Origin of the sequence: Flavobacterium sp. UBA7682 (assembly GCF_002482945.1) — a bacterium.
Classification (GTDB): Bacteria; Bacteroidota; Bacteroidia; order Flavobacteriales; family Flavobacteriaceae; genus Flavobacterium.
On the sequence record NZ_DLGY01000009.1, the window covers coordinates 1 to 57671 of the forward strand.

Sequence of the window (57671 nt, forward strand, 5' to 3'; positions counted from 1 at the left end):
GTTTCTTGTTTAAATGGATTTTCTGTAGTTGCAAAAAACATAAAAGGGGAAACATACATTTTATCGCCAATAATTTCTACTGAATTGGTTGAGGTAAAGCTATAATTTTCTACAATCGGTTTAGATAGGTCGTCTGCATTCAACACTTCATATTCTTCTATTTCTAACCCTTGATGTCTTTTTTCTAACTTTTCAATATAACTTTCCTTGGTGACACCATGGTAATTTACTCTGTAAATAAAGGCATTGTAATCAAAATATTGGTCTCTGATTTTTCCGTTTATATTACCATCGGCACCAATTGTAGCCATTATATTTACAATATCTTTAGAATTGAATGTTGGCATTAAATCTATCTGTGCCGAACTGCCGTTCTTTCTGATGATTCTTCCAAACCAATTCAAATCACGAATTGGCAGAATATTTGGTAACGAGAATTTATTCGTGGCATCCAATAAAACAACTTGATTGTTCAATTCAACACCGGAAATTACATAATCAAAAGCTGCTCTTGAAGGGAAAAGCGAAACGCCGTTAGATCGGGTACTAATCAAAATTGGATTGGCTTCAATTCCGGCATACCTTAACATTGAAGTAAGCATTAAGTTGATTTCGGCCACATTTCCTTTCTTCTCTTGGTAAGCTTTTCTAACGCCATCGTTACAACGATACCCATGCATATCATTCCAATTCATTCTAGACTTCACAAAACTAAATACCGCTATGATTCGCTCTTCTTGAGAAGTAACTCCATTTAAAACAGCTTCTAAATCCTTTTCAAAATAACCGGATTTATTGAGTTCAGACCCGAAAGCTTCATTTTCATATATACTTTTTACAATTGTTTCCCAATCGGTAGTAAAGCTTTTAAATGGTTCATTTGGATACTGAACTGACGCCAATTCATGTTTAACTCCGGCTGTGTAATTTTTAATGTTATTTACAAAATCTTCCTCTTTTAAAGCCGGTAAATCTTTAAGAATATATTTTGTGGTTTTTTCTGTAAACTCTAAGGTAGAACTTACTCTTCCGGTAGTTAATCCTTTTGATAAAATTGTATTTGCATCTTCAACATAAGTATAATCAATCTTTCTTGCTTTACTTTCATTAATGACTGTTGGAGTAAAATAACCTTTAAGGTGTGAGTTGTATACTTGATACTCGGGAATTTTTGTGGTATATTCAGAATAATTTACAGGTATTCTTTTTTGAAATTCCCAGTCCGGGAAATTAGAAATATAGGGTGAGCGTATCTCGATTTTATATTCAACTATTGAACCTTCTTTAACATTGGGCATAGTAATTTTTTTCAGTATCCAATCATTATTTACTTTCTCCTCAAATTCACCATCGCTATTGAGCTTTGTCTTTTCAATTTTATTATTTACAACATTGTAAGTAAAAGCTTTTGTTATCATTACTTTCTCTTTAGATTTTCCGCCGACAAAATAACCAATGGAATGATTAGCATAACCATATCCTTCCTTTTTATATATTTTGATTTTAGTAGATAACTCCGTAACAATTTCAAAACCGAGATCATGTGAATAATCAAAATAAGTTTTTCCTATGTTAAATAAAATTGCCGCTGGCGCTGAAGTATCACTAGGACATTTTTTTTCATTTAACTCTTCTATGGTAACTTTTCCCAGTTCGTATTTTTGAGAAAAAGTAAATCCGCTAACCAATAATAATAGGGTGACAATTAGTTTTTTCATAATGTTAAACTTTTTTCAGAACGATTTTCTCCGTTTGTTTGTTAATCATTTCTTTGTAGAAACTCTTCAAAGCATCATAATATTCCGAGCCTATAATAGCTTGATTAATATCTAAAACAAATACTATTTGGATTTGATTTCCAGTATTTGAAAGATTGTACTTGAAACTTCCCATTTCTTCAGGCATACTGACCGCTTTAGGCTGTGGTAAAGTTTCTACAACATATCCTTCAGGAATGGTGAGATTGATGTTGTATTTATCCTGATTTGGATAGACAAAATCTACCGGATATTGGCGAGTTTCTTGTTTAAATGGATTTTCTGTAGTTGCAAAAAACATAAAAGGGGAAACATACATTTTATCGCCAATAATTTCTACTGAATTGGTTGAGGTAAAGCTATAATTTTCCACAATCGGTTTAGACAGATCGTTTGTATTCAGCACTTCATATTCTTCTATTTCTAACCCTTGATGCCTTTTCTCTAATTTTTCAATATAACTTTCCTTGGCCACACCATGATTATTTATCCTGTAAACAAAGGCATTGTAATCAAGGTATTAATCTCTGATTTTTCCCTTTATGTTACCATCTGCACCAATTGTAGCCATCATATTTATCACGTCTTTAGAATTGAATGTTGGCATTAAGTTAATTTGCGCCGAACTGCCGTTCTTTCTGATGATTCTTCCAAACCAATTCAAATCACGAATTGGCAAAATGTTTGGTAACGAGAATTTATTCGTGGCATCCAATAAAACAACTTGGTTATTGATTTCTACACCGGAAATAACATAATCGAAAGCAGTTCTTGAAGGAAATAGAGAAACTCCGTTAGAACGCGTACTAATCAAGATTGGATTGGCTTCAATTCCGGCATACCTTAACATCGAAGTAAGCATTAAGTTGATTTCGGCCACATTTCCTTTTTTCTCTTGATAGGCTTTTTTAACGCCATCGTTACAACTATATCCGTACATATCGTTCCAATTCATTCTTGATTTAACAAAATTGAAAACGACAGCGATTCGCTCTTCTTGAGAGTTGATTCCGCTTAAAATAACATCTAAATCTTTTTCAAAATAACCGGTTTTATTTAATTCTGGTCCGAAATATTCGTTTTCGTATATACTCTTCACCACTGTTTCCCAATCGGTACTGAAGTTTTTAAAAGGCTGATTCGGATACTGAATGGAAGCCAATTCATATTTTATTCCTGCTGTATAATTTTTAATATTATTCACAAACTCTTCATCATTGAGAGCCGGAATATTTTCAAGAACAAATGTTGTTTTGTTTTCGGAATAAGAAATTTGTTCAGAAGAAAATGTGGTCTTTGACACAAGTCCATCACTTCTTTCTTTAGAGGTAAAACTATGTGTTTTAGTCGTTCTATCAGAGGTGATTTTTGGCGCTAAATAACCTCTATTCATAGTGTTATAGATAAAATATTCCGGAATAATTGTTTTTAATTCTGAGTACACCACCGGAATACTACTTTGAAAATACCATTCATCGATTGAATTAAGTCTTTCTGATTCCAACTGGGCTTCATACTCAATAACAGAACCTTCTTTTACATTGGGTAAAGTAATCTTTTTTCTTGCCCAAAATTCATTCACTTTTTCTTCGAATTCTCCGTCACTTTTCAATTTTGATTTTTCGATTTTACCATTAACTAAATTATAGGTGGCTGCATTTGAAAAATTCAATTTATCTTTTCCATTGCTACCAACATAATAACCAATACTTTGATTGGCCCATTCGTATCCTTCTTTTTTGTAAATCTTAATTTTAATTTTATATGTCTTGATAACCGTAAAGCCGTTGGTTTCAGAATACATAAATTTTACATCACAATTTTTAATTAAATAAGCGGCAACTGCAGATGAATCTATTGGCGACACTTTTTCATTTAATTCATCAATGGTTACTTTTCCTAATTCTTTCTTTTGAGCAAAAATAATTCCGCTAAGTAATAATAAGGTAATAGCAATAATTTTTTTCATGGTGTTAAGCTTTGGTGATGACAATTTTTGAATTATCGTTTTTGGCTAAGGTTTCTCTGAATTTTCTATAACTTTCATATTTTGATTTGTCATAAAAGCCCTTTTTTAGAACCATTTTTCTTTTGCATATAATTTTGTTAGCGGTTTCGGCTATGAACTCAATTTTATAATACCCAAATTCGGTATCAAGTGTAATTCCATCCGGTTTGGCTTCAATTATAAATCCGTCGGGAATAGTGATTTCAATTTCGGCCTCATTGGTGTAACCTCTATCCATTTGAAACGGAAACTCTCTTGTTCGGTATCTTTTGGGCACATACGAATTTTGGTCAAAAGCATTCAAAGCAAACAATAATTTTCCACCTGAGTTTTGGGCATAACCTTCTGCTACCAACTCTAAATCTTCTATAAATTCAATAGTCGCAGGATTGTTACTAAAACTGATTTTCTTGATTGTCAAGTTATTAATATTGCTGAATTCTTCCTTGTAATTTTTGATTTGGTCTTCTTTACTCATGCGTTCTTTACTGTATGAACTGTCATAACGCAATGCCTTAGAAATGATTTTTACTTTACCTGTAAGATTTCCTTCTTGAGTGATTGTATAAGAAGCTTTTATTGTTTTTAAATTATCGGTTTCCGTAAAAGTTTTGGTTCTGACTATTTCGCCACCATCCGGTTTTATTACAAAAGCATTTCTGTCATCAGTGAAATCACCTTGAAAGCCAAATGGAAGAATTTGACTGGTGCATTCTAGCCAAACATAATCTGTATGGTTTGGAATGGCCAAAATAACGTGATTACTTTGAAAAGAAACTATATCCGTATTAATTTCCCTTTTATTTGAATCGCCATATAATCTGGCATAATACGAAGTCACACCAACTTGTTCAAGTAATGTTTTTGTGTAATTGGTGAGTGCTTTACAATCGCCATAACCTAATTTATCAACATCTTTTGCCAGCATGGGTTTCCAACCGCCTATACCTTCTTGAATGCTGACATAACGTGTTTTTTCTTGAACATATTTATAAATTATTGCTGCTTTTTTTAGCGGATCTTTTTCATTTCCTACTAAATTTTTGACTTTGTTTTTCGTTTCATCAGATAACTCATTAGTTCCATATAATATTTCATCATGAAACCATTTGCCCATTTCATTCCAAGAATCTGCCTTTCCATTAACGCCTTCTAAACTAAAAACGCTCAAGCCAAACATGACTTTTGGAAATATTTGTTCGAACTTTGGAGACAATTCTTCCGGTTTTTGGGCCATTAAGTTCTTAGCCGAATAACTTATAGACCCTGAAGTTTCTAATTTATCAATTGGAAAATTATCCGAGAAATTGAGTTCTTTTACGTTAAGTTTCAACTCGGGTTTGAAAGATATGGTAATCAAAGTGTTTTGAGTACTAACCAAATAGCCTTCTATCGGAAACCATGACGGAATAAAAACAGTGTTGGCTGATTCTGTCTCTGATTCATAAACCATAGTAAAAGGATAAGTTATTGGCGTGTAATCAAGATACAAAACCCTATTGTCTGAGAAAATAGAACCATCATCAGTGGCGCTTTGGTCTTTAAAATCTTTTCGCCTGTATGTTTTTAATTCTTTCCCAAAGGCATCGTAAGCAGTTGCTTCAATTTTGTTGACTCTATTGTTCTTATCGTAATTTTCACTTAAATCCAAGCTTCGCAAACCCAACTCGTTCAAAATTGTAACTACTTTTAACTTTTTAAAAGTCATTGATTTTTGAGACGCAATATTAATATTCAACTGATTTGAACGCACAACAGCATTCGCATTTTGCTTTAAACTATCGGGAATAGTAAGAATGGAGTATTCTAATTTTTGTGCGGATACAAAAAAGGAAAAAAGCAGTAAAAAGTAGGGGAAAATTTTGAATTTCATCGACACAGAATTTGGTCAAATATAGAAAAATTATGTTTTTATTTATAATCTTATTCCTTATTTTTTGTATCGATAATTAAAGTAACCGGTCCGTCATTGAGTAAACTTACTTTCATATCGGCGCCAAATTGTCCGGTTTGGACTTTCTTATCCAACTCGGCTTCCATTTGAACAATAAAACTTTCGTATAACGGAATAGCAACATCAGGTTTAGAAGCCTTAATGTAAGACGGCCGATTGCCTTTTTTGGTCAAGGCATGTAATGTAAATTGGCTCACAATAATCATTTCGCCATTGATATCTTTTAAAGAAAGGTTCATGACGTGGTTTTCATCTCCAAATATTCTGAGATTGGCAATTTTCGCGGTCAGCCAATTAATATCTTCGAAATTGTCTTCGTCTTCAAAACCAACCAACACTAACAATCCTTGTTGGATGTCGGCTACAATTTGACCTTCTATGGTTACGGAAGCTTGGGAAACTCGTTGAATTACGGCTTTCATCTAAATAAAAATTTACTAAATACTGCGACTGTAAACTGAATACTACTTCCGGGTTTCATCACTGGCAATTCGGTCATCATTGTAAATATCAGAACGATAATGTTCATCATCACCTTCGAGTATTTTGAGATAACTATTGTAGCGTGACCAGGCAATTTTATTGTCTTCTAAAGCTTGTTTCACAGCGCAATGCGGTTCTTCTTTGTGCAAACAATTGTTGAATTTACACTGTTCTTTTAGCTTAAAAAACTCCGGAAAATAATCACTAATTTCTGATGGTTCCATATCAACGATTCCGAAACCTTTAATTCCGGGCGTATCTATGATTTTGGCATCAAAAGACAGATCATACATTTCGGCAAAAGTGGTGGTGTGTTGCCCTTGTTTGCTTTGTTCGGAAATGTGTTTGGTTTTCAAATTCAAATTGGGTTCCAAAGCATTGACCAAAGTTGATTTCCCAACACCCGAATGTCCCGAGAACATACTGACTTTTCCGGTCATCATCGATTTCAATTCGTCGATTCCTTTTTTCTCAATAGCAGAAGCACGCAAACACTTGTATCCAATTTCAGAATAGATGTATTGCAAATACAATTGCTCATCACGCATAGCTTCATCATAGGTATCAATCTTATTAAAGACTAAAACCGCTTCAATGCCATAAGCTTCGGCCGTAACCAAAAATCTATCTATAAAACTAGTCGTTGTTGGTGGATTATTAATGGTAATCAGCAAAAAAACAATATCAATATTGGAAGCGATAATATGCGTTTGCTTCGACAAATTCACCGATTTTCGGACGATATAATTCTTTCGCTCGTGAATGTTGTGAATGGTTCCCGTAATGTCATCTGACGTATCATCTAACTCAAAATCGACGATGTCGCCAACCGCAATCGGATTGGTACTTTTGATGCCTTTCATGCGAAACTTTCCTTTGATTCGACATTCATAGAACGTAGCATCTTCGGCTTTGACAGTGTACCAACTTCCGGTAGATTTATATACGAGTCCGGTCATTTTTTGAATTTAGGATTCAGCAAAGGTAAAAAAAGGAAACCGTTATTGTATTCAAAAAAAATCAAATAAAAAAAGGCTGCGATAATTTCACAGCCTTTACATTTTTAATCTTCTAGAATCATGCGTCCTAGTTTATCTTGTTTCCTTCTGGAAGAATAGATAATAAACTCTTTCTGATTCTTTCTGTAGTAAACTCCCGGACGGATAACTAACTCGGCTTTTACCACTTCTTCAGGATCCTTTCTGGTAATTTGACCTTTATCGTCAAAAATGAAAAGCGCCGGAACTGCGTTGTTATAATTGCCTAATGATTTAATCTCTTCAATATCGGTAACGCCTTTGTTCTTCACATTATCATTGAACAGGATGTTTAAAACACCATTTTTGTAAATCGGAATAGCACCCAAATATTCTGGTCCTTTACCCATTTGCGCTAATGGAATGGCAATTGCACCACCAACCGCAAAATTTCCGTTTCCACCACCGAAACCAAATGCGAATGACATAGTGGTCACAGAAGCTGATTGTTCTTTTGGTAACACATTACTCCAATCTAACGAACCATCCGGTTTTAAACATGTAATGATGATTTCATTTTTGGTATAAGTTACCGGAGTGAAGGCTAATGGTCCGATTCCTGAACTTTGCCCAACGTAAACAAACTGCAATTCAGACAATACGATGATTCCACCATCGTTTTTCTCAATAAGCGTTGTGATGTTATATAATGGTTTTACATCTCTTCCTTTTTTGGCTTTTCTTTCACCTAATAATTTAACTTTGGTGGCATAATCAAACTCGTTGAATTTTAAGTTGTCATTTGCATTGGTAGCCAAATTAATAGTCGCGTTATAAACTCCTTTTAATTCTTTATTGGCTTTACCATTATCGCGAACGCTTGAGTAAAAACCAACCAATTGTAATGTGTTTTTGTTGGTTGACAACATCTTACAGTTGATGATTTCTTTCCCTTTGATGTTGATGTCTATAACTTCTTTAGTGTAGTTATTGGCTCTTTTGAACGCATGAATTTGGAATTTCTCAATTTGCTCTTTCTTTTTTGAATCTCTGTAACTTTCGTTGATTACCAAAAAGACATCATCTTGAAAATTCAATTCAAAATCAGAAATGGTAAACTCATAATCTTTTTTGCTGTCGTCAAATTTCACTTTTTCTTCACTGGTGAAAAGGGTTGCCAATTTGTCGTCGAACAATTTAACTTCATATTTAATCGCATCTTCTTTAGGAAACCGTGAAGTATGCATGATTAACAATGCGCCTTCATCCGGAGATTGTTTGAAATAAAACCCGCCACGCTCTGATTTTTTTGCTACTTCAGAATTGAATAAGGTAACGGTTGATTTGCTAATGATTCCTTTTTCAGAAATCTCGGCACCAATTAAGTTGAATATTTTTTCTTTTTTATTGAAAACACTTCCAATCGCGTAAAGTTTTCCGTTTAATAAAAAGATATCTTCAAAATCGACTTCTTTATCGCTGATTTGAGGGATAACGATTGGGTTCGACGAAATTAATTTCATCGTTTTAGATTCAAATATTTTCAAGAAATAATCTTCTTTTTCTTTGAATCCAAGTGCGTAAATTTTGGTGTCAGTTTCACCGATAATTTTTACGATTTTTTGTTTGTCTTCCGGCAATTCTTCACCGTAAGTCATGTTGATTTTATCGATTTTGTTTTGTGCATTCAAGCTTATGCAACTGCAAACAAAAAAGATAAAACCTAAAAAGGTTTGTTTCATTTTGGTTGGTTTAAAAATTAGAGATTGTTTTTATTGTTGCGCAATGATACAAAAAAAACCTACCAATAAATCAGTAGGTTTCATTTTTTAACTTAAATAGACATTAGCTATTAATCACTTTTTCTTGGTGTGTAATACTTTCTTGGTGAATGGCTTTGAAAATCTTCAAGATAAACTCTTCGCTCAGGCCTTTTTCTTCTCCGTCTAGAATCATTTTCCCCAGAATTTCATTCCAACGTTTGTTCTGCAAAACCGCTACATTTTTCTCTTTTTTCAAGGCTCCGATTTTATCGGCAACTTTCATTCTTTTGCCTAAAATCTCTAATAATTTTCCATCATATTCATCAATATCCACACGAAACCTTGCCAAACGACTGTTGTATTCATCAGCATCATCGGTTTCTTTACGAATCCTCAAATCCTCAAAAATTTGTTTTAAAACGGTTGGCGTAACTTGTTGTGCCGCATCACTCCAAGCGTTGTCTGGATCGATATGGGTTTCAATGATCAATCCGTCATAATTCAAATCCAATGCTTGTTGCGAGACTTCCTGAATCATATCGCGTCTTCCGGTAATGTGTGAAGGATCACAAATTAAGGGTAAATCAGGAAAACGATTTTGCAATTCAATCGCCAATTGCCATTCCGGAATGTTTCTGTATTTTGTTTTTTCGTAAGTCGAAAAGCCTCTGTGTATTACGCCTAACTTTTTGATTCCGGCATTGTACAAACGTTCCACACCGCCAATCCACAAAGCCAAATCGGGATTCACCGGATTTTTAACCAAAACGATTTTATCCGTTCCTTCCAACGCATCGGCAATTTCCTGAACCGCAAATGGGTTTACAGTAGTTCTGGCACCAATCCACAGCACATCGATATCATGTTCTAAAGCCAATTTCACATGCGCAGCATTAGCGACTTCAGTGGCCATTAACAATCCTGTTTCGGCTTTGGCTTTTTGCAACCATTTCAAACCAATGGCACCAACGCCTTCAAATCCGCCCGGACGTGTTCGTGGTTTCCAAATTCCGGCGCGATAAATTGAAACGTCTGAGTTTTTCAATTCGTGAGCAATTTTCAAGACTTGTTCTTCAGTTTCGGCACTACATGGTCCGGCAATTACCAAAGGATGACTTAATTTAAAATCATCCAACCATTTTCTATTTTCTGTTGTTATATTCATAGCTTTTTGTTTAGAGCCAAAAGCCATTAGGCATTAGGCAATAGTTTATTTTATTTATTTTTATTTCTATTGGCTCATGGCTATTGCCTTTTGCCTAAAATTAATTCTTTTCTTTTAAAATCTTGCAATTGTCTCTTGTATTTTTTCTTCGGTAACACAAAGCGAAAATCGGATATAACCTTCTCCATTGCTGCCAAAAATAATTCCAGGCGTGATGAAAATGTGCTTTTCGATTAAAACTTGATCAATGAAATCTTCTGCTGAAATTCCGTGAGGTAATTTGGCCCAAACGAATAAGCCAACACTGTTTTTATCGAAAGTACAATGCAGTTTTTCCGCCAATTGGAAAATTAGATTTCTACGTTTGGTGTAAATTTCGTTTTGCTTCTCGAACCAATCTTTCCCGAGTTTCAATGCTTCAATCGCGCCTTTTTGAATCCCGTAAAACATCCCGCTATCCATATTGCTTTTGACTTTCAACACCGCATCAATTAATGTCGCATTCCCTAAAACCATTCCGACACGCCAACCGGCCATATTGTAGGTTTTAGATAAGGAATTCAATTCTAAAGCCACTTCTTTTGCGCCATCAACTTGTAAAATAGAGATTGGATTTTCGTTTAAAACAAAGCTATACGGATTGTCATTGACTATTAAAATGTGGTGCTTTTTGCCAAAAGCAATCAGTTTTTCAAACAATTCCACTGTTCCGTTCGCTCCGGTGGGCATGTGCGGATAAGAAACCCACATCAGCTTGACTTTCGACAAATCTTGCTTTTCTAATTGTTCAAAATCGGGTTGCCAATCGTTCTCTTCCTTCAAGTCATAACAGATGGCTTTCGCCTGCACCAATTCGGTTACCGACGCATAGGTCGGATAACCCGGATTGGGTATCAAAACTTCATCGCCTTCGTTTAAAAACGCTAGTGAAATGTGCATAATACCTTCTTTGGAACCCATTAGCGGAAGAATCTCAGTATTGAAATTTAACGCAACGCCAAACTGATTCGCGTAAAAATCAGCCATCCCTTGTCGCAATTCGGGCAAACCTTGATAGCTTTGGTATTCATGGGCTTTGTCGTCAAACATGGCTTGACTCATGGCGTCAATTACGGTTTTATCGGGTACCAAATCAGGACTACCGATGCCCATATTGATGACCGGTTTTCCTTCGGCCATGAGTTGACGGACTTCCCGCAATTTTCTGGAGAAATAGTATTCTTGAACGCTGTTTAATCGGTTGGCGGTTGTGATCATAATCTTCCGTTTTTGTATTCACCCAACACTTTGAAATGCGTGGTCATTAAGGCTAAAATATTTTTGGCTTTTTCGTAATGTTTGTACTTCTCAAAAATGACGTCGACAAAAAAAGAATATTGAAAAGGTGTTTCGATAATCGGCATCGATTGGATTTTGGTTAGATTCAGTTTACAGTTGTTCATGACGTTTAATACTGTCGCCAAACTTCCCGCGGTATCATCGAGTTCAAATTTGACAGAAGCTTTGTTAATCTGTTCTTTTGGCCATTCTTTATTGGTGGTTTTTACAATCACAAAGCGGGTTTTGTTGCTTTGAATCGTATGAATTCCGGCGGCGAGTATTTCCAAGTCATATAATTTGGCCGCAATCGGAGCAGCAACGGCGCCAATCCCGGTGAGTTTTTGCTCCTGAATTCTGCGTGCGGTTTCAGCAGTATCGCCACTTTCGACCAATTTAATGTGCGGATATTGGCTAAAAAAAACAGCGCATTGCAACAACGCAATCGGGTGCGAATGGACTTCTTTAATGTCTGCTATTTTTTGGCCTTTCAAAACCATTAGATTCATGTGAATGTCGAGATAATGTTCGCCAATAATGTGCAAATTGTTTCGGTCAATCAAAGCATAATTGGGAATAATCGAACCAGCGATTGAATTCTCCAACGCCATTACACCTTTTTCGGATTGCTTATTGACCAAACTTTTTACCAAATCATCAAATGACATACATTCGTCTAAATCGTGGTCTTGCTGAAAAAACTCCTGAGCGACTTGGTGGTGAAACGAGCCTTTAATTCCTTGGATAGCGATTTTTGTTTCCATATCATCAAAAAAAAATCCCAACTCTCGTTGGGATTTATATTATTGTTGTTTTTAAAATTTAGTTTTTCACATAACACAATACCAATCCCTTTTTCTGTCCGAAGAAGAAATAAAAGAAATAGTTATAAAAGGTGTTAAATTGTCTCATAGCGTTGTTCTGTTTGGCTAATGTAAAAAATTAAAGTTTAGTTTCTACAAAAATGTAGTGAAAAATTTACGACAACGTTTTAGCTAATCAAAACACATGAATTGTAATCCTGATTTTAAGAAGCTATTTTTTCAAATGCGATGTAATTAACTAATTCTCCCTTATTGTTGAACTTTGGATAAGCTTCGATTTCACACCAATAAGTTGATCCGTCTTTTTTATAATTCACCACAATTTCTTTAAAAGGCAGTTGACTTTTGATTGCTGTTCTTATGGTATCTCGACTTTCTTGCGTTGTTAATTTTCCTTGAAATATTTTTGGCGACTTCCCTATAACTTCATACGGATGATAGCCGTTCATGTCATAAATCCCTTGTGTAGCAAAAACAATTTCCTGATTGACATTGGTGATAATAATTTCGCGTTTTGCTTGATAAACTACTTCACTAAAATTTTCTTTTTCCTTCCAATGATTTTGAAAAGAATTATAGTTATTTATTTCCAAATCATGGCTTGCAAATATATCCCAAGCAATAAGCGGAACAGGAACTATCCTTAGTTTGTTGTAGTATTTAGCCAAAGCTATTTCATATTGTTCTGTCATTATTATTCATTTTTTAAGTTCGAGAAAATGAATAATAAACAATTCTTCATTGGCTAAACGAAGAAATATTCGGCTTAAGCACATCTCGTGATGCTCAAACTAAATCAATGATGTGTATCTGACTTATTCCTAATTTACAGGAAAACACAGTTGCACGACAGTCCAAGATTCTGACTTGGTTCCACATTAGAATAACTCAATTATTCCTGAATTGATTTTATTATGAAAACAAATATACACAATTGTGCAAAACCTAAAACACCATTCTTCACGTTATATAAATGTGCGTTTCTTTTTCCTTTAATTAATTATTACATTTGCTTCAAATAGTCATGTTATGTCGATAGAAGTTCAAAATATTTCCAAAGAGTTACGGTGCACAAAAAGCACTAGATAATATTTCTTTTTCTGTAAAAAAAGGAGAAATAGTAGGTTTTCTTGGTCCGAATGGCGCTGGAAAATCTACGTTGATGAAAATTTTGACCACTTATATTAATGCTGATGAAGGAACGGCTTCTGTAAATGGCAATGATGTGAATACCAACCAAAAAGCGGTACAACTTTCTGTGGGTTATTTGGCAGAACACAATCCGTTGTATTTGGATTTGTATGTTCGTGAATATTTAGAATTTAATGCTGATGTTTACAAAATAGCCAAATCTAGAATTGAAGAAGTAATTGAGTTGACAGGATTAACGCCTGAAAGTCATAAAAAAATCGGACAATTGTCTAAAGGTTATCGTCAGCGTGTGGGTTTAGCAACGGCTTTATTACACAATCCTGATGTTTTAATTTTGGACGAACCAACTACAGGTTTAGATCCAAATCAGTTGGTTGAAATTAGAAACGTGATAAAAAACGTTGGTAAGAATAAAACCGTTTTTCTTTCCACGCACATTATGCAAGAAGTGGAAGCCATTTGTGACCGCGTAATCATCATTGATCACGGCAAAATCGTAACCGATAAAAAGCTGGACAAATTGGTTGCTGAAGAAAAGGAACAAATCATTGAAATCGAATTTGACAAAACAATTGACCCCAATTTATTGACCAATTTAGCCAACATCAAAACGTATAAAAATACTAATGACAATCTTTGGTTACTGACTTTCAACACCGAAGAAGACATGCGTCCGAAAATATTCGACTTTGCGCATGACAACGGGTTGAAAACGTTGCAGATTAGTTTGAAAAGCAAGAATTTAGAGCAAATCTTTAGGGAGAAAACTAAGAAAAAATAGTATTCAGTTGTTTATGTTCAGTAATTTAAGGATAAATCACATTGCCTTGATACAACTCTTCAACATCAACAACCGGCGGCACATTTTTTAAGATAATATTTCCGGTGCTGTTCATGGTGCCAATAATACTTTGAATAGGTCTTACTGTCATATCGTTAGAACCACGGTGAAAGACTTTTATATTTTGAGCAATTAGATTCTCAGCTTCTATTCTTCCGTCTCCGAAATAAAAATTAAACTCCGCCAAATTGGTTTGTCCCGAAAGATAAAATCGAGACACATTATTGTTCGCGATGTACAAATAATCATTGTTCACATTCAGAATAAAATCTCCGGTTCCGGCACCGCTTTCACCATCACCATCTTTATCCATCGCTATAAAAGCTATACTTGGGAAAGTCAACACACCATTCGAACTGATATTTCTATCCGTTTTTGAATATACTTCTTCCAAAGTTGGCGTGGTCACCAAAATCTTTGTCATACCATAAGAGCGAACCCAATTGCAACTGGCGTCGTCTTTAAAAATCAGTTGGTCACCATTTTGCTTGACTTCCACATTATCGATGAAATTTTCGCCGGCCACAATTTGTACTTTGTATTCCGTTCCTTGCGTAATGACAACTTCAATACCGCGGTAGACTTTTATCTTTTTGAATGGCTGAACCGCTATTTCTTTGGTAATTGTCGCGCCCGAACTCTCAATACAATCACTCGGTTTTTCACAAGCGTTGAACAGCCAAAACAAAATTATCAATACCGAAAACTTTTTCATACTGTCTGTTTTTTAAATTCTATATCCAATGCCAATTTCTAAAGCTTCTGCCAAAAACAAATGCGTTTTAAGCGAAAAAACACCAAAAAACTTATCCGAAAAACGATATTTCATCCCAACCCTATCATAAATCGCAATATCCTTTTTAAAAGGTTGATAAGCGTAATAGCCTAATTGTGCTTCGATTGAAATTTTATTGATGATTAATTCATGTCCAATGAAAATCCCAACTCTCTTGTAATCCGTATCAGAACTGATATTGTCTTCCGGATAGGCAACGGAGTAATAATTAATGTACTCTTCAATTGATTTGGTCAAAAACAATTCGGCGCCCAATTGTAAAGCCGACTTTCTATTGATACGCTTATCTGCATAAAAACCAATGTGGTAAAAAGGATACTGACCACTATTGATAATCGGACTTTCATTGATTCCGGTTCGAAACACAAAGTTGTATCGAATGGGTTCTTTATACTTTTTTGGGACAGTAGTCGTATCAACTTGGCGTTGAAAATCCTTCGAAAAATTATAATTCACCCCAAGATTCAGCAAGTAAGTATTAATACCGCTGTTGGGCGATACAATTCTTCCATTAGAATAATGAACAAATAAAAGTCCCGCCTGCAAACTAATATTATCAAACAAAGACGGCGTAGTATAGGTCAATCCGAAATTGGTGTTGGCCATCAATCGATTTCCGAAAGCTTTATTCTTACTGTTGTCAACTTTGTCATACGGATTGGTAGTGTAGGCAATTCCTTGTGACAATCTAAATTGCAATCGTCTTTTCCAGAAGTGAAAATTGTAAAAAACGCCTGTGGCATAATTCTGTCCTAACGGCTGACTTTTAAAATCCTGGTACAAAAAATAGCCTCCATAATCCGGATAATTATACGCTCGATGCCATTCTTTAGAACCATCAGTTTTTTTGATAACACTCAACATAAAACCTTGCGGATGACCGTTAACCAAATGATGCATGTCTTCCGTATGAGGTAAAATATTGCCCCTTAAAATAGAAGCTTCAACCGCAAAAGGATTGGTATTTTGACCAAATCCAGAAAAGGCTAACAGTAAAAAAAGCAGGTAAGTTTTCTTCATCCTAAAATTTAAAACGCACAAATATAACGGAATATAATTAATAGAATACCTAATTGTCATTTGCTGCGCCAGTTCGCTGTGCTCGTGCCGACTTTAGGAGAAATCAGGAGCGAAAAGTTCGGGCATTTTTGTTGGCCATATTCCCGCTGTCCATGCTACACGGTAGCTATTGCCATCGGGGCTAAATAGGATTGGTCTTTTGTAAAATCAGTTTAAAAAACCTGTTTCGCAATCGCCTTAATATTTTCTGCTTTTCCCATCGAATAGTAATGCAACACCGGAATTCCGGCAGCAACGAGTTCCTTACTTTGAGCAGTACACCATTCGATTCCTATTTGTTTTACTTCATCATTGTCTTTCGCTTTTACAACTGCCATAATCAAATCATCAGGCAATTCTAAACTAAATCGGTGCGGAATTAAATTCAATTGCTTCTTAGTCGCAATCGGTTTCAATCCCGGAATAATCGGAACCGTGATTCCGGCAGCGCGACATTTATCCACAAAATCGAAGAATTTTTTATTGTCAAAAAACATTTGCGTAATGATATATTCCGCGCCGTTTTTGATTTTTTGTTTTAAGAAATGAATATCACTGTCCAAACTCGGTGCTTCCATATGCTTCTCAGGATAACCCGCAACACCGATACAAAAATTAGTTTTGGCAGAATTTTTCAAATCTTCATCCAAGTAAATGCCATTATTCAAATTGCTGATTTGCGTCACCAATTCGGTCGCATATTCATTACCTTCTTTCTCCGGATGGAAATACGTTTCGGTTTTCAAAGCATCACCACGAAGTGCCACAACGTTGTCAATTCCAAGAAAATCCAAGTCAATCAACAAGTTTTCGGTATCTTCTTTGGTAAAACCACCACACAATATATGCGGAATCGCATCCACATTGTATTTGTTCTGAATTCCGGCACAAATCCCAACCGTTCCCGGACGCTTTTTGACCACTTTCTTTTGCAACAAACCGCTTGGCAATTCTTTGTACTCATATTCCTCACGATGGTAAGTCACATCAATAAACGGCGGATTGAACTCCATCAACGGGTCAATACTGTCAAAAATAGACTGAATATTTTGCCCTTTCAAAGGCGGTAAAATCTCGAAAGAAAACAGGGGTTTTCCATTCGCGTTTTGGATATGTTGGGTTACTTTCATTTATGTTGTCTGTTATCTGTTGTCTGTTGTCTGTTATCTGTTTTCCATTTTAACTGAAAACTGACAACCGACAACTGTTGTTAATCTGCTATATTTGGCGAAAGCCATTTTGTTGCTACTTCAGTCGAAATTCCACGGCGTTTGGCATAGTCAATTACTTGATCTTCTTTTATTTTTCCAAGTCCGAAATACTTGCTTTCCGGATGCGCAAAATAATAACCGGAAACCGAAGATGCCGGCCACATCGCCATGCTTTCCGTCAGCTTCACACCTATTGCTTGCTCGACCTTTAAAAGTTTCCAAATCGTGGGTTTCTCCAAATGATCCGGACATGCAGGATAACCCGGCGCGGGACGAATGCCTTTGTATTCTTCATCAATCAAATCCTGATTGGTCAAAGATTCATCGGAAGCGTAGCCCCAAATTTCTTTACGGACTTTTAAATGTAAATATTCTGCGAATGCTTCGGCCAATCTATCGCCTAAGGCTTTTACTAAAATCGAGTTGTAATCGTCTAATTGTTTTTCAAATTCGGCTGCTTTTTCGTCTACGCCAAATCCGGTAGTAACACAAAAACAACCGATATAATCTTGCTTTCCACTGTCTTTTGGCGCTACAAAATCAGCTAACGCGATATTTGGTGCACCGACTGTTTTTTGAGATTGTTGTCTTAACGTCAAGAATTTTACTAACTCTTTTCCGCTTTCCTCTAAAACCTGAATATCGTCATCATTGACTTGGTTTGCCGGATAAATGCCCAAAATTCCTTTCGCAGTTAACCATTTTTCCGAAACGATTTGGTTTAACATTTTTTGTGCATCTTCAAATAATGAAGTCGCTTGTTCGCCAACTACTTCATCGGTTAAAATCGCAGGATATTTTCCGAACAATTCCCACGAACTGAAAAATGGCGTCCAGTCAATAAAATCAACCAGTTCTGATAATTCAACTTCAACGGTTTTGGTTCCGATAAAATTCGGTTTCACCGGCGTAAAATTGTTCCAATCCAATTGTAATTTATTCTTTCTGGCATCTTCAATCGAATGGTAATTTTTGTCTCTACTTCTATTCAAATAACCTTCACGCAATTTGTCATATTCGGCACGAACCGTTTTGGCGTATTCCACTTTGGTTTTCGCCTGAAGCAAATTACTCGCTACCGTTACCGCACGCGACGCATCGTTCACATGAACAACTGTTTCTTTGTATTCCGGTGCTATTTTTACAGCAGTATGCGCTCGAGAAGTCGTCGCACCGCCAATCATAACCGGAATTTTGATGTTGAGTTTGTCCATTTCTTTGGCGAGATATACCATTTCGTCTAATGATGGCGTAATCAATCCGCTCAAACCAATGATATCTACTTTTTCACGAACAGCAGCTTCAATGATTTTTTCCGGTGGCACCATAACCCCTAAATCGATAATTTCAAAGTTGTTGCAACCCAAAACTACCGCTACTATATTTTTACCAATATCGTGCACATCTCCTTTTACGGTTGCCATCAAGACTTTTCCGGCGGAAGAAGATTTTCCGTCTTTCGAAGCTTCTATATAAGGTAGCAAATACGCTACGGCTTTTTTCATTACGCGCGCTGATTTGACCACTTGTGGCAAAAACATTTTTCCGCTTCCGAATAAATCGCCTACGACATTCATTCCCGCCATCAAATTGATTTCGATGACTTCAATTGGTTTTGTGGCCAATTGGCGAGCTTCTTCTACATCTATTTCTATAAATTCGTCTATTCCTTTGACTAACGAATGGGTTAATCGGTCTTGAACCGAGCCGCTTCGCCATTCTTGAACGGCTTTCTCGTTGGTTTTAAAATCGCCTTTGTAACTCTCGGCTAAATCAAGTAATCTTTCCGTCGCATCTTCTCTTCTGTTCAATAAAACATCTTCCACATGTTCTAACAAAATTGGGTCGATTTCATCGTAAATCTCGAGCATCTCCGGATTTACAATACCCATCGTCATGCCGTTTTTAATCGCATGGTATAAAAATGCGGAATGCATCGCTTCACGTACTTTGTCATTCCCGCGAAACGAAAACGAAACATTACTCACACCACCTGAAACGCCGGCATACGGTAAGTTTTCACGAATCCATTTGGTTGCTCTGAAGAAATCTAAAGCGTTTAATTTGTGCTCTTCCATTCCGGTGGCGACCGGGAAAATATTGGGATCGAAGATGATGTCTTCTGCCGGAAAATGGACTTCATCGACTAAAATACTATACGAGCGTTTACAGATTTCGATACGTCTTTCATAAGTGTCGGCTTGCCCATCTTCGTCAAAAGCCATTACGATTACAGCGGCGCCATATCTTTTAATCAATTTGGCATGGTGAATGAAAGCCTCTTTCCCTTCTTTTAGTGAAATCGAATTCACGACTCCTTTTCCTTGCACGACTTTCAAACCGGCTTCGATGATTTCCCATTTAGAGCTGTCAATCATTACCGGAACTCGGGCAATATCGGGTTCCGCGGCGATTAGATTTAGGAATTTGGTCATGGCATAAACACCATCCAACATGCCTTCGTCCATATTGACGTCGATGATTTGCGCGCCTCCTTCAACTTGATCCCTTGCTACTGAAAGTGCTTCGTTGTAATTTTCTTCTTTGATTAAGCGAAGGAATTTACGCGAACCGGTTACGTTGGTTCGTTCGCCTACGTTGATAAAATTACTTTCCGGCGTAACGATTAACGGTTCTAATCCGGATAATTTTAGATATTTTGTTGCTGACATTTTATTTGTTTGAACACTGATTATCACAAATCCACACAGATTAAATTGGTGATAATCTGACAAATCTGTGTTAACTTTTATTAAACTAATTGATTTTCATCAATTCTTCTTGGTTTGAATTGTGAGGCAACATCAGCAATGGCTTTGATGTGTTCTGGTGTGGTACCACAACAACCGCCAATGATGTTGACTAAATTATCTTGTAAATATTCTTTAATTAAGGCTTGCATTTCGGCGGCTGTTTGGTCGTATTGCCCGAAAGCATTCGGTAAACCGGCATTTGGATGTGCCGAAATATTTAAACTTGTATTGTGTGCAAGTCTTTTCAAGTATGGTTTTAATTGGTCGGCTCCGAGTGCGCAATTGAATCCGATTGACAATAAAGGAATATGGGAAATAGAAATCAAAAAGGCTTCTACCGTTTGTCCCGATAAAGTTCTTCCTGAAGCATCCGTAATCGTCCCTGAAACCATCACCGGAATATCGAGATTGCGTTCTTCTTTTACTTCTTCTATGGCGAATAAAGCAGCTTTGGCGTTTAGTGTGTCGAAGATGGTTTCTACCAATAAAACATCACAACCGCCATCAATCAAGGCTTCCACTTGTTGTTTGTAAGCGATGCGTAAATCGTCAAAAGTTACGGCTCGAAATCCGGGATCATTAACATCCGGTGACATAGAAGCGGTTCTGTTGGTTGGCCCGATAGAACCGGCTACAAAACGCGGTCTGTCTTTGAATTCGTCAGCGACTTCGCGGGCGATTTTGGCGGATTCGTAGTTGAGTTCGTAAACCAAATCTTCTAAGTGATAATCGGCCATACCGATGGTGGTTCCTGAGAATGTATTGGTTTCAACAATATCGGCACCGGCTTGAAAATACAGGCGGTGGACTTGCTTTACAGCTTCGGGTTGCGTGATGGAAAGCAAATCGTTGTTGCCTTTTAGCGGATGTGGGAAATCTTTGAAACGCTCGCCACGGAAATCTTCTTCTGAGAAGTTGTTGCGTTGCAGCATGGTTCCCATCGCACCGTCTAGGACAAGGATTCTTTCTTTGATGGCTTGTTGTATTTTTGACATACTTGTTATTTTAACCGCATAGTCCGCAGAGAAAAATCCGCAGCGTTCGCAAAGGTTTTTGTTTGCAATAATTTTACAAAAATGGATAACTAATTAGCCCCGATTGACGCAACTGCCATGCAGTGCAAAAAGCGGGAAAATGGACTGCAACAATGCGCAAGCCATTCGCTCGTAAAAAAATATAGTATGTTATCGTGAAAGTGAGAAGAATTCTCGGGGTTATCTGCTCCCAATAAATTGAGATAGAATGTAGCACCTTCTTTTGGCAAAGGGTTGCTAAGCTTTCGACGGGTCTATTCCCTCCAGCTTTCGTGATAACGAACAATAAGTTTATGAACGGTGCAAAGTAATGACATAGAATTGGTTTTTGCAACAGTTTTAAAAAAATAAAAACCTACAACGTTTTCGTGCTGTAGGTTTTCTTGGTTAAAGGTTGATTAGTTAATTTTTAAGCCGGTTATAACCAAACCGCTTCTTTAATTTTAATTTTCTCGGCTACTTTGAGAATGTCGGTAAGAACGCCACGAGCGGTAACCTGTTTTCCGGCTCCCGCTCCTTGAATGACGATTGGGATTTCACCATAGGATTTGGTGTAAATTTCAATCAGATTATCGGCGCCTTTGAGTTGGCCTAAAGGAGAACTTTTAGGAACTGAGATTAGTTTCACTTCTAATTGTTTGGTTATGACATCCAATTCGCCCACATAACGCAAAGCATGCTCATCGGCTTGTGTGATTTTGGCAATTTGGAACGGTTTGTCAAACAATGATTTGTTTACAGAATACTCAGATTTAGGACTTTTTTCATTTAAATTAGGGAGCAAAAGAGATTCTATTTTGATATCAGTAAATTCAAACTCTTGCCCTATTTCGCGCGCTAGAATTAATAATTTTCGGGCGACATCGCTTCCGGATAAGTCTTCACGCGAATCCGGTTCGGTGTAGCCTTTTTTCTCTGCCTCAAGTAAGATTTTGGAAAACGGCAATTCTTCTGAAGAAAATCGGTTAAAAATATAACTCAATGAACCGGAGAATACGCCACGGATTTTGGTAATTTTTTCGCCTGAAAAGTATAAGTCATTTATCGTTTGCACAACGGGCAATCCGGCGCCGACATTGGTTTCGTATAAAAATGTTTTGTCATACTTTTTTAAATTTCTTCTCAGTTCTTTGTAGAAATCGAAATGTAACGTATTGGCTTTTTTATTGGCGGCAACGATGTTAAAACCGTTTTGAATTAACGGAATATAATTTTTGATGATGTCTTGACTGGCTGTTGCATCAACGGCAATTAAGTTTTCCAATTGTTGTTCCTGAACGTATTCGATGATGTCTTCAATTCTGAATGGAATGGCGGATTGGGCAAAATTGGCTTCCCATTGGTTTTTTAGTCCGTCTTTTTCAAAAAAAGCTAAAGTAGAATTGGTAATTATTGGAAATCTCAAATCGATGTTTCTTTTTTCGAGGAAAAACTTTTGACTTTCTATGACTTGGTTGACTAAAGTGCTACCGACATTGCCGATACCAAAAAGGACTATATTGATTCTAAGCACTGACATAATTTTTGTTGTTTTTGTTTGTTAAAAATAGGCCCTAAAATTTGGGCTAATTGTTCGTATTCGATTAAAAACGCATCGTGTCCGTGAATGGAATTGATTTCATGGTAAAACACATTTTCTTTGATTGGTTTTAAAGTTTCAACCGTTTCGCGGTTCTCATCAGGAATAAAAAAGTAGTCTGTCTCTACGGCGACTACGTGAATGTTCCCTTGAATTTCTTTGGCTATCAGCAAAAAATCATTTCGGTCACGAGTAATATCATTTGTTTTAAGCAAATGGTTCATCAATTTGTAAGCCGATAGCCGAAAGCGGTTTTTGAGTTTGATGCCGTGATTGGCCAGCCAATTTTCGATTTGAAAAACCGAGGAACCATTGAATTTATTTCTTTGAAAGCGTTGGTTAATTGATTGCGGTGTTCGGTACAACAACATGGCGTGCAATCTGGCGTCCGCAATGGGATCATCTGAGTTATTGAGAATTTGGTCTTGGATTAAAACATTGGCAATTACCCAATCCGTTGCTTTCCAATCGGTGGCAATCGGAATTAGATTTTGGACAGCATTTGGTTTCAAAACTGACATTTCCCAAGCTATTGCTCCGCCTAAACTTCCACCTATAACTGCGAAAACATCTTTTATTTTAAGAAACGACAAACCTTCCCAAAAAATTCTGGCGACATCGCGAATGGTGAAATCTTTGTAATTTGAAATCAAGTTTCCAAAGTTGTCATCATAACCATTTCCGGGAATGTTGAAGGCAATTACGGTGAAATAATGGGTATCGATGATTTTATCTGTTCCGATTAAATCGTTCCACCAGCCGTTTTCTCCGGTAACATTGGAGTTTCCTGTCAAAGCGTGATTCACAATCACTACCGGTGCTAAGCCAATGGGTTGACCAAAAGTTTGATAAAATAGCGGAAGATAAGGTCGTTGCTTTCCGTTTTCTAAATCAAAATTAAACAAGTCTATTTTTTCTAATTTTTTCATGTTGCTTTTTTTAACTGCTTTTTAAAAGACTGCCTTCAACCTAAACTTTGAAGACAGTCTTAACAAACAAACAAAACCACCCGAGGCGCTACCGAATTGTATGGAGCACAGCGGAATAAAACCAATGGTTTTTCTTTTTACAGCACAGTTGCTGTTGGTTCATATTCTTTAACCAACACCACTGAAACCGGAGTTGAATTGATCAAATTATCCTGAACCGGGCAACGATTCTCAACCGTAATTAACCAATCTTTTAATTGGCCCAAAGTGGCATCAGTTGTTGGTTTTACTGTTACTTCAATAGATTTAAATCCCGCTCTTTCATCGCTAATTTTCCCTTGGTATTTGTCTAAACTTAAGGTTCCCGAGATTTCAACTTGAAGTGATTTTAAATCGATGCCTTGTTCTTTGGCGACCAATTTTCCGACAGCATTGATACAACCGGCATAACCGGCCAAAATATATTCTATCGGACTTGGCCCTTCCAGTTCAGGAAATTGATCATTTTTACTAATTCGGATGTCGAAGTTTTGGGCTTTGACTACGAATTGGTTACTGTTTTTGGCATAGCCTAGTACGTTTACGGTTTTTGTGCTCATGTTGTTATACGGTTTGTGGGGTTTTAATTTTTACGAATGCTTCTTTCAAATCGGCTTTCAAATCGTCGATGTTTTCTAAACCAACGGACAAACGGATTAAGTCTTTGGTGACTCCGGTTGATTCTTGCTCAGCGTCAGATAATTGCTGATGTGTTGTGCTTGCCGGATGAATAATTAATGATTTTGTATCGCCTATGTTGGCCAACAAAGAGAATAATTTGGTTTCATCGGCTACTTTTTTCGCTGCTTCGAATCCGCCTTTTAGACCAAAAGTTACGATACCGCTTTTGCCTTCCGGTAAATATTCATCGGCTAAGGCTTTGTATTTTGAAGTTTCTAATCCCGGATAATTTACCCACGCTACTGCTGACTGTGTTTGCAACCATTGGGCTAAAGCCAAAGCATTTTCGCTGTGTTTTTTGATTCTGATTTCCAAAGTTTCCAATCCTTGAATCGTTTGGAATGCGTTGAACGGACTTAAAGCCGCACCAAAATCACGCAACCCTTCGATTCTTACTTTGGCAATAAATGAGGCGGCGCCTAAAGCTTCGTAGTATTTTAAACCGTGGTAACCTGCAGATGGTTCAGTAAATTCAGGGAATTTCCCATTGCTCCAATCGAAGTTTCCGGCATCGATGATTACACCACCTAAAGAAGTTCCGTTTCCGGTGATGTATTTGGTTAACGAGTGAATGACAATATCGGCGCCGTATTGAATTGGGTTTAACAAATATGGTGTAGCGACGGTATTGTCAACAATGAAAGGTACTTTGAAGGCTTTGGCTTCTTTAGATATTGCTTTCAAATCGAGTACGTCTAATTTTGGGTTCCCTAAACTTTCTGCAAAAAACGCTCTGGTGTTCTCTTGAGCGGCTTTGGTAAAGTTTTCAGGGTTTGACGGATCAACGAAAGTGGTGGTGATGCCTAATCTTGGCAAAGTAACATTCAACAAGTTGTACGTTCCACCGTAAAGACTATTCGAAGCTACGATGTGGTCACCTGCTTTGAGCAAAACCAACAAACTGGTGGCGATAGCGGACGTTCCAGAAGCAGTAACTACAGCCCCGATTCCGCCTTCGAGTGCGGCCAAGCGTTGTTCCAAAATGTCGTTGGTTGGATTATTCAAACGGGTGTAGATGAATCCGGCTTCAGCTAGGCCAAACAAGTTGGCGGCGTGGTCTGAATTGTTGAATACATACGAAGTCGTTTGGTAGATTGGAACAGCTCTGGTTCCTGCGTTTTTAGTAACGTCGTGTCCTGCGTGCAATGCGTTGGTTGCGAATTTTTGTGTGTTCATGATTTAGATATTTAGATTATTAGATATTTAGATTATTAATTTTTGGAAATAAAAAAAGTCCTTTTGGATGGCTTACCAAAAGGACTTCTAGAGTATAAATATAAACTTCGATTACGTCTTTCGCTTTTGGTAACAAGGTATGTCAATACAACAACACATCATCATGTGCATCATGCGGTTGTTCATCATCATATTTTTTGTTGTTACTTTCATTGTTACTTCGTTTTGTTTTGAGATAGCCCTTCTCCAGAAACTTCGGGAGCGCTCAGGGTGACAATTTGTTTTAAATAAAAAAACCCCTGCGGTTAGCAGAGGTTTGATTGTATATATTTTAAAAATTTAAAATTATGCAATATGAGTCCTCTGCGGAAATTTCCACATCATGCGACACATATGACAAATAATAAATTTCATTTTCTTGTTGTTAATTGATGTGGCAAACTTCTGAATGTTTTTTCAATTGACCAAACAAAAATTGAAAATTTAACATTTGGCATTTGTTTATATATATTTAAATACTACGTATTTAGAATTTTGGAATAATCATAAAAAAAATAAAAAAAGCAAAATAGTTTTTTGTATTCTAAATAGTCTTTATACATTTGCAACCGAAAAATGAGAGGAAAAATTTGAACTGATTGCAACCTCGTAAAAAAAATGCTAAAGCAGAAACTCTCCTTTAGCTTTCGTAGCAATCACCTCTTTTTTAACTAAAATTAATATTAAACTAAAATATAGTTATGGCTTATTTATTTACGTCGGAGTCAGTGAGTGAAGGACATCCGGACAAAGTTGCAGACCAAATTAGTGATGCGTTAATCGACAACTTTTTAGCTTTTGATGCTGAGTCAAAAGTAGCATGCGAAACTTTGGTTACGACCGGTCAGGTAATCTTAGCCGGAGAAGTAAAATCGAGTACTTACCTTGATGTACAACAAATTGCCAGAGAAGTAATTCGTAAAATTGGTTACACCAAAAGTGAATACATGTTTGAAGCCGATTCTTGTGGTGTTTTATCAGCCATTCACGAGCAATCTGCCGACATCAATCAAGGTGTTGACAGAGCCAGTAAAGAAGAGCAAGGCGCCGGTGACCAAGGAATGATGTTTGGTTACGCAACTAACGAAACGGAAAACTACATGCCTTTGGCTTTGGATTTATCTCACGCTTTGTTAATTGAATTGGCTAACTTAAGAAGAGAGAACAACGAAATCACTTATTTACGTCCGGATGCTAAATCGCAAGTGACTTTAGAGTATTCTGATGACAACAAACCGGTTAGAATTGATGCGATTGTAATTTCGACACAACACGATGATTTTGCTGATGAAGCTACGATGTTGGCTAAAATTAAAAGCGATTTGATTTCGATTTTGATTCCGAGAATTAAAGCCAAATACCCACAATACGCTCATTTATTCAATGACAATATTACTTACCACATCAATCCAACCGGAAAATTCGTTATTGGCGGACCACACGGAGATACCGGTTTGACCGGAAGAAAAATTATCGTGGATACTTATGGTGGAAAAGGCGCTCACGGTGGTGGTGCATTTTCCGGAAAAGACCCATCAAAAGTGGATCGTTCTGCAGCTTATGCCACCCGTCATATTGCTAAAAACTTAGTGGCAGCCGGATTGTGTGAGGAGATTTTAGTACAGGTTTCTTATGCGATTGGCGTAGCAAAACCAACTTCTATCAACGTGAATACTTATGGCACTTCGAAAGTGAATTTAACTGACGGAGAAATCAGCAAAGTGGTTGAAGGTATTTTTGATATGAGACCTTACTTTATTGAGCAACGTTTGAAATTGAGAAATCCAATTTACAGCGAAACCGCTGCTTACGGGCATATGGGAAGAACACCTGAAACGGTTACTAAAACTTTCCAATTGCCAAATGGTTCGCCAAAAACAGTAACCGTTGAATTGTTTACTTGGGAGAAATTAGACTTCGTAGATAAGGTAAAATCGGCTTTCGGGATTTAATTTTAACCGCAAAGTACGCAAAGAAAAACCCTAACTCTCTTAATGAAAGTTAGGGTTTTTTATTTTTTAGCCCCGATGGGAACGGCATCCTTTTGTTTTGTACTTCGACATCCCGATAGCTATCGGGACAGCATGACAAAACAAAAGATACAGTGGACAGCGGGATGAGCTACAAATTATATCTCAAACTAAAAATGATATACCTAGGTTGCACTCTGTACTGGGAATTTCGAGTAGAGAATTGGGAGAAGCTGTCGTCATTTAACGAAGTCGTATTCAATAAATTCGTGGCGGCGACTTTGTATTCCCAATGACTGGCTTTCGTTTTTTGATAGGTCAAACTTGCTGATAAAAAGTCGTATTCTTGGTCAACCGTTTTGGCTTTGTTGTAGTAATGAAAAAATTCATATTCACTCACAAAAGAAAAACTTTTCAAGAAGAAATAATCTAATTTAATGGATGGACTATCGGTGTAAAAATTATCATTCGGATATTGGTTTACTGCATAAGAATAAGCCAATTCAATATTGGGCATATTTTTAAAATTAGTGGAAGCACTAAAACGATAGTTCTGGGTGAAGCTTTCGGTATCAACAACATTTTCAGCTGAATTTATTGGGTTTACCTGAATGTTATAGAACTTACTCCAATTTAAATTGGCACTTACATTCGCTTTATAATACTTTAAAAAGGAACGCCCGTAACGCACATTGGCCGAAAAGTTTTCGTCACCAAAAGGCGAATTAAACGGCGAACCTATTTGATTTACACCTTCGAATAATGCTCTGGTTTTGATGGCATCGTTTGTTTTGGAATAGTTTAAAAAACCACCGAAGTTTTCAAAATTGAACATATTAAACTTTTGATACGATAAAGTATGACTTTGAACCTCTGAATTGTTCAAATCACGATTTCCGGAAAACAAATTGCTATAACTGTTGAAAATGGTTCCCAATGCGTAATTATTGATATTGGTGAAATTATTGGTGATTCCGAAATTATAGGTTAAGGTTTCCGATTTCTTAATTTGGTAAATCATTTGGAAATCGGGTAATAAACGAAATATTTCCTGATTGACAGCGGTGCCTAATTGGGTGTTCGTCAAATCAAATCGGTGTAAAGTAACACCTGGCGTAAACGTAAATTTACCGGTTAACCATTTGAAATGAAACCCTAAAAAAGTATCATTGAAACGGTAGCTCACGTCGTTGTTGTTTTCTGCAGCGGTTAAATTGTTCGTTGTTCCGTCATCCAAACGCTGAAAAATGGAAGAATTTAAACTTTGGTATACATACGAATTGGCTAACGTGAAATTCAAGTTTGTCTTTGGCGTCAATACGTAATAGTAATCCAAACGGCTGTCGAATTTATTGGTTTTGATAAATCGGCTTTGCGTTAGGTCGTTTCGGTTTTGATTTTCGTTATAACCCAAAAAATCAAACGGTTGAAACTCCAAATTGGCATTGTACAACGGATCTTCATTTTGGTATAAATACTGACTTTCGAAAGCAAAAATGTGCTTATCTGTTGGCGTATAATAAAAACTCAAGTTCTGGTTAATGTTTATCGGATCTTGTTTTTTAGAAGTAAAAACACTTTCATCAGTATTAACCCCTGAAACGTAATTAAACACCTGACGATTGAGTTCGTTGTTTTCTCTTTGTGCCGAAATTCGGTTTAGAATGTCGTAATCCAATTGAAATTTGGCATTGGGTTTATAAGTGGCGCTAAACTTAAATAAGCCTAAATTATTTTTCTGACTTCCGGCGTCGTCTCTAACTTCAGAGGAAGATACGTTGGTGGTATTGGGTTGCAAAATGTTAACTGTAGAATTGGTTTCGGTATCAACCAAGGTAGAAGTACCAATAATAAATCCGCTTAAACTCCAGCTTTTGGATGGATTATAAGAGAAATTGGTGGCGCCAAAATGCGATTCGATTTCCTTAACGCGATTGTCTTGAAAAAAGCTTATTCCAAGAGAATTGCTTCCAACATTGATGCTTCCGCCGCCTTTGCCCATAATGTTTCTAAAACCACCACTAAACCTAAAATAATCCTGAATGGTGAAAGCTTGCTGTCCAACATTATTACTGTTTCCCATAATGTTAATACTGTATTTTGGACTATAGTAAAAAGCTTTTGGCGCAACGACATATCGTGTATCCTCGTGGCCAACACCAATTCCGGCAGTCATGTCACCAAACCAAAAGTTTTTCTTCCCTGCTTTCAATTTGATATTCATGGCCAAATTATCTTGGTTATTTTCTACGCCTTTCATGATGGAATTTTCATTGTAATTGCGTAGAATCTGAACTTTATCAATGGCATCAGCGGGAATGTTTTTTACGCCTAATTTAGTGTCTCCATCAAAAAAATCTTTGCCTTCCACCATCAATTTGGTTACCGATTTTCCTTCGACTTTTACTTGACCTTCGGCATCCACCTCAACTCCGGGTAATTTTTTCAAAACATCTTCCAGTTTTCTTTCGGTTCCGGTTTTAAAAGAATCAGCGTTGTAAACAATCGTATCGCCTTTGATAGAAACCGGCATTTCACGTACGATTTCAACACCGTCTAATTCGATTCCACCGCTTTCCATAGTAATGTTTTGGGTAATATTAACAGCTTGAGTAGCCACTGTAATTTCTTTGTTTTGCATGCCCAAATAACTCAACTTAATAATATAAGTGGTGTTCGTTTTCAGGTTCAGCAAAAATTTCCCTTTATCATTGGTAATGGCATAGGCATCCATCGCTTTGGTCGCTTGATTCATCGCCATGACATTGGCCATTTCCAAAGGTGCTTTGGTATTGTCTTGTATTGTCCCTTCGAATCGAATGGTTTGGGCAAAAGAAATTGTTGAAGTAAAAAGAAATACAAATAGTACTATTTTTTTCATTGTTTTGGCTTGGATAATTAATGGATTAATGTTGGAAAATAATGACGCCATCTTCATTTTTCATACTATCCTCTTTTTTCTTCCGAATTTCATCAAACTTCTTTTGGGTGACTTTTTCTCCTGTATTAGGCACTTTGATTTTCGCTTTTTCTTTATTGCTTAAAGTGACTTTGGAACAAAGAAGTATATTCGTTCCGTCATTGACTTCCAGTATCAATCCGGGTAAATCCCAATAATTATCGGGACCAAAACTTACCGGAATTTCAGGGGTATACCAAACGGTAACGACTTTGTCTTCCGGCTTGCTCATTTTGAAAAGAGCTGGTTTTTTTTCTTCTCTTTTCAAGAAATCTTCATAGTCTTGGGTTTGTTTTTCACTCACCGGAATAACCAACTCGGCTTTAAAACAATTGTAGTCACCAATTTTTTTCGTTTCATCGATTAACTTCCAATCCGGTTGGACAAGAGGTTCAACGATTAAGAACTCTTTGCCAAAGATTTCCTCTTCAACAACGCTGTTTTTTTCTTTGATATTAAGGTATTTACTTCCTGCGCTTGAAAAGCTCATTGAAACTGAAATGCCATCTGAATTAGATTCTGGTTTATCTAATTTCTTCTCTTCTTCGTAAAGACTTTCAGCTTTATTAAAAGTAAGCGAGAATTGCTTTTCGGAAGCTCTTTTCATAGCTTCTTGAATCGCTTTTTCTAATTCTGGGTCAATTGGTTCTTTGGTTTTTGACTCCACTTTTTCGGTTTTTTTCTTGGCAATTCTTTTCGAAAAATATTCCGCTTTTCCCTGAAAATCTTGTGCTTTTGCCAAAAAACTCATCAATAAAAAAGAAGAAATAAGTATAACTTTAGTCATTATAAATTTGATTATTGATTGATTATCGGTTCATTCTCATTTGGAAACCGCCACGTCCATTGTTCATCTCTTGCATTTCTTCCATCTTTTTGACTACGATTTCATCATATTCTTTTTGAGACACTTCTTTTCCGTTGTTTGGTGCTTTGATTTCTGTTTTTTCTTTTGGATTTAAAACAATTTTGGAACAAAGAATAGTTGTTTTTCCGTCATTCACTTCTAATATTAATCCCGGTAAACCCCAATAACCTTCAGGACCTTGACTTACCGGAATTTCCGGTGTATACCAAGCGGTCACCGTAATTTCTTTAGGAAGTTCTATTTGATCCATGAAGTTGGTTTTTGTTTCTTCTTTGGCTTTATCCTCTTTTTTTTCTTCTTTTTTAGGTCTGAAGTTTCTAAAATCGGTTTTGCTCGCCGGAATGACGGCTGTCGCTTTGAAACAATTATAGCCGCCAATCACTCTGGTGTCACCACTCATTTGCCAGTTGTAAGTTTTCAAAGAATCTTTTACCAAAAACTCTTTTCCCATGAACTCTTTATCGACCTTATACGTTTTTTCTTTTACGTTTTTGTAATAGGTTCCGCCGCCGCCCATAAAAGACGACATCATTCTCATTCCGCCGCCACCTTGTCCCGGAGCATCAAGTTTTTCTTCTTCTTTATAGACAGAAGCTGATTTGTCAAAGTTTAGAAAAAACGTCTTTTCAAACATCTTCTTCATACGCTCTTCAATCATTTTCTGCATTTCGGGTGTAATTTCTTTGTTGCCTTCAAAACGAGACTTGAAATCGGCAGTGCTGGTTTTTGATTCGTAAACCGCCATACCTTGGAAATCTTTTTGAGCATGTGTAGCTAAATAAGAGAAAACAAAAAACGAAGCGAATACTATTTTTTTCATGACTTAAATTTTTGATAGAACAAATATGACGAATGCTTTCTAATTCTGTTACCAATCTTATGTTAAAATATTGGGTTAGACCAGACGAAATTAATTTGGTTTACCGTAAATTAGCCTTATGATGAAAAATACCATTTATCTTATATTACTAGTGATTTCCGCTTATGGTTTTGGCCAAAATCCGAAACTCGAGACAACCGCTATTAGTTCCGAAACAGTAGAAGATAAAATCTACATTGGTTTTGATGGTTTGGGTAACAATTACTACCTCAAAAACAATGTCTTTATCAAACAAGATCAGTCTCAAACATGGGAATATAAGAATGTGGCATTGGGCAAAATCACCTCGGTTGATTATGTCAATCCATTAAAAATTGTAGTCTTTTACGAAGATTTCAATACGATAATTATGCTCGATAATCAATTGAATGAAATTCAGAAACTCAATCTCTTTGAAATTGACAATACTATTTCCGCTTCTAAAATAGGCATGGCGTCGCAAAATCAATTTTGGATTTACAATGCTTTGACACAACAAGTTCTCCTATTTGACTACTTGAAAAATATTTCCAAAAACATTGGCAATCCAATTCCTGAAAACATCAAATACACCCAAAGCGATTTCAATAATTTTTATTGGATTGATGAAATCAACAATTGGTATGCTATCGATATCTTCAGCAAAGTAACTTTACTAGCTAATATTCCGCCTTTTGAAAAAATCCAAATCATTGATCGTGAAAAATTATTGTTTTTAAAGGACAACACGCTCTACTGCTTGAACAATCAATCGAAAACGGTTTTCGAAATCGACATTGTTGAGAAATCGTTCCAAAATTTTTACTACAAAGACCAAATTTTAGCTATTTTTACCAACCAACAAATTAAGAATTTTAAAATAAAACTACCATAATGCACATAGCAGTAGCAGGAAATATAGGAGCAGGAAAGACCACATTAACCCGATTTTTAGCCAAACATTTTAAATGGGAACCTCATTTTGAAGACGTAGTTGACAATCCGTATTTGGATGATTTTTACCACCAAATGGAACGCTGGTCCTTCAACTTGCAAATTTATTTCTTGAATTCGCGTTTTCGCCAAGTGTTGCAAATTCGCGAAAGCGGCAAAAACATCATTCAAGACAGAACGATTTACGAAGACGCACATATTTTTGCGCCCAACTTACACGCTATGGGTTTGATGACCAACAGAGATTTTCAAAACTATACTGATCTTTTTGAACTGATGGAAGGTTTGGTTGGTTCGCCTGATCTATTGATTTATTTAAGAAGTTCGATTCCCAATTTGGTTTCCCAAATTCACAAACGTGGTCGTGATTACGAAAACACCATTTCGATTGACTATTTGAGCCGATTGAACGAACGCTACGAAGCTTGGATTACGACTTACGACAAAGGAAAACTATTGATTATTGATGTAGACAATGTTGATTTTGTCAACAATCCGGAAGATTTAGGTATGATTATCAACCGAATTGACGCAGAAATTAACGGTTTGTTTTAAAAAAAAGGAGCGAAAGGTTCGGGCATTTTTGTTATCCATATTCCCGCCCTACGTTTTATTCCGAATAATCGGGATGTCACTCCTGTCGGGGCTAAATAAGTTTTGTCTTTTGCAAAATCAGTTTTTCATAACGTCAAACAAGCTCTTAACCTGAATGGCTTTGACCGGTTTAGATAATTTAATTATCACTTTCTGACCCGGCAAAATATCAAAATAATTATCACTGAAAAAAGTTTCCTCCGAAGCTGACAAATACACATTTTTGACCAACACATCAGAAAATATTTCATAAGTCAGTTCATTACGCTTTGTAATTTGGAGGTTAGGGTTGGTCAATTGTAAATCTTTAGGCTTTACAAAATAGAAAAGGGAACTCGCTGATTTATTTTCAGCATTAAACGAAACAGAAAGCACTGCTTTTTTCAAATCAAACCTTTCTAAATCATCTTTAGAAATTTCAAAATGAACCAAATTTGAGCTTCCCGGAATAACTCCAGTATTTTTTGCAGACCAAAGTTTTTTACCATTAAAATCGCGCAAAACTACATCAAATTGACCTTCAAACGGTTTCAAATCATCATTGACAATATAAGCTTTATAGCTACTTTCTTCTTCCTTAATTGAAATCAAAACATTTTCAAAACTCCGCTTCGCCTGATATTGAAACGCTTTCCAACGACCATAATAATCCACCGAACTCCACGAAGTCACCGGCCAACAATCATTCAATTGCCAAAACAATGTTCCCATACATTTTCGATCCGTTCGGTGCGCTTCAATCGCGATTTTCATGCCTTCGGCTTGTAACAATTGGGAAACATAAATATAATCTTCAAAGCTCGTTGGCACTTGGTAATCACGCGTCAGATAATCGTTGATGGTTTTGTAACCGGTTGGATGTTTTTGGTGATTTTTAATCGCTTCCGAATCGAAGTTCAGTTCGTCACTTTTGGCGAAAGCCTGAAACGTTTTAATATCCGGCATGCTTTGAAAACCATATTCGCTCATGAAACGCCCAACTTTCTGACGATACATTTCAAAAGGTTCATTGCCCCACCAAACACCCCAATAATGCGAATCACCACTAAGTAAACTTTCTTGTCGCCCCCAACCAATTGATGGTGATGATGGCCAATAACAGTTTTCATTCTTGGGTAATAAACTGTCTAACGTTTGCGGAATCAATTCGTGAAATAATTTTTGGTAATCATTCCAAATCCTAGTCGAATCTTGTTCTGAATACTTGTATTGTTTTTGCCATCCCCAATTGTGCCAGCCTTCGTCATTCTCGTTATTCCCACACCAAAGCGCAATACTCGGATGGTTTTGCAAACGGGTTACATTGTCGATGACTTCCTGTTTTACATTCTCCAAAAAGGCTTCATCGCCGGGATACATCGCGCAAGCAAACATAAAATCCTGCCAAACTAAAATACCGTTTTTATCACATTCTTCATAAAAACTATCTTCGGCATAAACACCGCCGCCCCAAACTCGTAGCATATTCATATTGGCATCAACAGCATTTTTGACGATAGATTTGTAAACCGAATCGGTAGCTCTTGGTAAAAAACTATCGGGCGGAATATAATTGGCGCCTTTCATAAATACCGGCTGACCATTGAGTTTGAAATAAAAACTTTTGCCAATTGCGTCTTTTTCTTGCACTAATTCAATGGTTCGCAAGCCTATGTTTAGTTTTCTGCTGTCAATGGTTTGATTGTTATTGGTTAAACTAATTTCAAAAGGATACAAATGCGCTTTGCCTAAACCGTTACTCCACCAAAGCTTTGGGTTATTGATTTCATAAGTTAGCGACAAATTATTTTTGCCTTTTATGAGGTTAACCAATTCGGTCTTATCATTGATATTTAATTCGTATTGAGCTTCATTGACACTATTCAATTCGATTTCAAATTCAACTTTCGCCAAGTCATCATTGGTCAAATCCTGATTGATTTTGATATTGGTTATGGTCGCATTGTTCCAAAAATGAAGCGCTACTTTCTTATAAATTCCAGCAGTGACGAATCTTGGTCCCCAATCCCAGCCGAAATGGTATTGCGCTTTTCGGGTGAAAATTTTTTCATCTCCGGGGAGAGTATAACTAAGTTTCTTAGCTTCTTCTTTTCCTTTTTTTACGGCGGAAGCAAACGTAATTTTAAGTTGGTTTTGCCCAACTTTTAGCATCTTTTTCACGTCAACTTTCCAAGTTCGGAACATGTTGTTTGCCGAAAGGATTTGGGTTCCGTTTAAAGTTACTTCAGCAAAAGTATCCAAACCGTCGAATTGCAAAATAGTATTTTGATGATTTAGTTCTTCTTTTGAAATGGCAAAAGTCGTTTGGTATTGCCAATCTTCGTTTTCAATCCATTGCAGTTGCTTTTCATTGGCTCCAAAAAATGGATCCGGAATGATTTGGTTCGCCAATAAATCGGTGTGAACTGTTCCCGGAACTTTAGCCCGAAGCCAATTCGTATCGTTTACTTTTCTGAAAATCCATTGCTCCGAACTTAAATTACGCTCACTATTTTGTGACCAAAGAAACATTGGCAACAAAAAAATAATCAGACATTTCAACAACAAAGTTCTCATCTCAATTTAGCTTTTAACGCAAGTATTTCTTTGGGATTAGGTGTTTCACTTCCGTTAGTGATGGCTGAAGAATGATAGAAAATAGCTTTGGTGTTTTGTTGAAGATTTTCAATATTATTTGAGCGTAAACCTCCGCCAGGCATGATAATAATTCTATTATTAGCTACTTTCACCAATTCGGCTAGAAAATCCATTCCTTCTGTTACATTTTGGGCTTGACCCGAAGTCAGAATGGTTGTAAAACCGCAGTCGATGGTTTGTTCCAAGGCTTCAAAAGCATCCATTACTTCGTCAAAAGCGCGGTGAAAGGTGCATGGAAATGGCTTGGCCAAATCGACTAAAATTTTATTCTGTTCCAAATTAACAGTACTATCTTCATTTAAAATCCCGAAAACAAAACCGTCCGCTTTTAATTCTTTTAAAGCCAAAATATCCAATTGCATTTGTTTGAATTCTTCATCAGAATAGATAAAGTTTCCACCTCGCGGTCGAATCATGACATACAAATCGATGCTTAAATTTTCTCTGGCTTGTCTTATAGTTTCAAAATCAGGTGTTGTTCCGCCAACTTCAAATCCGTCACAAAGCTCAACTCTATCAGCACCATTTTCTTGAGCGACTAGGGCTGATTTTATGTTGAAACAAGCGATTTCTAATTTTCTATTAGAGGATATTGATTTTTTGGCCACAGATTATACTGATTGAACGGATTAAAACAGATTTATTAGGATAATTATTTTAAAAAGTAGTCAGCGTCAACCAACTTGTTTCCGGAATTGTCATTGACAGCATAATTAAATCCGCCTTGAATACAATAGGCCCCGTAATTCCCTTGTTTGTCGAGCGCGATGAAACCTACTTGAATGTCTTTGAGGTTTTTGTTTCTGTTTTTGGTCAGTTTTACAATGCGCGAAACTGCTTCTTCACAAGCTTGTCGTGGTGATTTTCCTTGTCGCATCAACTCGACTACCAAATGACAGCCCGCGATACGAATTACTTCTTCGCCATGACCGGTTGCTGTAGCTGCACCAATTTCATTATCGACATACAACCCGGCTCCGATTATTGGTGAATCGCCAACTCTACCATGCATTTTAAAAGCCATTCCGCTCGTTGTGCATGCACCTGAAAGATTACCGTGGCTGTCTAACGCAATCATGCCAATCGTATCGTGATTTTCAATATTGGCTATCGGTTTGTATTGACTGGTTTTGAGCCATTCCTTCCATTCTTTTTTGGAGTCTTCAACTAAGAGATTTTCTTTTTTGAATCCTTGCGACAACGCAAATTGCAAAGCACCATCGCCTACCAACATCACATGCGGCGTTTTTTCCATCACAGCACGTGCGACAGAAATAGGATGCTTAATGTGTTCCAAAGCCGCTACCGAACCAATATTCGAAAACTCGTCCATAATACAAGCATCGAGGGTCACTTTTCCGTCTCGGTCAGGTCTTCCGCCGTAGCCGACGCTTCTTTCTTTGGGATCGGCTTCAGGAATTTTTACACCGGCTTCGACTGCATCTAAAGCTCGTCCGTTATTTTTTAGAATTTCCCATGCAGCACCATTGGCTTGTACGCCGAAATTCCACGTTGAAATGACGATGGGCTTGTTGATTTTGCCCTTTGGCTTTGCCGAATTTTCCTCTTTTGATGTAAAAGAATTTAAAGCTAAAGCCACTGAACCGACTGCGGCCGTTTTGATAAAATTTCTTCGATTTGACATGACTTATTCTACTGTTATTTCATCTGCAAAAAGCCACGCTTTATTTCCTGCTCCAGGTTGACCGTCGGGAATTGTACCGAAGTTTTCGACTGTAACTTTCACAAATTGAATATTTTTTTTATCGCAATCTACGGTGATTTGACCGTTGCATTTTTGAATTTCTTCTAACGAAAAAGTTTTAACTTCCTCAAATTTCATCAGATCTTCCGAAACCCAAAATGTTATTTTTTTGGGGAAATAAATCCATGACGAAGGACTGCTCAATAGTCCGATTTCCATACGATTGATTTTTTGTTTGTTCCCTAAATCGATAGTAGCTATTAAATCGGTTCCGGAAAACCCAAGCCAATGTTGACCAAATTTGGCTTTATCGCCTTTGATGCCGTCCACCAAAGTAAATCCGCCGCCTTTGGTGTAATTCCCGTTAGGTTGATTTTGAAGTGAAACCAAACAACTTGTGGCTTTATGAATGTGGAATTGTTGTTCAGTTATATTGCTTTTGGCAGTACCCTTTTCAAAATAAATCGCTTTAATAGTTTGCGATTTGACAATTTCCAACGGTTGACTGTATACTTTAGACTGATTTGTCGGCTGAGCTCCATCGGTTGTATAGTTAATCCCAATGGGCGATTGATTGGTTTTCAATAAATACAAAACACCTTTTCCGCCGGGTTTAGGCATTACTTCGGCTGTAACTTCAAAAATTGCTCTACTATAATTGATTCCTTTTTTATCTAAAATAGAAAAATGTTGAATCATGCGGTTTTGAAAATCGGCATGCTTTTCCGGATTTGAGGTTCCCCAAAGCACTTCGGATAACGCCATCATTCTGGGAAAAATCATGCATTCTACATGTTTGGGAGTTTCAATATATTCTGTCCACACATTGGCTTGCGCTCCAAGAATGTATTTCGCTTCTTCGGTTGACAATTCCTTTGGCGTAGGATTAAACGAATACACTTTTTCGACCGGTGTGTAACCGCCAAAAGCTAACGGTTCATTTTTAGGGTCGCCTTGGTAATGGTCGAAATAGCAATGAGAACCGGGCGACATTACAACGTAGTGTTTTTCTTTGGTCGCTGCGATTCCGCCTTCAGTACCTCGCCAACTCATTACGGCAGCATTGGGTGCCAGACCGCCTTCTAGAATTTCGTCCCAACCAATAATTTTTCTCCCTTTGGCATTGACAAATTTTTCAATTCTTTGGATAAAATAACTTTGTAGTTCGTGTTCGTCATTTAGTCGTTCCGTTTTCATTAAGTTTTGGCAATGTGGACAGTTTTTCCAACGTATTTTCGGGCATTCATCGCCACCAATGTGAATATATTGGGATGGAAATAAAGCGATGACTTCAGTTAAAATGTTTTCCAAAAAGGTGAACGTTTCTTCTTTAGGACAAAACACATCATCTAAAACGCCCCATTGTTTGCCTACTTCAAATGGCCCGCCGGTACACGAATATTGCGGATAAGCGGCCAAAGCGGCTACGGCATGCCCGGGCATTTCGATTTCGGGAACTACTGTAATGTGACGTTGTTGAGCATAAGCCACGACTTCTTTGATTTGGTCTTGCGTATAAAAACCGCCATAGCGTTTGTCATCATACCTTTGTTCGTTGTAATGCCCAATCATAGAACCGTTTCGCCAAGCTCCAACTTCAGTGAGTTTTGGATATTGTTTGATTTCGATGCGCCAACCTTGGTCATCTGTTAAGTGCCAATGAAAGGTGTTGAACTTGTACATCGCTAAATAATCGATATACTTTTTGACAAAATCTACGGAGAAAAAATGTCGGGCGCAATCGAGGTGCATGCCGCGCCAAGTGTATTTGGGTTCATCATGGATATTTAAACACGGTAAAACAAAAGTTTCTTTTTTATCGAGTGGGATTAACTGAAGTAAGGTTTGGATTGCGGCAAAAGCACCTTGGTTAAACGAAGCTGTTATAATTAGTTCTTTTGGTGAAATACTTATATTATATCTTTCCTTGCTCCAATAAGGATCAATAGGGTGCATTTGTTTCAAAATGATTTTAGAATCTGCTTTTGATGCTGTAACAATCTTTAATTGTAAACCTGTTTGTTGTTGAATTGCTTTTTGCAAATATTGCGCTTCAAATGAGTCTTCATCTGCCACAATCAGGGTTTCCTTTTTTAGGCTGAAATTGCCATCCTTAATTTGCATTGTTTTTGGTTGCGGAATCAAAGGCAATGAATTTTGCGAAAAGGCAATATTGAAAAACAGCAGTAAAAAGAAAGTGAATTTAGTAGTCATGAAAGTCTTGTTTGTCTTTGCTAATTTAAACAAAAAGACAAAAAAAATGCCTCACTTTCGCGAGGCATTTTTGTATTTTGAGTAAAAGAAAAATTATTTCTTTTTAAATTCTTCAATTTTAGCTGAAACTTCAGCATCAGTTCCTTCGAAAGTTTCGGTTGTAGCAGTACCATTAACTGTTTTGGTTACAGTTGCTTTAACTTTACCATCAACATTTACTTTTTCAATAGAAATTTCATTTGAAACTGTTTCAGTTACTTCTTGTTTTACTGCCATGTGCTCACAGGTAGCGTTAGTACAACCTTTAGCTTCACATTCTTCTTTTGACATTGAAGTACATTTTCCTTCAGCCACACAACAAGTAGCCACTTTTTCTGTTGCAGCACCTGCTTCATGACCTCCTAAGATTGGAGCGATTACCAATCCAATCAAACAAGTTAATTTGATTAAGATGTTCATTGATGGACCAGAAGTATCTTTGAATGGATCTCCCACAGTATCTCCGGTTACAGCCGCTTTGTGAGCATCAGAACCTTTATATGTCATTTCTCCGTTGATTTCAACACCCGCTTCGAAAGATTTTTTAGCATTATCCCAAGCACCACCGGCGTTGTTTTGGAACACAGCCCAAAGTACACCAGAAACAGTAACTCCGGCCATATAACCACCTAACATTTCAGCGATTAATTGGTTGTTATCAGCATAAACTAATTTACCTAATAATACAATTGCAATTGGGAAACCTATAGTTAAAACACCTGGCAACATCATTTCTCTTAAAGCCGCTTTAGTAGAAATCTCAACACATTTACCATATTCAGGTTTTCCTGTACCTTCCATGATACCCGGAATTTCTTTAAACTGACGACGTACTTCATATACCATGTCCATCGCAGCTTTACCTACCGAATTCATTGCCAAAGCAGAGAACACAACCGGAATCATACCTCCAACGAATAACATCGCTAATACAGGCGCTTTGAAGATATTGATACCATCAATTCCTGTGAAAGTCACATACGCCGCAAATAAAGCCAATGATGTTAACGCCGCAGAAGCGATAGCAAATCCTTTTCCTGTTGCAGCAGTAGTGTTACCTACTGAATCCAAGATGTCTGTTCTAGTTCTAACTTCTTTTGGTAATTCACTCATTTCAGCAATACCACCAGCATTGTCAGAGATTGGTCCGAAGGCGTCGATTGCCAACTGCATAGCCGTTGTAGCCATCATCGCTGAAGCCGCTAAAGCCACACCGTAGAAACCTGCAAAAGCATAAGAAGCCCAAATAGCACCGGCGAATAATAATACGGTTGGGAAGGTTGAAATCATACCAGTCGCTAAACCAGCGATTACGTTAGTTCCTGCACCTGTTGAAGATTTTTGTACAATAGCCAAAACCGGTTTTGTCCCTAAACCTGTATAGTATTCTGTTACAGAAGAGATAACTCCACCCACTACTAATCCAACGATTGTAGCGTAGAATACTCTCATTGAAGAGATTTGTTGTGCGCCTTCTCCGAAGAATTCCATGGTCATTACTTTAGGAAGCATGAAATCAACCAAGAAATAACATGAAATAGCGGTTAAGATGATAGAAACCCAGTTTCCAACGTTTAACGCACCTTGAACTTGTTTTTCTTTAGCGTCATCACTTGATATTTTTACTAACATCGTTCCGATGATAGAGAATAAGATTCCGAAACCTGCAATGGCCATTGGCAATAAAATTGGACCAATACCACCGAAAGCATCTTCGATTTTTCCGCCCATATCTTTGATTACGTAGTTCCCTAAAACCATAGCAGCTAAAACCGTTGCTACATAAGAACCGAATAAATCGGCACCCATTCCGGCAACGTCACCAACGTTGTCACCAACGTTATCTGCAATAGTAGCAGGATTTCTTGGATCATCTTCAGGAATACCAGCTTCAACTTTACCTACTAAGTCAGCACCAACGTCAGCCGCTTTGGTATAAATACCGCCACCAACACGAGCAAACAAAGCGATAGATTCCGCTCCAAGAGAGAAACCTGCTAATGTTTCCAAAACAATAGTCATATCATCTGTAGATGTCCATACACCATTCATAAAGAAGTGAAAGAAAACTATAAAGAAGGCCGTTAAACCTAAAACGGCTAAACCGGCAACTCCTAATCCCATTACTGTTCCACCACCAAAAGAAACTTTCAAAGCTTGCGGCAAACTTGTACGAGCAGCTTGAGTCGTTCTTACGTTAGTTTTAGTAGCGATTTTCATTCCCATATTTCCGGCTAATGCCGAAAAGAAAGCTCCGAAAATAAAGGCTATTACAATTAACATATGCGTTTTAACACCCGGGATAAAAGTAATTCCGGCTAAAACAACACTGGCAATAACTACGAAAACAGCCAATAATCTGTATTCTGCTTTAAGAAAAGCCAAGGCACCTTCATAAATATAATCTGATATCTCTTTCATTTTGCCATCACCTGCATCTTGCTTTAAAACCCAAGATCTTTTGATAGCCATAAAAGCTAATCCAATTAATGCCATCACTATCGGCACATAAATCATCATTGATTCCATAAATATAATTTTTGTTATAAATTTTATCGGTCGCAAAAGTAACAAAACTTTAACAAATAAAAACAATATAATTCGGGAATATTAGTTCAATTGATATACACGTATTTAAAGTAAATTATTGCTCACTAAATCAAAAAAACTATTTTTGAGAAATATTTAAATCCAAATGGCGATTAAAACCCTTTCTATCTTAATTCCTGCCTACAACGAAGGTCCAACTATTTATAAAATATTGGACAAGATAAAAGCAGTTTCACTGATTAATGCTATTGAAAAAGAAGTCATTATTGTTAATGATTGCAGTACGGATAACACAGTTGAAAGCGTTCAAAGTTATATCCAAACCTATCCTGAGTTCAACATTGTTCTTTTGGAACATTCCAAAAACAAAGGGAAAGGCGCCGCATTACACACCGGAATTGAAAAAGCCACCGGAGAAGTAATTATCATTCAAGACGCCGATTTGGAATACGATCCGCAAGAATACAACATCCTTTTAAAACCTATAGTCGATGAAGTTGCCGATGTGGTTTACGGCAGTCGCTTTATGGGTGGAAAACCGCATCGCATTTTGTTCTTTTGGCACAGTATAGGAAATAAATTTTTGACTTTTTTGAGCAATATGTTTTCCAATTTGAACTTAACCGACATGGAAACTTGCTATAAAATGTTTCGTGCCGATGTTTTAAAATCGATTACACTCGAAGAAAAACGATTTGGTTTTGAACCGGAAGTAACTCAAAAAGTAGCTCGTATTCCAAAAATCAGAATCTATGAAGTTGGAATTAGTTATTACGGAAGGACTTTTGAAGAAGGAAAAAAAATCAGTTGGCGAGACGGTTTTCATGCCATTTATTGTATTTTGAAGTACGGGATTTTCAAATAAAGCTAGACGATAAACTTGCGGTTTCGCTTGACCAAATAATGATGCCAAAGGAAGAAAGTCGCCATACTTCGGTAAGGTTTCCAATTTTCAGCCAACAAAATCATCGCTTCTTTATCTTGACAACCATACAATTCCTTAATGGTATTGACCACCGCAATATCGCCTATCGGAAGTATATCCGGCGATTGCAACGAGAACATTAGATAGACATCAATCGTCCAATTGCCGATGCCTTTAATTTTAATTAATTCACTTCTGACTTCGTCCGGCTGTTTTTGAGAAAGCGTTTCTAACACTAAGGTTTTGTCTAAAATAGCTTCCGCCAAAGCTTTTAAATAAATCGTCTTTTGCCGACTGACACCACAATTTCGAAGTATTTCTTCCGAAGTTGAAATTATGGTTTTCGGAGCAACATCGCCTAAAGTATTTTCTATTTTCACATAACAAGCACGAGCAGATTCAATAGAAACCTGTTGTTCTAAAATAAGTTTGCACAACGTTTGAAAACCTTCCGGTCTCGATGGAATATAGGGATTACCATATTGTTGGTGCAATTTTTGAAAAACTTCATCATTCTCTACCAAATAAGCTATTGCTTCCATTTTAGAAATAAAACCCGAATGATCCTTTGATGGTAAAATTATCGGTATCCGGTAAATCTCTATAATTGGCTCTCCAAGCAAAATCCAAACGGAAAACTTTGAAAATGTTTCCAATACCGGCGCTGTATTCCCAGTAAGGTTTTTCGGGTGCTTTGTAGATTAATCCCGAAGCATTGATAGCTCTGTTTTCATCGGAAACTGTTCCGTAAACACCTCTTACTCCAACTATCTCGCGAAGATTTAATTTTCTCAAAGCCGGAATTCTGGAGAATATCTTACCGTTAAAGTTGTGTTCCCATTGGAAAGTCGCATATTCATCGGCTACAAATTCGTAAAAATTCAAGTTACTAAAAGTATTTTGTATGATAAAATACGTTTGGTTCCCAGGCACAACACTCATCAATCCAAGTGGAATTTGACCAAAAGTTTTTCCTAATTCCATAGTGAAATTGGAACGACCCAAAGGACCAATAATAACAGGTTGTTTGTAATATAATTGCACTTTTTGATAGTCAAAATCACTATCAATTAACCCTTTAAATCCTTGACTGTAGTTGATAAAAAAGCGACTGTATGGACTATCTACTTCACGTCTTTCGACACCATAACCGATGGTTTTTCGCTTAGGGGTGTACTCTACTTGAAGGTTTATCTCGGATTGTTTTACTTCACTTGCGGTAGAAGTAAAAGTATCATCGGTAAAATAATTCAAACTAAAAGTATCCGAAGCCGATTCCAAGGTTCGGTAGGAAAATCCGAGTTGGAATGTCAAGTTTTTCACCGGCTCAATTTCAGCAGCCAAAGTACTTAAATTGATATTGGTCAGCTTTCCATTGGCACCGGTTGTAAACAATCCGGAAGAAGCATAACTTCTACCCAAAACATCATTGGTACTGGTTAAGCTCGCTCCAATCTGTTCTACATCTCGCCTATTACCACCGGAAAGGATGATTCGGTTTTTCTTATCAACCATCCATTTCCCTGACAAGCCGTATTTGAATTTGTTATCTTCAAATCCGTAAGCCGTATAACCTTGCAAACGCCAAGGATCATTTGGCCCAAAATAAGTTCGGCCGCCGGTTCTTAAACGCCAACCTTCTACTTCGTTAAATCCTACCGTAGAAAAAATCGGTCCGTAATCAAAATTACCCCATTGGATATATCCGCTTCCCAATATTGAAACCAGATTGTACATCTGTTTGAAACGTTTAACGGTTTTCAGAGTGTCGATCATTTTATAGATAGCGACCTCATCTTTGTTGAGCCTTTCAAAACGATTTTCTTCCCAAAATTCATCGGTTTTACTGTACACTTCATTGTCAATAAAATTCACTTCTTCTTTGTAGAATTTCTCCGGTTTCTTTTCATCGAATTTGAAGTTTCTGTACAATGTAGTTCGCTTTCCGTAAACCCCTTTGGATTCTTCTTTTTTACGCAAAGCAAAATCAGACATCATATAATCTCGCGTTGGCAAGAAAACAGAATCGTTCAATACTTCAAATTCTTGTTCGATATAAATATCTTTTACCCAGTTGATATTGGCACTTTTGGTTACCGCCATATTGATGGTTTTGATGGCAAAAGTGGAATCATTTACCCAAAAATCTCCTTTGAAAGTCAGTTCGTTTTTACGTCTGGGATAAAATACAATATTATAACACCATTTGTTGTCAATGAAAGCCGTATCGGTCAAAACATAGTTATAAACGTCAATTCCGGTCCGCGATAACGGACTGGTAAAACTCTTATCGAAGAAATTCAAATAGTTGTCGTAAATATCAAAATCATTGTACAAATCTTTGATAAACATGTTTACGCCATCGCCATTGCCTAAACCGGAATTTTTATTGGCTTTTAAAACTTCTCTGGATTTCTTGGTTTCATTATCGCCATAAAAATCTGAAATCGATTCGTTGATGAAAATTGGCAAATAGGTTTTCCCGGTAACGCTTGAAGTATCAATATTTTTGAATACAAACTCCATTCCTTTGAAAATTTTCTTTTTCATAAAGGCGCTATCGATGGTGTTCATATCAAACTCAACCTTTTCATATTTTTCGAATTGGTATTGTTTGAACATTTTTAACCCGTTTTTTCTTCTGCGTTCCCAAATTTTTCGCAAAATATCTAAGGCAGGATTGTTCTTTTTGGAAGTTTTTCCGGCAAATATTTTGACTTCTTTCAAAGCATTGCCTTCTTTAAGGATCACCTTAAAGTCATAGTTTACTAATTTGGGTAACGGCACTTCTTTGTCGGGAAACCCAACAAATGAAACTATTATCGCCGTGAAATTATCAGGAGATTCGATGTAAAATCTTCCATCTTCATTGGAAACTACACCGGTTTGAGAGCCTTTAAAAACAATGTTGGCGTAAGGAACCGGCTGGTTCGTATTGTCGAGAACGATACCGCTCACTTTGGTTTGAGCAGAAAGACCATTTGCAAAAGCAAAAAGGAAAACAAATAGCGTAAATATCTTTTTCATTGGCAAAAAAAAACTTCATCTTTTTATTCGGATGAAGTTTCAAATATAAGTATTTTGATTATTAGATTTTTAGACTTCTTAGAATTTTAGATTTTTTTCTGACAATCTAAAGATCTAACAATCTATTTGTAAGTTACTTTTTTTACAGCTTTGATAACATCTTCTGCATTTGGCAACCATTCTTTTAACAAGGTCGGAGAATAAGGCGCCGGTGTGTCTGCTGTTGTGATTCTTTGGATTGGCGCATCTAAATAATCGAACGCTCTTTCCTGAACCATATACGTAATTTCAGAAGCCACACTGGCAAATGGCCAAGCTTCTTCCAATACTACCAATCGATTTGTTTTTTTAACCGAATTGATAATCGCATCGTAATCCATTGGACGAACCGTTCTTAAGTCGATGATTTCACAAGAGATGCCTTCTTTGGCTAATTCGTCAGCAGCAATAAATGCTTCTTTGATGATTTTACCAAAAGAAACAATCGTTACATCTGTTCCTTCTCTTTTAATATCGGCTACTCCTAATGGAATCGTGTATTCTTCTTCCGGCACTTCACCTTTGTCACCATACATTTGCTCTGATTCCATAAAAATTACCGGATCATTATCGCGAATGGCGGCTTTCAACAAACCTTTAGCATCATAAACAGTTGATGGAACAACCACTTTCAATCCAGGAGTGTTGGCAAACCAGTTTTCAAAAGCTTGTGAGTGCGTGGCACCTAATTGTCCGGCTGAAGCCGTTGGACCACGGAATACCATCGGCATAGGAAATTGTCCGGCCGACATTTGACGCATTTTAGCTGCGTTGTTGATGATTTGGTCAATTCCAACTAACGAGAAGTTAAAAGTCATGTATTCTACAATCGGACGACAACCGTTCATTGCAGAACCAACTGCAATTCCGGCAAAGCCAAGTTCTGCAATAGGTGTATCGATTACTCTTTTTGGCCCGAATTCGTCTAACATTCCTTTAGAAGCTTTGTAAGCACCATTGTATTCGGCTACTTCTTCACCCATTAAATATACTGATTCGTCGCGACGCATTTCTTCACTCATTGCTTCGGCAATCGCTTCTCTAAATTGTATAGTTCTCATATGAAAATTACTTTGTATCTATTTTGGAAAGCAAAAGTAAAAATTAAAAACGATAAAAATATTTTTTGGCGGGAATTTATACTTTGTTAAGATAAAAAAAGTGCCGGTTTTTAACGAAAACGATGTAAATTTAAAATAGAGCATTTTATTCAAAAAAGTACTCTAAACTAAATCGTGTAAAAAGATTCCCGGAATTGAAGGTTTTATAGTCGCTGATTTTAGTGTAATTTACATTAAAAGGTGTATTTTCAATTTCGAAAGTTATTGTTCCATCACCTAAATCAGTAGAAAACGTTTCCATACTATTTGGAGTGCAATTCCTTGCGTTAATGTTATTGATTGCATTGGTCTGTAAGTGAGATAACATCATAAAAGTTTTTCTTCCATAAGTTGCTTCTGTGGCTAACGCAAGCGGATTTACTTGATTCGTGTAAGTATACACATTCGTAGGATATACAGCAGTTGTTCCGTCCGGAAACACATTAATAGATTGCTCGTTAATAAGATTGTTATTCGAATCATAAATACTCACAACCCTATCGATATTTTCATTGGCAATCGTTTGATCCTCAAAAAAAGTGCGATTATTATTTTGGTCCAACACTATTTTTAAATTGGCGATAGTGGAATACGTTGCGCCTCCATCAGTACTTCGATTCCATTGTGAAAAAATAGTATCGGCAGTATGCGTAAACGTATGCTTTTGAACGGTTGTAATTTGATTGGAAGCATCAAAGGAATTTTGTCTCATTTCAATCAAATCACCTGAAGAATTGTATAAGTAATTTGACTGCGAAGTCATGCTGGCATTGGTATAATTTGAAATGGATGCGAGTTTACCACTGGAGTAAGCATACACTGAATTAGCGGTTTGTGATGTTGCTAATACAGTCGATACCGAACTCACTATTTTATTTTCCGCTAATTCATACTCAATGGTTCTTATGACGTTTCCGGACAAATCGTAATTCTTTTGAATATAATGCGAAATAGCGATTTGATTTTCTTGGTCTACAGTAGTTTCTTCCTCGTTACAAGAGAATAAGAAAAAAGAAAAAAACAATACTAGGCAACAGTTTTTTGTTTTCATAAGGCGATTAAGTTTAAAGGTTATACTTCTATAGACTTACAATTATGAAAAGGTTGCTTTTCATGACTAAAATACTTTCAATCATTCCTCCATTCATTTACCATAGCTACGAAAACGATTGAAATTTGAAAAAATATTATGCATGCATATAAAAATTAGAAATATATTTTATACTTTTACGCTTTGAAAAATTCACTTAATAGACACAACAATGAAAATATTAGTTTGCATCAGTCATGTGCCTGATACTACTTCAAAAATCAACTTCGTTAACGGTGATTCTGAATTTGATACCAATGGTGTTCAATTCGTAATCAATCCCAATGACGAGTTCGGATTAACCAGAGCCATCTGGTTCCAAGAACAACAAGGCGCTAATGTGACGGTTGTCAATGTTGGCGGACCGGATACTGAACCAACTCTAAGAAAAGCATTAGCCATCGGTGCCAATGAAGCCATTCGTGTAAATGCAACACCTACAGACGGATTTTTTGTTGCAAAGCAATTAGCCGAAGTAGTAAAAAACGGCGGTTACAATTTAGTAATCTGCGGAAAAGAATCTTTGGATTACAACGGTGGAATGGTTCCCGGAATGTTAGCCGGTTTGTTAGACTACAACTTTGTAAACTCTTGCACCGAACTGAAAATTGACGGAAACGCAGCCAAAGCAGCTCGCGAAATCGACGGTGGAAAAGAAACCATTGCAGCAACTTTACCTTTAGTGATTGGTGGCCAAAAAGGATTAGTAGAAGAAAAAGACCTTCGAATTCCAAATATGCGTGGTATCATGACTGCCAGAACCAAAGTATTGACAGTTTTAGAGCCCATTGGCGCAAACGTTAATACCAAAGCAGTAAAATTTGAAAAACCGGCACCAAAATCAGCCGTGAAATTATTTGCTGCAGACGATTTGGACGGATTGGTAAATGCACTACACAACGAAGCGAAAGTAATTTAATTACGAATTAAAAATTACGAATTACGAATTCTAAACTTAAAAATCATGTCATTATTAATATATGCAGAATCAGTAGACGGAAAATTCAAAAAAGTTGCCTTTGAATTGGCGTCGTATGCCAAAAAAGTAGCCGAATCATTAGGAACAACCGTAACCGCTGTAACAGTGAACGCCGGAAATGTTTCCGATTTATCCAAATATGGTGTAGACAAAGTGTTAAAAGTATCTAACGACAAGTTAGCCAACTTTAACGCAAAAGCTTACGCCGACGTAGTAAAACAAGCCGCTCAAAAAGAAGGTGCAAAAGTAATTTTATTGTCATCAACCACCGACAGTTTATACATGGCGCCATTGGTAACCGTTGGTTTAGACGCCGGGTTTGCTTCTAATGTGGTTGGATTGCCTTTGAGCACTTCGCCTTTCCAAGTCAAAAGAAATGCTTTCTCAAACAAAGCGTTTAACATCACCGAAATATCCACTGACGTTAAAGTATTAAGCTTAGCTAAAAACTCTTACGGTTTGGTAGAAAGCGCGGCTTCAGCTGCCGAAGAAGATTTCGCGCCAAGTTTAAACGAAGCCGATTTCAACGTAAAAGTAGAATCCGTAGAAAAATCATCCGGAAAAGTAACCATAGCCGATGCTGACATCGTAGTTTCCGGAGGTCGTGGTTTAAAAGGTCCGGAAAACTGGAATTTAATTGAAGATTTAGCCGCTGTTCTTGGCGCTGCAACCGCTTGTTCAAAACCAGTATCTGATTTAGGTTGGAGACCTCATAGCGAGCACGTTGGGCAAACCGGAAAACCGGTAGCGACCAATTTGTATATCGCCGTGGGAATTTCGGGAGCAATTCAACACATTGCCGGAATCAATTCTTCTAAAGTAAAAGTAGTCATCAACACCGATGCCGAAGCGCCTTTCTTCAAAGTAGCTGATTACGGAATTGTTGGCGATGCTTTTGACATTTTGCCACGTTTGACACAAAAACTAGCAGCCTTCAAAGCTCAAAACGCATAAACCATTATTAATTCATTCTAAGAGTCGTCGAAATATAAAATTTTCAACGACTCTTTTTTTTGTGTTTTCCATTTTTTGAAGCGAAAAGTTTTTGTTACTTTGCAGACCATATTCCTGCCATCCGTTGCAATCTTTTTTTGTCAGTTCGAGTTTTGATATTAATCAAAGTATCGTGAAACAAAAAAAGGATTTACACTCCTGTCAGGGCTAGAATGGGATTTGTATTGAATTCTTGGGAACTTTGTGCCATTTATTCAATTTAAAATCTAAAATCTAATATCAGCAATCTAAAATCTAAATGAGTTTAGTAAAACTAACCATAAAAGGAATTTCTTATAGTCAAACACAAAACGGAGCCTATGCTCTGATTTTAAATGAAGTCGACGGCGAGAGAAAATTACCTATTGTCATTGGCGCTTTCGAAGCACAATCCATTGCTATTGCCTTGGAAAAAGAAATCAAACCGCCTAGACCTTTAACCCATGATTTATTCAAAAGTTTTGCCGACCGATTTGATATTGTTGTCAAACAAGTGATTATTCACAAATTAGTTGATGGTGTTTTTTACTCGAGTATCATTTGCGAACGCGACAAAATAGAGGAAATTATCGATGCCCGAACTTCAGATGCTATTGCTTTAGCACTGCGATTCAACGCACCGATTTTTACCTATAAAAACATTCTGGACAAAGCCGGAATTTACCTCAACACGAATCCAACCGATATCGAAAATCAAAACATTGAAGACGAAGGCGTTCTATCAACCCCGGAAACTTTCGGATTGGACAACGAAGGCAAAGCTGGCGATTTGTATGTTAGCATGAGTCTTTCGGAACTACACGAAGCTTTGGAGAAAGCCGTTCAGGACGAAGATTATGAGAAAGCAGCGAAGATAAGAGACGAAATTTCGAAGAGAGAAAGTTAAAACTATTTTGAATGTTGAATGCTAAATGGTTTAGCTAAAGCATAAGACTAATAAATCTTTTGAATTAATTTATCATTCAACATTCAACATTTATAATAATTTTATGAAGCAATACCATGATTTAGTGCAACACGTTTTGGAAAACGGTTGCCAAAAAGGAGACAGAACCGGAACGGGAACCAAAAGTGTTTTTGGCTACCAAATGCGATTTGATTTGAATGAAGGTTTCCCGATGGTGACAACCAAAAAATTGCATTTAAAATCCATTGTTTATGAATTGCTTTGGTTTTTGAAAGGCGACACCAATATTGAGTATCTCAAAGAAAACGGTGTGAAAATTTGGGACGAATGGGCTGATGAAAATGGCGATTTAGGTCCGGTTTACGGTCACCAATGGCGCAATTGGAACAGCGAAGAAATCGACCAAATCGCAGAGTTAATCGAGACTTTAAAAAATAACCCAAACAGCAGACGCATGCTGGTTTCCGCTTGGAATCCATCGGTTTTGCCGGACACTTCTAAATCATTTGCCGAGAATGTTGCCAATGGCAAAGCGGCTTTACCACCATGTCATGCATTCTTTCAGTTTTATGTAGCCAATGGCAAATTGTCTTGTCAGTTGTACCAAAGAAGTGCTGATATTTTCTTAGGTGTTCCGTTTAACATTGCTTCTTATGCTTTGTTTACTATGATGATTGCTCAAGTTTGTGAGTTACAGGTTGGAGAATTCATCCACACTTTTGGCGATGCTCACATTTACAACAACCATTTCGAGCAAGTGGAATTGCAATTGTCACGCGAACCAAGACCATTACCCAAAATGATTTTAAACCCTGAAGTAAAAAATATTTTCGACTTTACTTTTGAAGACTTTACTCTAGTGGATTATGATCCGCATCCTCATATTAAAGGCGCTGTGGCGATATAATAAAAAAATCCGTCTCAAATCGAGACGGATTTTTACTTCTAACCAAAATTAAAACCTATAGTGCCAACACACTATTTTCTGCACCGGCAAATTCGTTATACGCATAACTGTCTGCCTCAGGATCGTTTACATAAGTTCCGTCCACTAAATATTTAAATTCGAAAGAATTGTCTTTTGGTAAATCAAAAGTAGCTTTAAAAGTTCCGTTTTTCAATTTTGATAATTCACCTTCCGATGGATTCCAGTTGTTAAAATCTCCTACTACTGCTGCTGTATTTGCTTCTTTTGCCTCGATTGAAAAGGTAACTTTAACAACCGGTTTTGTTTTTATAACTTGTTTCTTGATAGCCATAACTAATTCATTTATAGATTACTGAAGCAAAGTAAAGCGATTTTTTTATAGGTTTTACAAGCCAATTTATTTTTATGACATTGCTAAAAACATAGCCAATTTAAAAGAAGATTTACAATTAATAGACCCTTAAATTTTACATCTTTGATTAAGAAATCGGTTTCGTAATACATTATCTCAAAATGATATTTTAACATTTTAAAAATAAATTCTACCTTTAAGGCACAAATTTCGGCTGTATGGAAAATAATCAACACGAATTATATGAATATGCGAGAGACAGAATCAAACAAAAAAAGCGTTTGTTTGTACATTTTATTGTTCTGGCTATTAGCAGTCTGTTTTTATTTGTAGCCAATCATTGGTTGAACTTTCACGATGAAACCAATTGGTGGATTTGGATTGTGACCGTTTGGTCTTGTATTTTTATTTTCCATATCATTAAAGTACTCATTACAGATAGCTTTATGAATAAAAACTGGGAAAGAGCACAAATAGACAAGCTAATGCTCAAACAAACCAAGAAAATCGAAAAACTGAAAAACGACTTGGAGAATTCAAACCCAACACCATAATGATTACACTCATAGCCGCTGTAGCGGAAAACAATGCGCTTGGCAAAGACAATCAATTACTTTGGCATTTGCCAGAGGATTTCAAAAGATTCAAAGCGTTGACTTCTGGACATTATATCATTATGGGCAGAAAGACTTTTGAAAGTTTTCCAAAACCGTTACCCAATAGAACGCATGTTGTTATTTCACGCCAAAAAAACTACCAACCCGAAGGTTGCATTGTAGTTGATTCCTTGGAAAAAGCCATTGAAGTTTGTCCCAAAGAAGAAGACGTTTTTGTAATTGGTGGAGGCCAAATCTACAAGCAATCGATAGCCATAGCAGATAAAGTTGACATTACTCGTGTACATCATTCCTTTGAAGCCGATACTTTTTTTCCGGAGATTAATTTAGACGAATGGCAATTGGTTTTTTCGGAGTTCCATCCAAAAGACGAGCGAAACCAATTCGATTTTACTTTCCAAACCTTTGTTCGAAAATAATATTCCGTTCCACAATTCTTAAAGAAAATGATAAGTTTTAGGGCAATTAAAATATTGGCTTATATTTGTCACCCGAGTTTCGTCTTTAAAAGCGAGACGAACTGAACGTAGTTAAAAATTCGAGAATGTCAAAGCAAATTACACCTTATAAAGAATCAACTTTAGGTAAAAAAGAACAAGTCACCCAAATGTTTGATACCATTTCGGGAGAATATGACGGTTTGAACAGGGTCATTTCGATGGGAATTGATGTCAAATGGAGAAAGAAAGTAATTGAATTGGTCAAAGCCAAAAATCCTGAAATTGCCCTTGACATTGCCACCGGAACCGGAGACTTAGCGATTATGATGGCCGAATCAACGGCTGCTAAGAAAATTATCGGTTTAGATTTATCGGTTGGCATGCTGGAAGTAGGTAAGAAAAAAATTCTCGACAAAAACTTGTCAGACAAAATAGAAATGGTCGTTGGAGACAGCGAAAACATTCCTTATCCTGACAATTATTTTGACGCCATTACGGTTTCTTTTGGTATCAGAAATTTTGAAACTTTAGAAAAAGGTTTGGCTGAAATTTACAGGGTTTTAAAACCCAACGGCATTTTTGTGATTTTAGAAACTTCGGTTCCCACGAAATTTCCATTCAAGCAAGGATATGGTTTTTATACCAAATTTATTCTTCCGTTAATCGGAAAACTATTTTCAAAAGACAACAAGGCTTATGGTTATCTGTCAGAATCAGCCGCTAATTTTCCTTTTGGCGAAGCCTTAAACAATATTTTGCAAAAAATTTCGTTTATAGATTGTAAAGCCATGCCACAAACGTTTGGAGTAGCGACCATTTATACCGCCACAAAAAAATAAAAAACTGAGTTGTCAGCATTATAATGAAGAAATTAATTGTCCTTTTTGTCCTATTTAACCTTACTGCGCAAGCGCAATTTGGAAAAGGTACTTTTGCCAAAGACCCTATTGTTAACTTAGAGAATTTTGACAAGCAAAGAGTCTATTGGGGTTACTTTTTAGGTTTTAGTACCTTCGATTTCAAAACCGATTACAAAGTACCCGGACAAGATATTAACGTAAAAGGCAATAGTGGTTTTAATGTTGGATTGGTTGGCGTGTTGAGATTGCACGAATATGTAGAATTGCGTTTCGAACCGGGTTTGTATTATGCCAGCAGAACATTGACTTACTCAGGATTCACCGATGAGAGAGATGCTTTAAGAGAAGTAAAAGCCACTTATATTGACTTTCCTTTAATGTTAAAGTTTTCTTCTTTGCGAACCGGAAACGTTAGGCCTTACTTACTTGGCGGCGTTGGAAGCACGTTAAATTTATCGAGTAATTCCAAATCAAAAGACGACAACTCGGAGCAAAAATTCAGGGTAAAACCTTGGACACAAAACTACACTGTTGGTTTTGGTATTGATTTATACTTTGAATACTTCAAATTTTCGCCTTCTATCAGAGGTGTATTCGGATTTAATGATGAGTTAATCCGCGATGACGACCCGAATAGTCCGTGGACAGGAAACGTGGAGTCTTTGAAAACCCGTGCGGTTTTAATCAACTTTACTTTCCACTAGTCAGTTATCTGTTGTCGGTTAAAAAAGTTATTGGTTCCTTCTGAATTCGCTTAAAAATATAGCCGTTGCTGTAGCTACATTCAAACTTTCGGTTTGTTGCACATCTCCAAATCTCGGAATTGCGATTCTGTTTTTGATGCTTTTTTCTAAAGTTGGAGAAATTCCATTGGCTTCATTACCAAAAATTAAAACGCCGTCTGCTGGTAAAGTTTCTTTGTAAATATTCTTTCCATCCATGAACGTCCCGAAAACCGGAAGCGAAGTATGGGAAACAAATTCATTCAAATCCACATAACTTACATTGACTCTGGTAATCGAACCCATCGTTGCCTGAATTACCTTTGGGTTGTAGACATCGACAGTTTCATTGGAACAAACCAATTGTTTAACACCAAACCAGTCACAAAGTCGGATAATCGTACCTAAATTTCCCGGATCGCGAATATCATCTAAAGCGATAATTAACCCTTTCTCTTCGATTTTGGCAACTTTCGGGATTTTGAAAATAGCGAGGCAAGAACTCGGTGAAGTTAAGACCGAAATTCTTTTCATTTCAGCCTCATTAATCCCTGTTTTTTGCGACGAATTAATCTTTTCAAAAATAGCTTCTGTAACGAATAAATGTTCCAAAACTATATTTGATAATAACAATTCCTGTATTACTTTTACACCTTCGGCTATAAACAATTGATGCTCGTTTCGGTATTTTTTATGTTGAAGACTGGTAATTAATTTTATTTGGTTTTTACTAACCATAAAATACTGTATTTTTGAATTAAATATTTCACACCACTTGAAAAAGAGTATCGCAAAAATATCACTATTTATTCTAATTGGGCTAATTATCTTTGGTTGTGACTCTACAAAAAGAGTTCCTGATGGGAAGAGACTACTCACCAAAAATGACATTTACGTTGATGACAAAAAAGACAATGGTGAAGACATTACCAATCAGTTGTATCAAAAACAAAACAGCTCTATTTTAGGATATCGTCTTCGCTTGAACCTTTATAATTTGGCAAAGCCAAAATCAGATTCGTTGTTCAAGGACAAAATGATTAAAAATCCGAAACGTTATTACCGCAAAGCCAAATGGCTTTCTAAAAAACAAGTCAAACGTTTAGGAGAATCTTTCTTATATTCAGGTCTGGACGATTTTTTGAGAAAAACAGGAGAAGCGCCAGTAGTATTAGACACCTCAAGTACCCGAAAATCAATTCGCCGATTGAAATCCTATTATTATAATCGCGGTTATTTTGATGTAACAGCCAAATATAAAATTGACAGCGTCGACCAGAAAAAAGTCAAGCTCAAATATGACATCAATACCGGAAAGCCTTATATTATTGATAGTATTAGCGCTAATATTTCGAGCAAACCTTTGGATTCCATTTACGAGTTGCGAAAAAGAAATTCATTTATCAAAACCGGTCAACGATATGAAACGAGTAATTTTAACGAAGAAAAGAAACGCATCACCGAAGACTTTAGAAACAATGGTGCTTTTCGCTTCCAACAAAATTATGTCAACTTTGATATTGATACCATCGGTAAAAAGCACAAGCCTAATGTTTATTTAAACATTGACGATGAAAGTATCAGAACAGAAGACAGTATCACTACAAAACCTTTTGAACTGTACAAAATCAGTAAAGTAAATATTTTTACTGATCACAGTCCAACCAATCCCAATGCGGCTATTCAAGATAGTGTAACCTACAACGACATCAATTTATACAGTGTCAACAAATTAAAATACCGTCCAAAAGCACTTACCGACGGTATTTTTGTAACCAAAGGCAATTATTTTTCAGATTTCAGAACCTCGGTAACTTCTAGATATTT

Annotated in this window: 47 protein-coding genes, 1 pseudogene and 1 riboswitch (1 of these 49 running past the window's edge); of the genes and pseudogenes, 14 read left to right on the forward strand and 34 right to left on the reverse strand. The window is 36.8% G+C overall.

What is annotated here, in order from left to right; translation table 11 throughout:
- The 11 genes from B3C16_RS01740 to B3C16_RS01785 form a co-directional block, all read right to left on the reverse strand.
- On the reverse strand, positions 1 to 1718 hold a 1718-nt coding region (locus B3C16_RS01740), incomplete at its 3' end, for a DUF3857 domain-containing protein (protein WP_291128117.1).
- A gap of 4 nt (positions 1719 to 1722) precedes the next feature.
- On the reverse strand, positions 1723 to 2232 hold the full coding sequence (locus B3C16_RS16475) for a DUF3858 domain-containing protein (protein WP_349680445.1): 510 nt from the start codon (positions 2230 to 2232) through the stop codon (positions 1723 to 1725).
- Positions 2233 to 2277: 45 nt separating this feature from the next.
- Entirely contained in the window at positions 2278 to 3726 is a 1449-nt protein-coding gene (locus B3C16_RS01745) for a DUF3857 domain-containing protein (protein WP_349680446.1), read from the reverse strand.
- 4 nt (positions 3727 to 3730) lie between these two features.
- Positions 3731 to 5638: a DUF3857 domain-containing protein gene (locus tag B3C16_RS01750; protein WP_291128121.1), complete on the reverse strand. Its 1908-nt coding sequence runs from the start codon at positions 5636 to 5638 to the stop codon at positions 3731 to 3733.
- A gap of 50 nt (positions 5639 to 5688) precedes the next feature.
- Positions 5689 to 6141, reverse strand: coding sequence for a D-aminoacyl-tRNA deacylase (dtd, locus tag B3C16_RS01755; protein WP_291128124.1), 453 nt, complete (start codon positions 6139 to 6141; stop codon positions 5689 to 5691).
- Positions 6142 to 6183: 42 nt separating this feature from the next.
- Positions 6184 to 7161: a ribosome small subunit-dependent GTPase A gene (gene rsgA / locus B3C16_RS01760; protein ID WP_121312674.1), complete on the reverse strand. Its 978-nt coding sequence runs from the start codon at positions 7159 to 7161 to the stop codon at positions 6184 to 6186.
- Between the two features lie 104 nt (positions 7162 to 7265).
- Positions 7266 to 8921, reverse strand: coding sequence for a hypothetical protein (locus tag B3C16_RS01765; protein ID WP_147406815.1), 1656 nt, complete (start codon positions 8919 to 8921; stop codon positions 7266 to 7268).
- 103 nt (positions 8922 to 9024) lie between these two features.
- Positions 9025 to 10107 carry a bifunctional 3-deoxy-7-phosphoheptulonate synthase/chorismate mutase type II gene (locus B3C16_RS01770; RefSeq protein ID WP_121314988.1) on the reverse strand — a complete coding sequence of 361 codons (1083 nt, stop codon included), beginning with the start codon at positions 10105 to 10107 and terminating at the stop codon, positions 9025 to 9027.
- 114 nt (positions 10108 to 10221) lie between these two features.
- Positions 10222 to 11364 (reverse strand): pyridoxal phosphate-dependent aminotransferase, encoded by a 1143-nt coding sequence (locus B3C16_RS01775; RefSeq protein ID WP_291128130.1) that lies wholly within the window; start codon positions 11362 to 11364, stop codon positions 10222 to 10224.
- Positions 11361 to 12188: a prephenate dehydratase gene (locus B3C16_RS01780; protein ID WP_291128133.1), complete on the reverse strand. Its 828-nt coding sequence runs from the start codon at positions 12186 to 12188 to the stop codon at positions 11361 to 11363. Before B3C16_RS01780 ends, B3C16_RS01775 begins: the two co-directional genes overlap by 4 nt.
- 263 nt (positions 12189 to 12451) lie before the next feature.
- A complete protein-coding gene (locus B3C16_RS01785; RefSeq protein ID WP_291128135.1) occupies positions 12452 to 12940 on the reverse strand; it encodes a PAS domain-containing protein in 489 nt (162 codons plus the stop codon).
- 337 nt (positions 12941 to 13277) lie between these two features.
- Between B3C16_RS01785 and gldA the strand changes: the two are divergent.
- A pseudogene (gene gldA / locus B3C16_RS01790) lies at positions 13278 to 14181 on the forward strand (gliding motility-associated ABC transporter ATP-binding subunit GldA).
- Positions 14182 to 14206: 25 nt separating this feature from the next.
- On the opposite strand, the gene B3C16_RS01795 reads toward gldA, so the two are convergent.
- The 9 genes from B3C16_RS01795 to B3C16_RS01835 form a co-directional block, all read right to left on the reverse strand.
- Positions 14207 to 14956, reverse strand: a complete 750-nt coding sequence (locus B3C16_RS01795; RefSeq protein WP_121312667.1) for a head GIN domain-containing protein — start codon at positions 14954 to 14956, stop codon at positions 14207 to 14209.
- A 12-nt stretch (positions 14957 to 14968) separates the two neighbouring features.
- A complete protein-coding gene (locus tag B3C16_RS01800; RefSeq protein ID WP_158592548.1) occupies positions 14969 to 16057 on the reverse strand; it encodes an acyloxyacyl hydrolase in 1089 nt (362 codons plus the stop codon).
- Between the two features lie 212 nt (positions 16058 to 16269).
- The gene (metF, locus tag B3C16_RS01805; protein ID WP_291128140.1) at positions 16270 to 17226 is read right to left on the reverse strand and encodes a methylenetetrahydrofolate reductase [NAD(P)H]; all 957 of its coding nucleotides are present in this window, start codon (positions 17224 to 17226) and stop codon (positions 16270 to 16272) included.
- Positions 17227 to 17306: 80 nt separating this feature from the next.
- Positions 17307 to 19979 carry a methionine synthase gene (gene metH / locus B3C16_RS01810; RefSeq protein ID WP_291128143.1) on the reverse strand — a complete coding sequence of 891 codons (2673 nt, stop codon included), beginning with the start codon at positions 19977 to 19979 and terminating at the stop codon, positions 17307 to 17309.
- A gap of 80 nt (positions 19980 to 20059) precedes the next feature.
- Positions 20060 to 21055 (reverse strand): homocysteine S-methyltransferase family protein, encoded by a 996-nt coding sequence (locus B3C16_RS01815; protein ID WP_291128146.1) that lies wholly within the window; start codon positions 21053 to 21055, stop codon positions 20060 to 20062.
- Positions 21056 to 21271: 216 nt separating this feature from the next.
- A riboswitch (SAM riboswitch) is annotated at positions 21272 to 21376 on the reverse strand.
- A gap of 136 nt (positions 21377 to 21512) precedes the next feature.
- Complete coding sequence (locus tag B3C16_RS01820; RefSeq protein ID WP_291128149.1) at positions 21513 to 22613, reverse strand: aspartate kinase; 1101 nt, start codon at positions 22611 to 22613, stop codon at positions 21513 to 21515.
- The gene (locus B3C16_RS01825) at positions 22589 to 23602 is read right to left on the reverse strand and encodes an alpha/beta fold hydrolase (protein WP_291128152.1); all 1014 of its coding nucleotides are present in this window, start codon (positions 23600 to 23602) and stop codon (positions 22589 to 22591) included. Before B3C16_RS01825 ends, B3C16_RS01820 begins: the two co-directional genes overlap by 25 nt.
- 137 nt (positions 23603 to 23739) lie before the next feature.
- Positions 23740 to 24201, reverse strand: coding sequence for an OsmC family protein (locus B3C16_RS01830; protein WP_121312661.1), 462 nt, complete (start codon positions 24199 to 24201; stop codon positions 23740 to 23742).
- 4 nt (positions 24202 to 24205) lie between these two features.
- Positions 24206 to 25498, reverse strand: coding sequence for an O-acetylhomoserine aminocarboxypropyltransferase/cysteine synthase family protein (locus B3C16_RS01835; protein ID WP_291128156.1), 1293 nt, complete (start codon positions 25496 to 25498; stop codon positions 24206 to 24208).
- A gap of 740 nt (positions 25499 to 26238) precedes the next feature.
- On the opposite strand from B3C16_RS01835, the gene metK reads away from it, so the two are divergent.
- Entirely contained in the window at positions 26239 to 27489 is a 1251-nt protein-coding gene (metK, locus tag B3C16_RS01840) for a methionine adenosyltransferase (protein ID WP_121312659.1), read from the forward strand.
- A 169-nt stretch (positions 27490 to 27658) separates the two neighbouring features.
- On the opposite strand, the gene B3C16_RS01845 is transcribed toward metK, so the two are convergent.
- The 3 genes from B3C16_RS01845 to B3C16_RS01855 are packed head-to-tail and all read right to left on the reverse strand — an operon-like array spanning position 27659 to position 32154.
- Positions 27659 to 30388 (reverse strand): carboxypeptidase-like regulatory domain-containing protein, encoded by a 2730-nt coding sequence (locus B3C16_RS01845; protein ID WP_291128160.1) that lies wholly within the window; start codon positions 30386 to 30388, stop codon positions 27659 to 27661.
- Between the two features lie 25 nt (positions 30389 to 30413).
- Positions 30414 to 31253 (reverse strand): GLPGLI family protein, encoded by an 840-nt coding sequence (locus B3C16_RS01850; protein WP_291128163.1) that lies wholly within the window; start codon positions 31251 to 31253, stop codon positions 30414 to 30416.
- 22 nt (positions 31254 to 31275) lie between these two features.
- Entirely contained in the window at positions 31276 to 32154 is an 879-nt protein-coding gene (locus tag B3C16_RS01855; protein WP_121312657.1) for a GLPGLI family protein, read from the reverse strand.
- 121 nt (positions 32155 to 32275) lie between these two features.
- Here B3C16_RS01855 and B3C16_RS01860 point away from each other — a divergent pair, with 121 nt between their 5' ends.
- Both B3C16_RS01860 and B3C16_RS01865 read left to right on the forward strand, forming a co-directional pair.
- The gene (locus B3C16_RS01860) at positions 32276 to 33067 is read left to right on the forward strand and encodes a hypothetical protein (RefSeq protein ID WP_291128168.1); all 792 of its coding nucleotides are present in this window, start codon (positions 32276 to 32278) and stop codon (positions 33065 to 33067) included.
- Positions 33067 to 33681, forward strand: coding sequence for a deoxynucleoside kinase (locus B3C16_RS01865; RefSeq protein WP_121312655.1), 615 nt, complete (start codon positions 33067 to 33069; stop codon positions 33679 to 33681). Before B3C16_RS01860 ends, B3C16_RS01865 begins: the two co-directional genes overlap by 1 nt.
- A 117-nt stretch (positions 33682 to 33798) precedes the next feature.
- Here B3C16_RS01865 and B3C16_RS01870 read toward each other — a convergent pair whose 3' ends face one another.
- The 5 genes from B3C16_RS01870 to B3C16_RS01890 form a co-directional block, all read right to left on the reverse strand.
- A complete protein-coding gene (locus B3C16_RS01870; protein WP_291128172.1) occupies positions 33799 to 36276 on the reverse strand; it encodes a beta-mannosidase in 2478 nt (825 codons plus the stop codon).
- The gene (locus B3C16_RS01875; RefSeq protein WP_233549733.1) at positions 36273 to 36965 is read right to left on the reverse strand and encodes a copper homeostasis protein CutC; all 693 of its coding nucleotides are present in this window, start codon (positions 36963 to 36965) and stop codon (positions 36273 to 36275) included. Before B3C16_RS01875 ends, B3C16_RS01870 begins: the two co-directional genes overlap by 4 nt.
- Positions 36966 to 37009: 44 nt before the next feature.
- Positions 37010 to 38002 (reverse strand): isoaspartyl peptidase/L-asparaginase family protein, encoded by a 993-nt coding sequence (locus tag B3C16_RS01880; RefSeq protein ID WP_121312654.1) that lies wholly within the window; start codon positions 38000 to 38002, stop codon positions 37010 to 37012.
- 3 nt (positions 38003 to 38005) lie between these two features.
- Positions 38006 to 40276 carry a beta-N-acetylhexosaminidase gene (locus tag B3C16_RS01885; protein WP_291128181.1) on the reverse strand — a complete coding sequence of 757 codons (2271 nt, stop codon included), beginning with the start codon at positions 40274 to 40276 and terminating at the stop codon, positions 38006 to 38008.
- Between the two features lie 93 nt (positions 40277 to 40369).
- The gene (locus B3C16_RS01890) at positions 40370 to 42844 is read right to left on the reverse strand and encodes a sodium-translocating pyrophosphatase (protein WP_291128185.1); all 2475 of its coding nucleotides are present in this window, start codon (positions 42842 to 42844) and stop codon (positions 40370 to 40372) included.
- Positions 42845 to 43010: 166 nt separating this feature from the next.
- On the opposite strand from B3C16_RS01890, the gene B3C16_RS01895 reads away from it, so the two are divergent.
- Entirely contained in the window at positions 43011 to 43730 is a 720-nt protein-coding gene (locus B3C16_RS01895) for a glycosyltransferase family 2 protein (protein WP_291128188.1), read from the forward strand.
- Positions 43731 to 43732: 2 nt separating this feature from the next.
- Here B3C16_RS01895 and B3C16_RS01900 read toward each other — a convergent pair whose 3' ends face one another.
- The 4 genes from B3C16_RS01900 to B3C16_RS01915 all read right to left on the reverse strand — a co-directional run bounded on the left by B3C16_RS01900 (position 43733) and on the right by B3C16_RS01915 (position 49007).
- Positions 43733 to 44332, reverse strand: coding sequence for a DNA-3-methyladenine glycosylase family protein (locus tag B3C16_RS01900; RefSeq protein WP_291128191.1), 600 nt, complete (start codon positions 44330 to 44332; stop codon positions 43733 to 43735).
- 1 nt (position 44333) lies between these two features.
- Complete coding sequence (locus B3C16_RS01905) at positions 44334 to 46817, reverse strand: DUF5686 and carboxypeptidase-like regulatory domain-containing protein (RefSeq protein ID WP_121312650.1); 2484 nt, start codon at positions 46815 to 46817, stop codon at positions 44334 to 44336.
- Between the two features lie 122 nt (positions 46818 to 46939).
- Positions 46940 to 47917, reverse strand: a complete 978-nt coding sequence (locus B3C16_RS01910; RefSeq protein WP_121312649.1) for a pyruvate dehydrogenase complex E1 component subunit beta — start codon at positions 47915 to 47917, stop codon at positions 46940 to 46942.
- A 145-nt stretch (positions 47918 to 48062) separates the two neighbouring features.
- Positions 48063 to 49007 (reverse strand): hypothetical protein, encoded by a 945-nt coding sequence (locus B3C16_RS01915; protein WP_291128199.1) that lies wholly within the window; start codon positions 49005 to 49007, stop codon positions 48063 to 48065.
- Between the two features lie 211 nt (positions 49008 to 49218).
- Here B3C16_RS01915 and B3C16_RS01920 point away from each other — a divergent pair, with 211 nt between their 5' ends.
- From B3C16_RS01920 to B3C16_RS01935, 4 genes are all read left to right on the forward strand, one after another.
- On the forward strand, positions 49219 to 49965 hold the full coding sequence (locus B3C16_RS01920) for an electron transfer flavoprotein subunit beta/FixA family protein (RefSeq protein ID WP_291128202.1): 747 nt from the start codon (positions 49219 to 49221) through the stop codon (positions 49963 to 49965).
- Between the two features lie 45 nt (positions 49966 to 50010).
- Entirely contained in the window at positions 50011 to 50979 is a 969-nt protein-coding gene (locus tag B3C16_RS01925; RefSeq protein WP_291128205.1) for an electron transfer flavoprotein subunit alpha/FixB family protein, read from the forward strand.
- Between the two features lie 298 nt (positions 50980 to 51277).
- Entirely contained in the window at positions 51278 to 51904 is a 627-nt protein-coding gene (locus tag B3C16_RS01930; RefSeq protein WP_121312645.1) for a bifunctional nuclease family protein, read from the forward strand.
- 103 nt (positions 51905 to 52007) lie between these two features.
- Positions 52008 to 52832, forward strand: a complete 825-nt coding sequence (locus B3C16_RS01935) for a thymidylate synthase (protein ID WP_291128210.1) — start codon at positions 52008 to 52010, stop codon at positions 52830 to 52832.
- Between the two features lie 55 nt (positions 52833 to 52887).
- On the opposite strand, the gene B3C16_RS01940 is transcribed toward B3C16_RS01935, so the two are convergent.
- A complete protein-coding gene (locus tag B3C16_RS01940) occupies positions 52888 to 53184 on the reverse strand; it encodes an isoamylase early set domain-containing protein (RefSeq protein ID WP_291128213.1) in 297 nt (98 codons plus the stop codon).
- Positions 53185 to 53423: 239 nt separating this feature from the next.
- On the opposite strand from B3C16_RS01940, the gene B3C16_RS01945 reads away from it, so the two are divergent.
- From B3C16_RS01945 to B3C16_RS01960, 4 genes are all read left to right on the forward strand, one after another.
- Positions 53424 to 53759 (forward strand): 2TM domain-containing protein, encoded by a 336-nt coding sequence (locus B3C16_RS01945; RefSeq protein WP_121312641.1) that lies wholly within the window; start codon positions 53424 to 53426, stop codon positions 53757 to 53759.
- Complete coding sequence (locus B3C16_RS01950; RefSeq protein WP_291128215.1) at positions 53759 to 54241, forward strand: dihydrofolate reductase; 483 nt, start codon at positions 53759 to 53761, stop codon at positions 54239 to 54241. The genes B3C16_RS01945 and B3C16_RS01950 overlap by 1 nt, the downstream gene beginning before the upstream one ends.
- A gap of 125 nt (positions 54242 to 54366) precedes the next feature.
- Entirely contained in the window at positions 54367 to 55101 is a 735-nt protein-coding gene (ubiE, locus tag B3C16_RS01955) for a bifunctional demethylmenaquinone methyltransferase/2-methoxy-6-polyprenyl-1,4-benzoquinol methylase UbiE (RefSeq protein WP_291128218.1), read from the forward strand.
- 23 nt (positions 55102 to 55124) lie between these two features.
- Positions 55125 to 55826, forward strand: coding sequence for a porin family protein (locus tag B3C16_RS01960; RefSeq protein WP_291128222.1), 702 nt, complete (start codon positions 55125 to 55127; stop codon positions 55824 to 55826).
- 27 nt (positions 55827 to 55853) lie between these two features.
- Here B3C16_RS01960 and B3C16_RS01965 read toward each other — a convergent pair whose 3' ends face one another.
- Positions 55854 to 56582 (reverse strand): TrmH family RNA methyltransferase, encoded by a 729-nt coding sequence (locus B3C16_RS01965; protein WP_291128225.1) that lies wholly within the window; start codon positions 56580 to 56582, stop codon positions 55854 to 55856.
- Between the two features lie 37 nt (positions 56583 to 56619).
- Here B3C16_RS01965 and B3C16_RS01970 point away from each other — a divergent pair, with 37 nt between their 5' ends.
- A protein-coding gene (locus B3C16_RS01970) for a BamA/TamA family outer membrane protein (protein WP_291128228.1) crosses the window boundary here: on the forward strand, positions 56620 to 57671 show its 5' portion. It continues 1492 nt past the right edge of the window; only the first 1052 of its 2544 coding nucleotides appear in the window; it begins with the start codon at positions 56620 to 56622; the stop codon falls past the right edge of the window.

Bases quoted from the DNA above. Each gene is read 5' to 3' on its own strand.
- B3C16_RS01745 (WP_349680446.1), bottom strand. From the start codon at position 3,726: ATGAAAAAAATTATTGCTATTACCTTATTATTACTTAGCGGAATTATT.
- B3C16_RS01750 (WP_291128121.1), bottom strand. From the start codon at position 5,638: ATGAAATTCAAAATTTTCCCCTACTTTTTACTGCTTTTTTCCTTTTTT.
- dtd (WP_291128124.1), bottom strand. From the start codon at position 6,141: ATGAAAGCCGTAATTCAACGAGTTTCCCAAGCTTCCGTAACCATAGAA.
- rsgA (WP_121312674.1), bottom strand. From the start codon at position 7,161: ATGACCGGACTCGTATATAAATCTACCGGAAGTTGGTACACTGTCAAA.
- B3C16_RS01765 (WP_147406815.1), bottom strand. From the start codon at position 8,921: ATGAAACAAACCTTTTTAGGTTTTATCTTTTTTGTTTGCAGTTGCATA.
- B3C16_RS01770 (WP_121314988.1), bottom strand. From the start codon at position 10,107: ATGAATATAACAACAGAAAATAGAAAATGGTTGGATGATTTTAAATTA.
- B3C16_RS01775 (WP_291128130.1), bottom strand. From the start codon at position 11,364: ATGATCACAACCGCCAACCGATTAAACAGCGTTCAAGAATACTATTTC.
- B3C16_RS01780 (WP_291128133.1), bottom strand. From the start codon at position 12,188: ATGGAAACAAAAATCGCTATCCAAGGAATTAAAGGCTCGTTTCACCAC.
- B3C16_RS01785 (WP_291128135.1), bottom strand. From the start codon at position 12,940: ATGACAGAACAATATGAAATAGCTTTGGCTAAATACTACAACAAACTA.
- B3C16_RS01795 (WP_121312667.1), bottom strand. From the start codon at position 14,956: ATGAAAAAGTTTTCGGTATTGATAATTTTGTTTTGGCTGTTCAACGCT.
- B3C16_RS01800 (WP_158592548.1), bottom strand. From the start codon at position 16,057: ATGAAGAAAACTTACCTGCTTTTTTTACTGTTAGCCTTTTCTGGATTT.
- metF (WP_291128140.1), bottom strand. From the start codon at position 17,226: ATGAAAGTAACCCAACATATCCAAAACGCGAATGGAAAACCCCTGTTT.
- metH (WP_291128143.1), bottom strand. From the start codon at position 19,979: ATGTCAGCAACAAAATATCTAAAATTATCCGGATTAGAACCGTTAATC.
- B3C16_RS01815 (WP_291128146.1), bottom strand. From the start codon at position 21,055: ATGTCAAAAATACAACAAGCCATCAAAGAAAGAATCCTTGTCCTAGAC.
- B3C16_RS01820 (WP_291128149.1), bottom strand. From the start codon at position 22,613: ATGTCAGTGCTTAGAATCAATATAGTCCTTTTTGGTATCGGCAATGTC.
- B3C16_RS01825 (WP_291128152.1), bottom strand. From the start codon at position 23,602: ATGAAAAAATTAGAAAAAATAGACTTGTTTAATTTTGATTTAGAAAAC.
- B3C16_RS01830 (WP_121312661.1), bottom strand. From the start codon at position 24,201: ATGAGCACAAAAACCGTAAACGTACTAGGCTATGCCAAAAACAGTAAC.
- B3C16_RS01835 (WP_291128156.1), bottom strand. From the start codon at position 25,498: ATGAACACACAAAAATTCGCAACCAACGCATTGCACGCAGGACACGAC.
- metK (WP_121312659.1), top strand. From the start codon at position 26,239: ATGGCTTATTTATTTACGTCGGAGTCAGTGAGTGAAGGACATCCGGAC.
- B3C16_RS01845 (WP_291128160.1), bottom strand. From the start codon at position 30,388: ATGAAAAAAATAGTACTATTTGTATTTCTTTTTACTTCAACAATTTCT.
- B3C16_RS01850 (WP_291128163.1), bottom strand. From the start codon at position 31,253: ATGACTAAAGTTATACTTATTTCTTCTTTTTTATTGATGAGTTTTTTG.
- B3C16_RS01855 (WP_121312657.1), bottom strand. From the start codon at position 32,154: ATGAAAAAAATAGTATTCGCTTCGTTTTTTGTTTTCTCTTATTTAGCT.
- B3C16_RS01860 (WP_291128168.1), top strand. From the start codon at position 32,276: ATGAAAAATACCATTTATCTTATATTACTAGTGATTTCCGCTTATGGT.
- B3C16_RS01865 (WP_121312655.1), top strand. From the start codon at position 33,067: ATGCACATAGCAGTAGCAGGAAATATAGGAGCAGGAAAGACCACATTA.
- B3C16_RS01870 (WP_291128172.1), bottom strand. From the start codon at position 36,276: ATGAGAACTTTGTTGTTGAAATGTCTGATTATTTTTTTGTTGCCAATG.
- B3C16_RS01880 (WP_121312654.1), bottom strand. From the start codon at position 38,002: ATGTCAAATCGAAGAAATTTTATCAAAACGGCCGCAGTCGGTTCAGTG.
- B3C16_RS01885 (WP_291128181.1), bottom strand. From the start codon at position 40,276: ATGACTACTAAATTCACTTTCTTTTTACTGCTGTTTTTCAATATTGCC.
- B3C16_RS01890 (WP_291128185.1), bottom strand. From the start codon at position 42,844: ATGGAATCAATGATGATTTATGTGCCGATAGTGATGGCATTAATTGGA.
- B3C16_RS01895 (WP_291128188.1), top strand. From the start codon at position 43,011: ATGGCGATTAAAACCCTTTCTATCTTAATTCCTGCCTACAACGAAGGT.
- B3C16_RS01900 (WP_291128191.1), bottom strand. From the start codon at position 44,332: ATGGAAGCAATAGCTTATTTGGTAGAGAATGATGAAGTTTTTCAAAAA.
- B3C16_RS01905 (WP_121312650.1), bottom strand. From the start codon at position 46,817: ATGAAAAAGATATTTACGCTATTTGTTTTCCTTTTTGCTTTTGCAAAT.
- B3C16_RS01910 (WP_121312649.1), bottom strand. From the start codon at position 47,917: ATGAGAACTATACAATTTAGAGAAGCGATTGCCGAAGCAATGAGTGAA.
- B3C16_RS01915 (WP_291128199.1), bottom strand. From the start codon at position 49,007: ATGAAAACAAAAAACTGTTGCCTAGTATTGTTTTTTTCTTTTTTCTTA.
- B3C16_RS01920 (WP_291128202.1), top strand. From the start codon at position 49,219: ATGAAAATATTAGTTTGCATCAGTCATGTGCCTGATACTACTTCAAAA.
- B3C16_RS01925 (WP_291128205.1), top strand. From the start codon at position 50,011: ATGTCATTATTAATATATGCAGAATCAGTAGACGGAAAATTCAAAAAA.
- B3C16_RS01930 (WP_121312645.1), top strand. From the start codon at position 51,278: ATGAGTTTAGTAAAACTAACCATAAAAGGAATTTCTTATAGTCAAACA.
- B3C16_RS01935 (WP_291128210.1), top strand. From the start codon at position 52,008: ATGAAGCAATACCATGATTTAGTGCAACACGTTTTGGAAAACGGTTGC.
- B3C16_RS01940 (WP_291128213.1), bottom strand. From the start codon at position 53,184: ATGGCTATCAAGAAACAAGTTATAAAAACAAAACCGGTTGTTAAAGTT.
- B3C16_RS01945 (WP_121312641.1), top strand. From the start codon at position 53,424: ATGGAAAATAATCAACACGAATTATATGAATATGCGAGAGACAGAATC.
- B3C16_RS01950 (WP_291128215.1), top strand. From the start codon at position 53,759: ATGATTACACTCATAGCCGCTGTAGCGGAAAACAATGCGCTTGGCAAA.
- ubiE (WP_291128218.1), top strand. From the start codon at position 54,367: ATGTCAAAGCAAATTACACCTTATAAAGAATCAACTTTAGGTAAAAAA.
- B3C16_RS01960 (WP_291128222.1), top strand. From the start codon at position 55,125: ATGAAGAAATTAATTGTCCTTTTTGTCCTATTTAACCTTACTGCGCAA.
- B3C16_RS01965 (WP_291128225.1), bottom strand. From the start codon at position 56,582: ATGGTTAGTAAAAACCAAATAAAATTAATTACCAGTCTTCAACATAAA.